The 54,177-nt window shown below is 60.7% G+C and carries 55 protein-coding genes and 1 tRNA gene (1 of these 56 cut by a window edge); 29 read left to right on the top strand and 27 right to left on the bottom strand.

The genetic code is table 11. The annotated features are described in order from the left end of the window. Positions 1–371 precede the first annotated feature (371 nt). From PSJ8397_RS15980 to PSJ8397_RS15970, 3 genes are all read right to left on the bottom strand, one after another. A complete protein-coding gene (locus PSJ8397_RS15980) occupies positions 372–2,177 on the bottom strand; it encodes a LuxR C-terminal-related transcriptional regulator (RefSeq protein ID WP_085865626.1) in 1,806 nt (601 codons plus the stop codon). Positions 2,178–2,392: 215 nt separating this feature from the next. Beyond that, positions 2,393–2,986 carry a LysE family translocator gene (locus PSJ8397_RS15975; protein WP_159453161.1) on the bottom strand — a complete coding sequence of 198 codons (594 nt, stop codon included), beginning with the start codon at positions 2,984–2,986 and terminating at the stop codon, positions 2,393–2,395. A gap of 18 nt (positions 2,987–3,004) precedes the next feature. Next, the gene (locus tag PSJ8397_RS15970; protein WP_085865624.1) at positions 3,005–3,322 is read right to left on the bottom strand and encodes a CBU_0592 family membrane protein; all 318 of its coding nucleotides are present in this window, start codon (positions 3,320–3,322) and stop codon (positions 3,005–3,007) included. A 183-nt stretch (positions 3,323–3,505) separates the two neighbouring features. Here PSJ8397_RS15970 and PSJ8397_RS15965 point away from each other — a divergent pair, with 183 nt between their 5' ends. Together PSJ8397_RS15965 and PSJ8397_RS15960 are read left to right on the top strand one after the other, a co-directional pair. Beyond that, a complete protein-coding gene (locus PSJ8397_RS15965) occupies positions 3,506–4,846 on the top strand; it encodes a patatin-like phospholipase family protein (protein ID WP_085865623.1) in 1,341 nt (446 codons plus the stop codon). Positions 4,847–4,890: 44 nt separating this feature from the next. Further along, on the top strand, positions 4,891–5,646 hold the full coding sequence (locus PSJ8397_RS15960; RefSeq protein WP_085865622.1) for a YHYH protein: 756 nt from the start codon (positions 4,891–4,893) through the stop codon (positions 5,644–5,646). Between the two features lie 199 nt (positions 5,647–5,845). Here the strand turns inward: PSJ8397_RS15960 and PSJ8397_RS15955 are convergent. Beyond that, positions 5,846–5,921 (bottom strand) — tRNA-Thr (locus tag PSJ8397_RS15955). A 146-nt stretch (positions 5,922–6,067) separates the two neighbouring features. On the opposite strand from PSJ8397_RS15955, the gene PSJ8397_RS15950 reads away from it, so the two are divergent. Together PSJ8397_RS15950 and PSJ8397_RS15945 are read left to right on the top strand one after the other, a co-directional pair. Beyond that, complete coding sequence (locus PSJ8397_RS15950) at positions 6,068–6,943, top strand: hypothetical protein (RefSeq protein WP_085865621.1); 876 nt, start codon at positions 6,068–6,070, stop codon at positions 6,941–6,943. 13 nt (positions 6,944–6,956) lie between these two features. Continuing rightward, positions 6,957–7,778, top strand: coding sequence for a PhzF family phenazine biosynthesis protein (locus tag PSJ8397_RS15945; protein WP_085865620.1), 822 nt, complete (start codon positions 6,957–6,959; stop codon positions 7,776–7,778). Positions 7,779–7,900: 122 nt separating this feature from the next. Here the strand turns inward: PSJ8397_RS15945 and PSJ8397_RS15940 are convergent, their stop codons facing one another. Then, positions 7,901–8,170 (bottom strand): DUF2312 domain-containing protein, encoded by a 270-nt coding sequence (locus PSJ8397_RS15940; RefSeq protein WP_085865619.1) that lies wholly within the window; start codon positions 8,168–8,170, stop codon positions 7,901–7,903. 128 nt (positions 8,171–8,298) lie between these two features. Here PSJ8397_RS15940 and PSJ8397_RS15935 point away from each other — a divergent pair, with 128 nt between their 5' ends. Further along, positions 8,299–8,517, top strand: a complete 219-nt coding sequence (locus PSJ8397_RS15935) for a hypothetical protein (protein ID WP_085865618.1) — start codon at positions 8,299–8,301, stop codon at positions 8,515–8,517. Positions 8,518–8,528: 11 nt separating this feature from the next. On the opposite strand, the gene PSJ8397_RS15930 is transcribed toward PSJ8397_RS15935, so the two are convergent. Then, a complete protein-coding gene (locus tag PSJ8397_RS15930) occupies positions 8,529–9,881 on the bottom strand; it encodes an enoyl-CoA hydratase/isomerase family protein (protein ID WP_085865617.1) in 1,353 nt (450 codons plus the stop codon). A gap of 217 nt (positions 9,882–10,098) precedes the next feature. On the opposite strand from PSJ8397_RS15930, the gene PSJ8397_RS15925 reads away from it, so the two are divergent. After that, on the top strand, positions 10,099–10,524 hold the full coding sequence (locus tag PSJ8397_RS15925) for a TIGR01244 family sulfur transferase (RefSeq protein ID WP_085865616.1): 426 nt from the start codon (positions 10,099–10,101) through the stop codon (positions 10,522–10,524). A 145-nt stretch (positions 10,525–10,669) separates the two neighbouring features. Here the strand turns inward: PSJ8397_RS15925 and PSJ8397_RS15920 are convergent, their stop codons facing one another. From PSJ8397_RS15920 to PSJ8397_RS15900, 5 genes are all read right to left on the bottom strand, one after another. Further along, positions 10,670–11,602 (bottom strand): FliM/FliN family flagellar motor switch protein, encoded by a 933-nt coding sequence (locus tag PSJ8397_RS15920; protein WP_159453160.1) that lies wholly within the window; start codon positions 11,600–11,602, stop codon positions 10,670–10,672. A gap of 102 nt (positions 11,603–11,704) precedes the next feature. Continuing rightward, positions 11,705–14,401, bottom strand: a complete 2,697-nt coding sequence (locus PSJ8397_RS15915; RefSeq protein WP_085865614.1) for a sensor histidine kinase — start codon at positions 14,399–14,401, stop codon at positions 11,705–11,707. Continuing rightward, on the bottom strand, positions 14,398–14,763 hold the full coding sequence (locus tag PSJ8397_RS15910) for a hypothetical protein (RefSeq protein WP_235000802.1): 366 nt from the start codon (positions 14,761–14,763) through the stop codon (positions 14,398–14,400). The genes PSJ8397_RS15915 and PSJ8397_RS15910 overlap by 4 nt, the downstream gene beginning before the upstream one ends. Then, the gene (locus PSJ8397_RS15905; protein ID WP_085865613.1) at positions 14,760–15,128 is read right to left on the bottom strand and encodes a response regulator transcription factor; all 369 of its coding nucleotides are present in this window, start codon (positions 15,126–15,128) and stop codon (positions 14,760–14,762) included. Before PSJ8397_RS15905 ends, PSJ8397_RS15910 begins: the two co-directional genes overlap by 4 nt. 104 nt (positions 15,129–15,232) lie before the next feature. Continuing rightward, positions 15,233–16,537, bottom strand: coding sequence for a helix-turn-helix transcriptional regulator (locus PSJ8397_RS15900; RefSeq protein ID WP_085865612.1), 1,305 nt, complete (start codon positions 16,535–16,537; stop codon positions 15,233–15,235). Positions 16,538–16,772: 235 nt separating this feature from the next. On the opposite strand from PSJ8397_RS15900, the gene PSJ8397_RS15895 reads away from it, so the two are divergent. From PSJ8397_RS15895 to accC, 9 genes are all read left to right on the top strand, one after another. Next, the gene (locus PSJ8397_RS15895; RefSeq protein WP_085865611.1) at positions 16,773–18,125 is read left to right on the top strand and encodes a substrate-binding protein; all 1,353 of its coding nucleotides are present in this window, start codon (positions 16,773–16,775) and stop codon (positions 18,123–18,125) included. Positions 18,126–18,276: 151 nt separating this feature from the next. Further along, complete coding sequence (locus PSJ8397_RS15890; protein WP_085865610.1) at positions 18,277–19,308, top strand: branched-chain amino acid ABC transporter permease; 1,032 nt, start codon at positions 18,277–18,279, stop codon at positions 19,306–19,308. Between the two features lie 109 nt (positions 19,309–19,417). Beyond that, positions 19,418–20,554, top strand: coding sequence for a branched-chain amino acid ABC transporter permease (locus PSJ8397_RS15885; RefSeq protein ID WP_085865647.1), 1,137 nt, complete (start codon positions 19,418–19,420; stop codon positions 20,552–20,554). Next, complete coding sequence (locus tag PSJ8397_RS15880; RefSeq protein WP_085865609.1) at positions 20,554–21,312, top strand: ABC transporter ATP-binding protein; 759 nt, start codon at positions 20,554–20,556, stop codon at positions 21,310–21,312. The genes PSJ8397_RS15885 and PSJ8397_RS15880 overlap by 1 nt, the downstream gene beginning before the upstream one ends. Before the next feature lie 75 nt (positions 21,313–21,387). Next, positions 21,388–22,161 (top strand): ABC transporter ATP-binding protein, encoded by a 774-nt coding sequence (locus PSJ8397_RS15875; protein WP_085865608.1) that lies wholly within the window; start codon positions 21,388–21,390, stop codon positions 22,159–22,161. A gap of 107 nt (positions 22,162–22,268) precedes the next feature. Beyond that, on the top strand, positions 22,269–24,215 hold the full coding sequence (gene acs / locus PSJ8397_RS15870; RefSeq protein ID WP_085865607.1) for an acetate--CoA ligase: 1,947 nt from the start codon (positions 22,269–22,271) through the stop codon (positions 24,213–24,215). A gap of 167 nt (positions 24,216–24,382) precedes the next feature. Beyond that, complete coding sequence (locus PSJ8397_RS15865) at positions 24,383–24,760, top strand: hypothetical protein (protein ID WP_085865606.1); 378 nt, start codon at positions 24,383–24,385, stop codon at positions 24,758–24,760. A 134-nt stretch (positions 24,761–24,894) separates the two neighbouring features. Continuing rightward, complete coding sequence (accB, locus tag PSJ8397_RS15860) at positions 24,895–25,392, top strand: acetyl-CoA carboxylase biotin carboxyl carrier protein (RefSeq protein WP_085865605.1); 498 nt, start codon at positions 24,895–24,897, stop codon at positions 25,390–25,392. Positions 25,393–25,401: 9 nt separating this feature from the next. Then, positions 25,402–26,751: an acetyl-CoA carboxylase biotin carboxylase subunit gene (gene accC / locus PSJ8397_RS15855; RefSeq protein ID WP_085865604.1), complete on the top strand. Its 1,350-nt coding sequence runs from the start codon at positions 25,402–25,404 to the stop codon at positions 26,749–26,751. 9 nt (positions 26,752–26,760) lie between these two features. Here the strand turns inward: accC and PSJ8397_RS15850 are convergent, their stop codons facing one another. Beyond that, a complete protein-coding gene (locus PSJ8397_RS15850) occupies positions 26,761–27,474 on the bottom strand; it encodes a class I SAM-dependent methyltransferase (RefSeq protein WP_085865603.1) in 714 nt (237 codons plus the stop codon). A 74-nt stretch (positions 27,475–27,548) separates the two neighbouring features. Here PSJ8397_RS15850 and aat point away from each other — a divergent pair, with 74 nt between their 5' ends. Continuing rightward, the gene (aat, locus tag PSJ8397_RS15845; RefSeq protein ID WP_085865602.1) at positions 27,549–28,190 is read left to right on the top strand and encodes a leucyl/phenylalanyl-tRNA--protein transferase; all 642 of its coding nucleotides are present in this window, start codon (positions 27,549–27,551) and stop codon (positions 28,188–28,190) included. Here the strand turns inward: aat and PSJ8397_RS15840 are convergent. The 6 genes from PSJ8397_RS15840 to PSJ8397_RS15815 form a co-directional block, all read right to left on the bottom strand. Then, positions 28,154–28,522 (bottom strand): DUF2155 domain-containing protein, encoded by a 369-nt coding sequence (locus PSJ8397_RS15840; protein WP_085865601.1) that lies wholly within the window; start codon positions 28,520–28,522, stop codon positions 28,154–28,156. The two genes, aat and PSJ8397_RS15840, sit on opposite strands and share 37 nt — an antisense overlap. Continuing rightward, a complete protein-coding gene (mlaD, locus tag PSJ8397_RS15835; RefSeq protein ID WP_085865600.1) occupies positions 28,519–28,965 on the bottom strand; it encodes an outer membrane lipid asymmetry maintenance protein MlaD in 447 nt (148 codons plus the stop codon). The genes PSJ8397_RS15840 and mlaD overlap by 4 nt, the downstream gene beginning before the upstream one ends. A gap of 9 nt (positions 28,966–28,974) precedes the next feature. Then, positions 28,975–29,358: an NADH:ubiquinone oxidoreductase subunit NDUFA12 gene (locus PSJ8397_RS15830; protein ID WP_085865599.1), complete on the bottom strand. Its 384-nt coding sequence runs from the start codon at positions 29,356–29,358 to the stop codon at positions 28,975–28,977. Positions 29,359–29,478: 120 nt separating this feature from the next. Continuing rightward, positions 29,479–29,853, bottom strand: coding sequence for a RidA family protein (locus PSJ8397_RS15825; RefSeq protein ID WP_085865598.1), 375 nt, complete (start codon positions 29,851–29,853; stop codon positions 29,479–29,481). A gap of 43 nt (positions 29,854–29,896) precedes the next feature. Next, positions 29,897–31,165, bottom strand: a complete 1,269-nt coding sequence (gene clpX, locus PSJ8397_RS15820) for an ATP-dependent Clp protease ATP-binding subunit ClpX (protein ID WP_085865646.1) — start codon at positions 31,163–31,165, stop codon at positions 29,897–29,899. 128 nt (positions 31,166–31,293) lie between these two features. Then, the gene (locus tag PSJ8397_RS15815; protein ID WP_085865597.1) at positions 31,294–31,920 is read right to left on the bottom strand and encodes an ATP-dependent Clp protease proteolytic subunit; all 627 of its coding nucleotides are present in this window, start codon (positions 31,918–31,920) and stop codon (positions 31,294–31,296) included. A gap of 178 nt (positions 31,921–32,098) precedes the next feature. Between PSJ8397_RS15815 and PSJ8397_RS15810 the strand changes: the two genes are divergently transcribed. After that, positions 32,099–33,256, top strand: a complete 1,158-nt coding sequence (locus PSJ8397_RS15810; RefSeq protein WP_306372148.1) for an FAD-binding domain-containing protein — start codon at positions 32,099–32,101, stop codon at positions 33,254–33,256. 115 nt (positions 33,257–33,371) lie between these two features. On the opposite strand, the gene PSJ8397_RS15805 is transcribed toward PSJ8397_RS15810, so the two are convergent. The 3 genes from PSJ8397_RS15805 to PSJ8397_RS15795 form a co-directional block, all read right to left on the bottom strand. Continuing rightward, positions 33,372–35,726 carry a TRAP transporter large permease gene (locus tag PSJ8397_RS15805; protein WP_085865596.1) on the bottom strand — a complete coding sequence of 785 codons (2,355 nt, stop codon included), beginning with the start codon at positions 35,724–35,726 and terminating at the stop codon, positions 33,372–33,374. A 17-nt stretch (positions 35,727–35,743) separates the two neighbouring features. Next, positions 35,744–36,790, bottom strand: a complete 1,047-nt coding sequence (locus tag PSJ8397_RS15800; RefSeq protein ID WP_085865595.1) for a TRAP transporter small permease subunit — start codon at positions 36,788–36,790, stop codon at positions 35,744–35,746. A 172-nt stretch (positions 36,791–36,962) separates the two neighbouring features. Further along, the gene (locus tag PSJ8397_RS15795; RefSeq protein WP_085865594.1) at positions 36,963–38,048 is read right to left on the bottom strand and encodes a TRAP transporter substrate-binding protein; all 1,086 of its coding nucleotides are present in this window, start codon (positions 38,046–38,048) and stop codon (positions 36,963–36,965) included. A gap of 244 nt (positions 38,049–38,292) precedes the next feature. On the opposite strand from PSJ8397_RS15795, the gene PSJ8397_RS15790 reads away from it, so the two are divergent. After that, positions 38,293–39,744, top strand: a complete 1,452-nt coding sequence (locus tag PSJ8397_RS15790; protein WP_085865593.1) for a cache domain-containing protein — start codon at positions 38,293–38,295, stop codon at positions 39,742–39,744. Beyond that, the gene (locus PSJ8397_RS15785; protein ID WP_085865592.1) at positions 39,741–40,376 is read left to right on the top strand and encodes a response regulator transcription factor; all 636 of its coding nucleotides are present in this window, start codon (positions 39,741–39,743) and stop codon (positions 40,374–40,376) included. Before PSJ8397_RS15790 ends, PSJ8397_RS15785 begins: the two co-directional genes overlap by 4 nt. Before the next feature lie 153 nt (positions 40,377–40,529). Here the strand turns inward: PSJ8397_RS15785 and PSJ8397_RS15780 are convergent, their stop codons facing one another. Both PSJ8397_RS15780 and PSJ8397_RS15775 read right to left on the bottom strand, forming a co-directional pair. Then, positions 40,530–42,440, bottom strand: a complete 1,911-nt coding sequence (locus PSJ8397_RS15780) for a PhoX family protein (RefSeq protein ID WP_235000800.1) — start codon at positions 42,438–42,440, stop codon at positions 40,530–40,532. Next, positions 42,437–42,775, bottom strand: coding sequence for a hypothetical protein (locus PSJ8397_RS15775; protein ID WP_085865591.1), 339 nt, complete (start codon positions 42,773–42,775; stop codon positions 42,437–42,439). Before PSJ8397_RS15775 ends, PSJ8397_RS15780 begins: the two co-directional genes overlap by 4 nt. 73 nt (positions 42,776–42,848) lie before the next feature. On the opposite strand from PSJ8397_RS15775, the gene PSJ8397_RS15770 reads away from it, so the two are divergent. Together PSJ8397_RS15770 and PSJ8397_RS15765 are read left to right on the top strand one after the other, a co-directional pair. Next, positions 42,849–44,603, top strand: coding sequence for an acetolactate synthase 3 large subunit (locus PSJ8397_RS15770; RefSeq protein ID WP_085865590.1), 1,755 nt, complete (start codon positions 42,849–42,851; stop codon positions 44,601–44,603). Between the two features lie 4 nt (positions 44,604–44,607). Then, entirely contained in the window at positions 44,608–45,306 is a 699-nt protein-coding gene (locus PSJ8397_RS15765) for a hypothetical protein (RefSeq protein ID WP_085865589.1), read from the top strand. A gap of 93 nt (positions 45,307–45,399) precedes the next feature. Here PSJ8397_RS15765 and PSJ8397_RS15760 read toward each other — a convergent pair whose 3' ends face one another. Further along, entirely contained in the window at positions 45,400–45,672 is a 273-nt protein-coding gene (locus PSJ8397_RS15760) for a hypothetical protein (RefSeq protein WP_085865588.1), read from the bottom strand. A 268-nt stretch (positions 45,673–45,940) separates the two neighbouring features. Between PSJ8397_RS15760 and PSJ8397_RS15755 the strand changes: the two genes are divergently transcribed. Both PSJ8397_RS15755 and ilvN read left to right on the top strand, forming a co-directional pair. Then, positions 45,941–46,147 carry a hypothetical protein gene (locus PSJ8397_RS15755; protein WP_143515505.1) on the top strand — a complete coding sequence of 69 codons (207 nt, stop codon included), beginning with the start codon at positions 45,941–45,943 and terminating at the stop codon, positions 46,145–46,147. Between the two features lie 12 nt (positions 46,148–46,159). Beyond that, on the top strand, positions 46,160–46,723 hold the full coding sequence (gene ilvN / locus PSJ8397_RS15750; RefSeq protein ID WP_085865586.1) for an acetolactate synthase small subunit: 564 nt from the start codon (positions 46,160–46,162) through the stop codon (positions 46,721–46,723). Positions 46,724–46,898: 175 nt separating this feature from the next. Here ilvN and PSJ8397_RS15745 read toward each other — a convergent pair whose 3' ends face one another. Continuing rightward, entirely contained in the window at positions 46,899–47,147 is a 249-nt protein-coding gene (locus PSJ8397_RS15745) for an EF-hand domain-containing protein (RefSeq protein WP_200811329.1), read from the bottom strand. Positions 47,148–47,484: 337 nt separating this feature from the next. Here PSJ8397_RS15745 and PSJ8397_RS15740 point away from each other — a divergent pair, with 337 nt between their 5' ends. From PSJ8397_RS15740 to PSJ8397_RS15715, 6 genes are all read left to right on the top strand, one after another. Beyond that, the gene (locus PSJ8397_RS15740) at positions 47,485–48,630 is read left to right on the top strand and encodes an aromatic ring-hydroxylating oxygenase subunit alpha (RefSeq protein WP_085865585.1); all 1,146 of its coding nucleotides are present in this window, start codon (positions 47,485–47,487) and stop codon (positions 48,628–48,630) included. Beyond that, positions 48,627–48,860, top strand: a complete 234-nt coding sequence (locus PSJ8397_RS15735) for a hypothetical protein (RefSeq protein WP_085865584.1) — start codon at positions 48,627–48,629, stop codon at positions 48,858–48,860. The genes PSJ8397_RS15740 and PSJ8397_RS15735 overlap by 4 nt, the downstream gene beginning before the upstream one ends. A gap of 63 nt (positions 48,861–48,923) precedes the next feature. Further along, the gene (locus tag PSJ8397_RS15730; protein ID WP_085865583.1) at positions 48,924–50,237 is read left to right on the top strand and encodes an alpha/beta hydrolase family protein; all 1,314 of its coding nucleotides are present in this window, start codon (positions 48,924–48,926) and stop codon (positions 50,235–50,237) included. A 102-nt stretch (positions 50,238–50,339) separates the two neighbouring features. Next, entirely contained in the window at positions 50,340–51,275 is a 936-nt protein-coding gene (locus tag PSJ8397_RS15725) for a nucleoside hydrolase (protein ID WP_085865582.1), read from the top strand. A gap of 96 nt (positions 51,276–51,371) precedes the next feature. Then, positions 51,372–51,821, top strand: a complete 450-nt coding sequence (locus PSJ8397_RS15720; protein ID WP_085865581.1) for a GNAT family N-acetyltransferase — start codon at positions 51,372–51,374, stop codon at positions 51,819–51,821. A gap of 84 nt (positions 51,822–51,905) precedes the next feature. After that, positions 51,906–53,285: a protein adenylyltransferase SelO gene (locus tag PSJ8397_RS15715; RefSeq protein ID WP_085865580.1), complete on the top strand. Its 1,380-nt coding sequence runs from the start codon at positions 51,906–51,908 to the stop codon at positions 53,283–53,285. Between the two features lie 107 nt (positions 53,286–53,392). Here the strand turns inward: PSJ8397_RS15715 and PSJ8397_RS15710 are convergent, their stop codons facing one another. Both PSJ8397_RS15710 and PSJ8397_RS15705 read right to left on the bottom strand, forming a co-directional pair. Next, on the bottom strand, positions 53,393–53,950 hold the full coding sequence (locus tag PSJ8397_RS15710) for a peptidylprolyl isomerase (RefSeq protein ID WP_085865579.1): 558 nt from the start codon (positions 53,948–53,950) through the stop codon (positions 53,393–53,395). Next, on the bottom strand, positions 53,943–54,177 hold the end of the coding sequence (locus tag PSJ8397_RS15705) for a peptidylprolyl isomerase (protein WP_085865578.1). The gene runs 272 nt beyond the window's last position; the window shows 235 of its 507 coding nt (coding positions 273–507); its start codon lies off the right edge, out of view; the stop codon is at positions 53,943–53,945. The genes PSJ8397_RS15710 and PSJ8397_RS15705 overlap by 8 nt, the downstream gene beginning before the upstream one ends.

Genomic DNA, 54,177 nt, shown 5'->3' with positions numbered 1-54,177 from the left:
CCGCCTCGTCTCCGTCTGGCTGCGTTTCCGCTCCGTCCGACCCGTCTGGCGCCCCGTCCGCGCCTCTCAGCGCCGCCGGTGAGGGGGGTTCTACGGTTACTAACAAACACCCGCAACCCCTTTTTTCAAGATTTTTGCATTTCTTTTGGAACACCCGTTTTTCATGGGTTTTTCGGCGGTTTTGCCCTCCCCTGCCCTGCATCACACCGCAAGATATACGCACATTCCCCCTATTTTTGTGGATAAACCCGCAGACTCACGGGGGATGCTGTCCGAAATGGGCTGAATCGGTCGTGGCTTCCCTTGCGGCAGGGAATCTCCCGCGCCGGGCCCTCCTGAACACCCTGTCTGTCATGTGCCGCTGATATGGCTCAGCCCCCTGCCCCGCGCGCGGCGTGATCAAGCGGTGTCTGCGCCCGTTTGGCCGCCGCCGCCAGACGCGGAATGATCGTGTCGTAGTGTTTGAACATCATCATCTGCCCGCCGTCCGGGATCACGTCGATCTCAAGCCAGGGGTAGAGCTCCTTGTATTCGGCCACCGCTGCCAGATCGGTCGACGGATCATCGGCCCCATTGATCAGCCATGTGGGCGTGTCCTTTGCCCTCTCCATCAGATCATCCCACGGCTTTTCCGACGCCATGACCTCCATCGTGAAGGCCTGCGAGATATCGGTGGACTTGGACGCGGCAAGTTCGGCGTTGTAGATCATCACCGCATGGATGTGCGGATCCTCAAGCAAGGACATGTCAGATTTGGATCCTTTGTTCATATGGATGAACATCTCTGTCACGCCGATGCGTTTGCACATGGTGACAGCGGCCTTCACGGTGAATTTCAACAGATGCGGCGCGTGTTTGCCCGTGGACAAGAAAAACCGGTGCCATTTGCCCATGGTGGAATAATGCCGATCCCCCGACAGGCTGGGCCGCGCACAAATGCCCCCCAATTCCGACACCACCTCAGGATGGTGGGCCGCCATGTCGATGCCGAAGAGGAAATCGCCCCCTTGAGTGACGTAGGGCAGCCGCGCAATCCCCAGATAGCGCAGCAAGAAAAGCGTGTCGTCCCGCGTGCTGGCCAACACATCCCCCTTGGGGTCCATGTTGTCCGACTGACCATAGCCCGCCCGAATGGGCACAATCACGCGCAGCCCCAGCTGAAAACACAGCTTGATCATCGGTTCGGCCCAGCGGGCCATGCAATACCCCATATGAGTATAAAGAATGGGCGCGCCCGTCACGGGGCCCATGTCATGGTAATCCATCCGCCGCCCGTCGGGCAGTGTCACGGTCTTGAACGGCTTCCACACCTCTGCCTGCAACCAGGTGCCGCCCGTGGGGGCCGTGGACAATGCGGGGGGGCCGTCTTTGGGCGTTTTGGGCGCCGTGAAATCACGCAAGGACAAGACCAGACGAATGACCTCTGATTGGGACCGCGCGCTCATCTTGGCCAGCACGGTCTTGATCTGGCCCCGCACCGTCCCCTCAGAGGTGCCGCGATTGGCCGAAATCGTCTTGGCGTTCTGCCCCTCAACCAGCGCCCGCACGATGCCCTGTTCTGCGGGCGTCAGGCCGAACACCTCCTCCAAGGTTTGGCCCAGCCCGTCCTGCCAATGAAAATGCGTGGTCACCACCAACACATGGGGCGCGGCCAGATCGGAGGCGACCGCCAATCGGTGCAGTTGAAACAGCAAGGTGCCCGTGGCCCCGGACAAGGTGATCTTCAACAGCTTGTCGCCCTGCTGAGGGGAGGCCAGCACCGCATCAATCCCGTCGCGCAGGCGCGCCACAGCCTCAGCTGGCAGATCCAAGGTGCTCAGGTCCTGCCCGGCCTCAAGGCTGAACCCATGGCGCGCCCCGTCGTTGGTCGCAGCCACCGACCGCGTGGCATCCACAATAAACGCAGCCAACCCGTGAAACCGCGACAGCATCGCGGCAAAATCCGGCCCCGCCCCCCGCGTTGCGTCACGGCGCAAAAAAGTTTCTGCCCGGGTCAGGTGCGCCTGATAGGCCGTGTCGAATTGGTCGATATGCTCCACCGTCTGACGCACATCCTGCGCATCCAGACCCGCCGCATTCCACGCCTCCATAAACGGCAACAGTGAATCCGTGTCCAACGCGATGTCATAAAGCTGATCAACAATGGCATCCGGATCAATCGGGGTTTTCTGTGTCATCTGGTCCTTACCGGTCGTGTCACCACCGCCCGCCTTTGATTTCTATATACGATACTTGAAAAAAGTCGGGGTGTCTGCTGCGGCACGTCCATCACATCTGTCGCACAGACACCCCAGTGTCCTTTGGGCCGGATTTTGGCACGGGCCTCAGGAAGACAGCCCCCCAAAACGGACCCCAGTTCAAGGGATCCCGACCCAAAGAAGACCTGAGCGCCCTACATGAACGCCATCGCCGTGCCGCCCGCCATCAAACACCCTGCAAGAGAGCGGTTGAACACGCGCGTGGCCCGCGCCGACCGGATCAGGCGGCGCATCTGCAGGGCCAAGCCCACCAGTACTGCGGCACTGAGCACTTCGGCCCCCAAGGTGGTCAGCACCACAATCAGAAAATCGGGCATCTCGATCACCGTGATGTCCAGCACCTCGGGGATGACAAGGGGGAACAGGATCATCATGTAAGGCGACGTCATGTTGGTGATCAGACCCGCCATATAGGACGTCACCAGACCGGACTGCGGCGCCGCCGCCCCCGCCACATCAACGCCCCTGGTCCACATACCATAGGCAATCCACGCGATATATCCGATCATCACGTATTTCGAATAGGCCATGAACCCGGCGTTTTCGGCGGAAATCAGGCTCATTCCCCAGCACACGGCGCTGACAATCAGCACAGATCCCGTGGCCGCCCCCATGGTAAAGACAAGCGCCCCGCGCACGTCCCCGCCTGCGGCGCGGATCACGGTCAGCAACATCACCTGACCCGGTGCCAGCAACAAAGCGACAAGGGTGAAAAAGTAGGTGGTCATATCTGCAAACCCCATGGCTCAGGCCTCCTGCTCAAGGGTGGTGTTCAAAACGCGGCGGGTGCTGGCCCAGGCCTTGGCCGCCCGCAGGCTGAGCCCCACAAGGCCAAGCGTGATCCAGCTGCCTTGGATCAGTGCAGACGACAGGTTGAACTCCTCAATCAGGCTGACCGCCACAAGACTGGCCGCCAGAATGTTGCACAGCGAATAGGCCGTGCTGTTGCCGTCAAGGCGGCCCAACTGCACCGCGCCAAACGACAGCATGTAACAGAAAAACCCCGACACGCCGGTCAGCTGCGCCGCGCTCAGCCCGTTCAAATAGGTGATGAAATGGTCCATAAATCTTATTCCTTCGATGTGATGTCGAAGGAGGTAGAAATCCCGCACCAAACCGGCATCTGCCATTTGGGGGATAAGCCCCCCAAAGCTGACCCAAGGTAAGGAAACCCTGACCAAGATTGCTTGCAATCGGGCTGACCTTGGGGAACCTTTCTGAAAACCATCAGGCAAAGGGCCACATTCATGACGTTTCTGAAACGGGTTCTGGCCCTGACTGCGGTCCTTGCTGTGCTGGCCATCATCAACGGGCTGGCACAGCCTCTCTATATACACGTCCCCTATTCGGACCTTGAGGCCGCGGACAATGATGACAGAGACTATGGCCCCGCCCCCCTCGATCGTCCGTTTGTGGGCCTTGCGTTTTCGGGCGGTGGCGCGCGGGCTGCGGCCTTTTCTGCGGCGGGCCTTGTGGCGCTCACCCGGACACAAGTCCCACTGGACGACATCACCCATATCTCCAGCGTCAGCGGCGGCGGCTTCACCGCCTCCTACCTCGCCCTTCATCCGCCCACAGGCTGCACCGGCCCAGAGGACACCGCCGGATGTGACGCCTATTTGGCGCAAATCCTGGCCCAGGTCGCGCCGCCGTCTTTCTACGCCCTCGATCTTCGGCAGGCCCGCCACCCCTGGCGCATCCTCAGCCCGTCGCGCAGGCTGGTGTCCCTGACGGAAGAACTCGACCGTGCGGACTTCCTCGCAGGGCGCACCTTTGCCGATTTGCCGACCGACCGGCGGTACTATTTCAACACCGTCAGCTATGATACCGGTCAACCCTTCGTCTTTTCAAACGCGATCCTGCCGGACGCCGCCGCCGACGCCCCCGGGGCCCTCCCGCCTGAACTGCGGTCGCTGTCGTTTTCCACCGACGGCACGGCCCGCTCCTCACCCGCAAGCCTCAGCCTGTCGCTGGCCGTGGCCACCTCAGCCGCCTTTCCCCCCTACCTCGGCCCCACCAGCATCGAATGGGAAAAGGACAAAACCTTTTGGCACCTTGGCGATGGCGGTATCGTCGAAAACACGGGCCTCGCCACCCTGATCGAGGCCGCCCACGCCAGCGGCGCCACCGCCGCCACGCTTTACGTGTTCGACGGCGGCCAACGTCTCGATCAGGCCGCCTCCATTGCGGCACGTGACATCAGCGTGTTTTCCAGCCAGATGGAACGGATCGTCGATATTCTGAACATCTTTGGCGGCGTCTGGCGCACCTATGCCCTTGAACGGGTGGCCGCAGACGCGGGCATCACCCTTGATGTCAAAACCTTCAGCTACCAAGACATCGCGCGCGCGCCCGAAACATTCCCCGACTGGGCAGCCTGGCCCGCAGGGGGCTGGATGCGCTGCGACGCAGGCGACGACACCCCGGCCACGCGTCTGCTGGCGATCCCCACGCGTCTGAGCATCACCGACTGCAATCGCGACCTGATCACCGCCGCCGCAGAGGCCCTCGTGGCGGCCGCCTTCGCCCCGCCCACCGAGACAACGGATGCGCCAGAAACCCCACAGCCCCCCAGCGACGGAAACTGACAGCCCGCCCGTATCACCGTCACATCCAACGGAAGGCTCCTTTTATGAAAACACTTGCCACAACCTGCGCCGCAGCCTGCGCCGCGTTCATTTTGACCGCCCCCCATGCCCAGGCCCATGTCTCCATAACCGTAACCAATGACCAGCGGTGCATCACGTCGGACGGGGTGCCCAGCCACGACACCGGCCCGTGGCGTGCCGGTGCTGTCCTTGTGGCCCAGTCGCACCAGTTCTGTATGCCAGCGGCACCGCAGCTGTCGGGCGGTGTCACTCAGGATGTCTTGGTGTCCGGAATAACGGTCTCCGGCATCCCATTGCGTCCTGGCACGGCCGAATACTACGATGCGTCCAGCCCGCGCGGCTATTCTCGCGACCGGGCGTCGGGCTGGAATGTCGAAGGCATGGGCGGTTTGACCATGGACGCCCAAAACGGCCATGTGGACGGGCGCGGGCTGTATCACTACCACGGCATCCCCAAGGACGGGACGCGCGACCTGGATCAAAACCTCTTTGGCTATGCCGCAGACGGCTTCCCCATCCTGTACGCAGGCGATCATATCCAACCGTCTTGGCAGCTGAAATCCGGCGCCCGCCCGTCCGGCCCCTCCAACCCAGGTGGGGCCTATGACGGGACATATGTGCAAGACTACGAATTCGTCGCAGGTTCCGGTCAGTTGGATGAATGCAACGGTGCCATGGTGAACGGTGCCTACGTCTATTTTGCCACCGACACATTCCCGTTCTTCCCCCGCTGCTTCAAAGGCACCGTCTCGGCGGATTTCATGGGACGGCGCCGCTAGTCGCCTGCATCGCCCGACGTGTAGGGTCCTGCCCCGATGCAAACGGGGCGGGACACAAAGACAGGTGACCTTGTTCCATTGGAGACGCGCACATTCACACCAGATATGCACAGTCTTCTACCGTTTTTCATGGGATGTGGTTGCTGGGTAGTTGCTGACACAACGCAATCGCAAAGCAACAAGCCGCTCAACCATTGAATGGTGCCCCCACACGGACTCGAACCGCGGACCTACTGATTACAAATCAGTTGCTCTACCAGCTGAGCTATAGGGGCACTGAGCGTCCGTTTAAGCGACGATTTCGAAGGGTGCAAGACCCCAGTTGCGACAGTTTTCGCTGCAAAGCGGTTTCACCTGTTCCCAATCGCGCATATTGTGACGTCAACAGGTTCAAACCACCCCAAAACAGGCCCACTTTTTTATGCAAATCGTGTTTCACATCGGCGCAAATTGCACGGACAACGACCGGCTGCTGAAATCCATGCTGAAAAATGCCGATGGATTCGCGCAGCAAGGCGTCAAAGTGCCCGGGCCCAGCAAATACCGCCGCCTCATCCGTGAGACGATACAGGCGCTTGGCAGCGCACAGCCCGGCCCCGACACCCGCGAAATCCTGCTGGATGCCATTCTGGACGACGAACAATGCAACCGTCTGGTGATGAGCCATTCCAAATTCATGTGCATTCAACGCCGCATCTTTGAAAACAGCATCTTCTACGAAATCGCGGAACAAAAACTCGAAGGTCTGGCGCGGCTCTTTCCCAATGATGAGCTTGAGATCTTCCTCGCCATCCGGAACCCCGCCACCTTCATTCCCGCCATCTATGACGGCAGCGGCGTCGACACCTACAGCGAATTCATGCGCGGCATCGACCCGATGGATCTGCGCTGGTCCGATCTGGTGGCGCGCATCCGCACCATCCTGCCCAACGCCGCACTGACCGTATGGTGCAACGAAGACACGCCGCTGATCTGGGCGCAGCTGATCCGCGAACTGGCGGGCGTTGACCCGCTGACCCGCATCACCGGCGGGTTTGATCTGCTCAGCACCATCATGTCGCCCGACGGGATGAAACGCTTTGTCGCCTACCTCAAGGCGAACCCGCCCCAGACCGAACAGCAAAAACGCCGCATCATCGCGGCCTTTCTGGAACGCTACGCCGTCGAGGATGAGGTCGAAGACGAAATCGATCTGCCCGGCTGGACCCAAGCCACCGTCGCCCACCTCAGCCGCCTGTATGACGAAGACGTGGACCGCATCGCCCGCATGCAGGGGGTGAATTTCATTGCCCCCTAAAACCCGCCCCTTCATGCAATGCGACGTCTTTTCAACCGTCCCCACGGGCGGCAACGGTCTGGCCGTGGTGCTGGACGGGGACGGGCTGACAACCGACCAGATGCAGGCCTTCGCCCGCTGGACGAATCTGGCCGAAACCACTTTCATCTGCCCGCCCACAGCCCAGGGCGCCGATTACGATCTGCGCATTTTCACCCCCGCGCGTGAGATGAAATTCGCAGGCCACCCCACCTTGGGCTCCGCCCAGTGCTGGCTTGAGGCAGGCCATACACCCGCCCGCCCAGGCACAATCGTGCAGAACTGCGGCGTGGGCCTGGTTGAGATTGATCTGACCGGCGACGTGCCCGCCTTCATCGCGCCGCCCACCGCCATCGCCCCCATGGACGCGGCCCAACAGACCCGTTTGATCCAGCAATTCAACCTCGATCCGGCCCGCGTCACACAGGCCGCCGTCCTCGACAATGGCCCCGTGTGGCATGTGCTGGAACTCACCCATGCGGACGACGTTCTGGCGATTGATCTCGATGCCGTGGCCAACCCCGACAAAGTGGCGCTTGGCCTGATCGCCCCCCATGATCCGGGCGCTGAGGCCGCGTATGAGGTCCGCATGTTCGGGATGATCTTCGGCATCAAAGAGGATCCGATCACCGGATCGCTGAACGCCGCCCTCGCCCATTGGTTTCAAAGCCAAGGCCGCGCGGATGCGCCCTACGTGGTGGCACAAGGCACCAAAATCGGACGTCAGGGTCGTGTCTTCGTGCGCCCCAGCGCAGAAGGAGCCATGCGCATCGGCGGGCATACCAACGTGCTCATCAAAGGCACGGTCAAGCTGTAACAGGGCACATTTTAACGCGGCGCTGTGATGACCGGCGCGGGTCGCGGCCCCAAAGGGGCGCGGGTCGCGCCGCTGCCCCACCCCGTGCGGCAGATCACATGCCCCAGATCACATGCCCCAGATCACATACCCAAGGCTTCTTTATACATCTCCAACACCGCTTCTTCTTCGGCGATGTCATTGCTGTCACGTTTGCGCAGCGCGATCAGCTTGCGCATGACTTTGGTGTCATAGCCACGGCCCTTGGCCTCTGCCATGACTTCCTTTTGCTGCTCTGCGATGTCCTTTTTCTCCGCATCCAGCCGCTCAATCCGTTCGATGAACTGGCGCAGCTCATCTGCGGTCACGCGGTAGCTGGCATCACCACCCATATCGGTTGAGCTGTCGGACATATCAGGCCTCATTCATTATCTGTGCAATAGGATCGGACCCCTCCCTACCCTCGTCATGATCCATGGGCAAGCGGTTGAATTTCGCCGCACCGCGCGCTACCTGCCACCCACCACATAAAGGGACGACCATGGAACTTCTGATCGGCATCGGCGCGCTCATTTCTCTTATCGGGATCGCGGGTATCATCCTCAGCATCCTGCGCGTGCGGCAAGCCCGCAAAGTGGCGACCGATGATGCAGACCTCAAGGCGCGCATCCAAAAGGTGTTGCCGCTGAACCTTGGCGCATTTCTGGTGTCCGTGCTGGGGCTGATGTGCGTGGTGGTGGGCGTTCTGCTTGCCCCATAACAGAAGATACCTCAGCCTGCGGGCGCGCCCACGGCGTCAAATCCCCCCGACAGCTTGATCGCCTCATCCAGCAGCGGTGGCACCGCCCAGATTTCGCTGTCTTGCGCCCAGTCGCGCATGTCGCGCCGCAGGGCGATCAACCCTTCGGTCTGGGCCGCGCGCAACGGCCCGCCCAATCGGCGCGGGAACCGCACACCGTGCACAGACAAGACATCCACATCCGCGGGCCGCTGAACCGCCCCTTGGTCCACCATCACACAGCCCTCGGCCACCATCGCCGCGCACAGGCGCCGCGCAAGGCCCAAGTCCCCCGCCACGCCATTCGTCGCGCCCTCGCCCCCAAAGGGCACCTTTTTGAACCCATAGGCGGACAGCGCCGCGTCGACCTCGGCTTCGCTGGCAATATCCGCATCCACCACGAACCGCGCCGCCCCATGCAACGCTTTTTGCAACCGCGCCACGGCGGCCTTGCCCATGGGGTCAACCGTGCGAAAGCTGCCCGAAGTCAGTGTTCCCAAAGCGTCGTCAATGCGTCTTTCGGCCATGAACATATGGCGCAGCGCGATGGATTGCGGATGGGTCACGCAGCGCTCAAACGCGTCCGCCTCAAACGCAAGACCCGCCTCAAACGGCAACAGCCCGGCGGCCTCCACACAATCAATCACCCGTTGGGGCGCATGCAGCGGATTATCCTTCAACGCCGCCCGTGCGGTGGCAATGTGGGCGGCAGTGGCCCGCCCGTCTGCCATCCGCGATCGGTCCTGCGACACCCGCCGCACACCTTTGTCCTGCGCCACAAGTGCCGCGGCAAACCGCACCGCACCCGAGGCCAGATCGCCCTCCACGATCCCATCCAACAGGCCAATCCGCCGCGCCACATCCGCCTCAACCGACCGGGTGGAGACCATCAACTGCAACGCCTTTTCCGGCCCGATCAAACGAGGCAACCGCTGGGTGCCCCCGGCCCCCGGCACCAGCCCCAATGCAACCTCCGGCAGTCCCAACTGGGTGCCCGCCGCGGCAAGGCGGTAATGGGCCGCCATCATCATCTCAAACGCGCCGCCCAACGCCTGTCCGTGGGCGGCCACAACCACAGGTTTGTCCATGCCTTCGATCCGCGCACACAGCTGCGGCAGGCTGGGTTGTCCTGCAGGCTGCCCGAATTCGCCAATGTCCCCGCCTGCCGAAAACATGCGCCCCGCGCCTAAAAGAACGGCCGCCTTGATGTGCGCGCCCTCTTCGATCTTCTGAAAAACGGCCCAAAGCCCCGCACGCAAATCCGTGGACAGCGCATTCACCGGGGCTGCGTCCATCGTCACGACGGCAATGCCCTCCAGCACCCGAAACCGTACCCGCCGCGCCATGTCGTCCCCCCTTGCTGGGCCCCTCTTGGGTCAGGCGGCACCCAAACGCGCCCCCATTTGGCAATAGAATGACGCCAGAGGACGGAAAACAAAAGACAAACTTACGCATTCGTCAACCGCGCGGCCAAAATGCGCGCGCGGCCCGCCTCACGACACTGTCAGGGCAGCCTGCCCAAGGCATCTGGACCAACACGCACACGGCGCTTAAAAGAAGCGCATGGATATGCGCCCCCTCACCGACCGCTACACCGTATCCCCGCAGATTGACCCCGCGGACGTCGCAGCGATTGCCGCTGCCGGATATACAACCTTGATCAACAACCGTCCCTGCGTTGAAATTCCCCCGTCCCACCAAGCGGATGTGATGGAGCAGGCCGCCAAAGAGGCCGGTTTGCACTACGTCGTGTTGCCCATCACCCACGACACCTTGGGCCCCGATCTGGCGCAGGCCCAACGAGACATCATCGACGCCTCAAACGGGCCGGTCTTTGCCTATTGCGCCTCCGGCACCCGCTGCACCATCGTCTGGGCCTTGGGTCAGGCGGGGGACATGGCCGTTGATGATATCATCGCCACCGCCCAAACACAGGGCTACGATCTGTCGATGATGCGCCCACACCTTAGCCAGCTGTCCGGCCAGTAGGCCCCGCCGAGGGCCCCCGTCGCGGGCCCCCGTCGCGGGCCCACGCCACAAGGCGCCCTGCAAACCAGGGCCCACATGAACGAAGGCCCTCAGCAATCACCTGCCCGTGGCGCTTTCAAAGCGGCGCCCAGATCGCCCTGCTGCCTCAAACAGAGGTCGCATCCGCCGTTTCTGGCGCGGCAATCGTGGTCAGGTCCTCCGGCTGCGCGGCCGAGGGCGGCAGGCCCATATCATCCACCATCTCAAGCTCTTGATGTTCGATGCGGACGGCCCGTTTTCCCGCAACCTGCCCCAGGCGCGCCATCGCCAATGGCACCCCATCCGTTCCGACCAAAGACACCGACCCAACCGTCACACCGGCCAACGGGACAAGTTGCCCCACCTCAAACGCCTCAATATGGCGCAGCGACATCCGCTGGGTGCACAGCACCGCCTCAAGCTCGGTCTCGGCCTCACTGACGGAGGCCCGAAAATCTGAACGCCAGTGATCCTTCACCGGGGTGTCCGCGGGGTCGTCGGGGCCGTTCAATCGGGCGGCAATGATGATCTTGCCTGCAATCTCACCTCCGCCCACATGCAGATCAATCGCCCAACGCAGATACATGCCTTGCATCATCACCAACCCGGCGGTGCGCAAATCATCAATCGGGGTCACGTCAAAGCCGTCCAGCGCCACCCGACCATCGCAAAAATCGACCTCATGCATTTGCGCCAGCAACATATCCGCAAAGGGCACGACAAGGGCGGCATCGGTGGGCGTCACCTTGCGTTCTTCCTCAGCCGGGGGGGACAGCGCGTCCATGGTCTGCATATCAACCAGTGCCGATCGCAACACCGGATCCACCAGAAAAAGACCGGTCAGCCCCGCATGGGTCGCATCGCGCAGGCCCAAAACAACCCAGCCCTGCGGCCCGTCCTCAACCAGCATTTCCACATCGGTGATTTCTTCGCGCAGATCATCCACCGTGGCAGACAGCGACACAGACCGGTCCGCCGCCCGCGCCACAGCGCGCCGGATGCGCCGCAGGGGCGACGCCGGATCGACAGGCTTCGCCACCTCAGGCGCCGTCTGTCCCATTTTTCGGGCCAAAACTGGGTTCATCACGTCATCTTCAAAAGGGCCAAGAACCGGATCATGCCCAATGACTACCGCGCAGGTCTTACAAAGAAATTAACGATACTACTGCGCGGCCACATCCATGCGGCGCGGCAGGCTCACCCGGAAGGCCGCACCCCCCTGGGCGGGCAAATAATCCACCTGCCCGCCCAGATTGCCCATAATCTGGCGGCAAATCGCAAGGCCAAGACCCGCCCCGCCTGCCTTGCCTTCGTCTTCAAGCCTTGAGAATTTCTCAAAGATCATCGATTGGCTTTCGGGGGGAATGCCCGGGCCGTTGTCGACGAAATCAATCATCACACGCCCGTCCAACTGCCGCACGATGATCCGCAATTCAGGCGCCGCGGCGGTGGCATATTTGGCCGCATTGGTGATCAGATTGATGAACACCTGTGTCAGCCGTTCCAAATCGGTCTGCACGGTCACCGCCTCATTGGCGGGGCGGCGCGTGATCCGCAGCGCAGACGGATCAACCCCCGTGGCCATAATCGCGCGGTCCAGCACATCCGACAGCGGGCTTTCCCCCATATTCAACTGCACCTGCCCGCTTTCCAGCACGCCCAGATCCAACAGATCATCCAGCAACCGCGTCAGTCGATTCGTTTCATCATGAATGATACCTGCAAACCGTTTGCGGGCGTCGTCCTCGATCTCGCCGTCGCGCAGAATGTCCGAAAATGACCGGATCGAGGTCATCGGCGTGCGCAATTCATGGCTGATCTGGCTGAGGAACGCGTCCTTCTGGATGGACAGCGCCGTCAGCTTTTCGTTGGCTTCCCGCAGGGCGCGCGCGGTGCGGTCCTGTTCGGCTGATTTCGCCTCAAGCCGGTTGGAATATTCCATGATCTGCGCCGTTTCATCGGCCACGGCAATCAAATCATCCACGCTGACCATCTGCCCTTCGGTCAACTGACCAATCATCGCATGCGCCGTGGCCGCCCCCACCGATCCAGACAAGTCCCGTTCCAGCCGCCCGATAAATTCAGGCGTCACATCAGGCAGAAACCCCGCCTTGCCCTGCCCGCGTGCCTCTGCCTGAAACAGCTGTTGCGCCTCGGCCCCGCCGATGATGCGCTGCGCCATAACCAACAGATCCTCCGCCTGGGCCGCCGATTGCGACCAAGCCCGCGCGCCGGTGGAATAATCGAACACATTGACAAATTGCGCACCCTGCAACCGCTCAAGCGGATTGGGGAAGGTCAGGATCGACACCACAACAAAAGCGCCCGTGTTCAAAAACATCGACCAAAACACCGCATGAACCAGCGGATCCATCCCCTCAATCCCGAAAAGCGCCTGCGGACGCAGCCAATGGATGCCCCAAGGGCCCGCCTCAAACACCGCCCGCGAAATCACCGCATCCACACCAAAGCTGGGCAAAAACTGCGTCCAGCCCCACACGGTGAACCCCACCACAAGGCCCGCGCCCGCGCCCAGCCGGTTGGCCCCGCGCCAGGTCACGCCGCCCACCATCGCCGGAAGCACCTGAATAACCCCCGCAAAGGACACCAACCCGATGGCCGCCAAGGCCGCCCCGCCCCCTGACAGCCTGTAATAGATGTAGCCCAGCGCCATGATCACCGCGATCGACACCCGCCGGGAAATCACAACAACATCACGCACATCCCCCGACACCACCGCCCCCGGCGTCCGGGAATTCAGCCAGCTGGGCACCACGATGTGGTTGCTCACCATCGTGGCCAAGGCCAGCGTCGCCACAATCACCATCGACGTGGCCGAACTGAACCCGCCCAGGAAGGCCAAAATCGCCAGCCCGTTCTGGCCTTGGGTCAGCGGCAAGGTCAGCACGAACAAATCAGGGTTGGCCCCTGCGGGCATCATGTCCAGCCCCACAACCGCAATCGGCACGACAAACAGGCTCATCAACAACAGATACGCCGGAAAGGCCCAGCCCGCCGTGCTCAAATGCCGCTCGTCCGAGTTTTCGACGACCAAAACCTGAAACATCCGCGGCAGGCACAAAAACGCAGCGCCAGAGACGAAGATCAGCCCGACCCACCGGCTCGGCTCCGGCCGCCATTGCGCAAGATCAGAGGCATCAATCAACGCGAGCGTCGGCCCCAGCCCCCCAGCCACGCCCCAAACGACGAAAATCCCCACAGCCAACAAAGCCACCAACTTCACCGCCGCCTCCACGGCGATGGCCAGCACAATGCCGTGGTGGCGCTCATTGGCGTCCAGATTGCGCGTGCCAAACAGGATGGTGAACACCGCAAGCCCAATGGCCACCCACATGGCGGCCCCGTTGAAGTCCCCGGCCTGCCAGCCCCCGCCAGACCCCACGCCACTGCCCAATGCGAAAACGCCAATGGATTGGGTCACCGATTGCAGCTGCAACGCAATGTAGGGCGTGGTGCCGACGATGGCCAAAACCGTCACCATCCCGCCGAGGGCGGTGGATTTGCCAAACCGTGATGAAATCAGGTCGGCAATCGACGTCACCCGCTGGGATCGCCCGATGCGCACCAATTTGCGCAGCAACCACCACCAGCCAATCATCACCAGCGTGGGGCCCAGATAGATCGTCAGAAACTCCAACCCCGATCGCGCCGCATAGCCCACCGCGCCGTAAAACGTCCACGCGGTGCAATAGATGCTTAGCGACAGGGTGTAGATGGTTGAAGACCGCAACCACCCCGATCGCCCCCGCGCCGCGCGCCGTTCGGCCCAAAACGCCACAAGGAACAAAAACACCACATAGCCCAACGACACGAGGATCAGCAGATTGAACGAGATCATTCGCCCTGCCTCCGCCGAACAGCACCCGCGTCATCCAAATTGTCAGCCACATCACCGGCACGGTCACCGGGCAACACCCGTGACACTGCAAAGGCCAAAGCCACCAGAACCGCCCACAACACGAACAGGTAAATCAGGCCGCTGCTTGTCAGGCTCTGGTCGGCGGTGTCGCGTGGCCACATTAAGGGCAGCACCATCATGATGGCGCCAAACACCGGCAGCACCCGTGCGGCATCGCGTAGACGGCGTTGTCGGTAGCTGGGTTTGTCCAGAAACTCGACCCGCTTGGGCGGAACAAGGGTCGGATCACGCGACCGGTCCGCCGCCGGAGGGTTAGATCCCGCCTGCGTCTCCTGCGTCACGACGCCGCCAAAGCCCGCACGCTTTCCAGCACATCGGCGTTGGAAAACGGCTTGGTCATGAATTGCGTCACGCCAAGGCTCTGGGCCATTTCGCGGTCGCGGGCCTGACCGCGCGCGGTCAGCATCATCACGGGCACATCCGCGGTGGCGGGATCCGCCCGCAGATCGCGCAAAATATCATAGCCCGACCGGCCCGGCAGCATCACGTCCAGAATGATCAGCTCCGGCAAGCCTTGGCGGACTTTGTCCATGGCGGTTTCCCCGTCCGAATGGGTGTGCACCGTCCATCCGTCCCGTGACAGCAGATAACTGATTGCCTCAATGATATTCGGCTCGTCTTCGATCAGAAGGACACGTCGGCCCATCGTCACATTCCTCCCATGTTCCCGTCCGAACCGCTCCCACCGGTTCGGTGTCCGACTATCGCGGACGGTGCAGATTCTGTCAAAGGGGCAAGAGGGTGGGTGATCTAGCCGCGTTCAGTGTCGTCTGTTCCCAACAGGCTGGGATGGCGGCGGCTGTCGCAGTCTTTGACAGGGCACAGCCTGCACCCCGGACCCACCTGCCCTGCCCCGTCATCGGCGGCCTTCGGACGCACCAACATGGTCGCCGCAACCCGCGGCTCCGCCGCGAACTGCACCGCCCCTTGCGGCCCCGCCACCGCGAAACATTCAAATGTGGTGCGCGCCGCCCCCGGCATCCGCACCGTCCGCGCAATGGCCCGTCCAGGCTGGGTCAACGCCTGATAAAGTGGCCACAGCGGGCACGCGGCCCCCGCGCGGGGCAACCGAAAATCCAAAATAGGGTGCTGATAGGTGATCACCCCCGCCGCGTCACATTCCACCAGACCCATCAGCGGATGATCCGTCCCCGATGCGCTCTTGCGCGGCAAATGCGCCAATCGCCGCAGCACCACCTCCAACGGCGCCTCAAACCGGGCCGCCAACCGCGCCGGATCATAGGCCACCGCGCGCGCCGCCTGTTCGAATGCGTCCAGCGGCAAAAGGGCGGCATCCCGTCCGGCCCGCGCAATCCAACGCTCCAGAATGACCCGCGTGGCTCTGTCCACCTCCGGCCCGAATACGGGCATCTCCTGCCGCTCGGCCTCCTCCACATAAAACCCGCGCGCTGCCAAATAGGCTTCTGCCGCCTCAAGGGGGGTGGCCAGCGCCCCGCCCGCGCCCTCGATCTCCATGTCCAGAAACCCCAGCAACGCCTGCGAACTTTCAGCCAACCGCGCGCTGTCAGTGTCAATGTTGCCATGAAACCGCGCCCGCCAACCGGCATCCAGATCCGGCGTTTCTGCCAGAATGGACGCGGTGGACCGGATCGCCGTCGCCGTTGAAATCACCTCATGCAGGGATCCCGCAATCTGGGTGTCATGGGCCAAACGGTCGCTAAGCCCCTGCACGCGGGCCTCCAGTTGCGCGATCCGTGCCGCCTGCGCCGTCACGACCCCCGCCCAGGCCGGAAACCGCGCCACCAGCTCATCTGCCGTGGCGCCGTCCACGCCGGTCTGCGGATAATCCGCCGCCGCGGACCGCAGCGGCTGCAACACCGCCTCATCCCCCCCCTCGTCCAACGCGCGGACATCGACCTCCAGAACCTGCGCCAGCTTTTGCGTCAAATGTGCACCGATTCTGCGCCGATTGTGTTCAATCAGGTTCAGATAGCTCGCTGAAATGCCCGCCTTTTGCGCCACATCGGCCTGCCGCAACCCCAAATCCATCCGGCGCATCCGCAGCCGCGTCCCTGTGGCACCCTGATCAGACATTTACCAATCCTTAATAAATACACGGGCCACAGGGCCAGGTTTGTAAAGTTATTTACAATTTACCGCACTGCACTGTCGATGTCTTTACAAAAATGGCAAAACCCCGCCCACGCCCGTTGGAAATGAACCAAAGCCCCCCTTTACTAGCGCCACGCTGCAAAGGCGTGCGCGTCCCGTGCGCCGGACTGAGGAGGTCCGACCCACCCAAGACGCGCAACCATTTAGGGAGGACTATATGTCAAAATCTAACTTCACTCGCCGTGGTGTGCTTAAGACCGGTGCCGTCGGTGGCGCTGCTCTTGCTCTGCCACAGTATCTGCGCGCCGACGGCCACGCAGGCTTCACCAACGCACCTGGCGACTCTGAGGTCGTTCTGGGCTTCAACGTGCCACAGACCGGCCCCTACGCCGACGAGGGCGCAGACGAGCTGCGCGCCTATGAGCTGGCTGTTGAGCACCTGAACGGTGGCGGCGACGGCGGCATGCTGAACACCTTCAGCTCCAAAGTGCTGGACGGCACAGGTATCCTGGGTCGCGAAGTCAAATATGTGACCGGTGACACGCAGACCAAATCCGACGCCGCACGTGCATCTGCCCGTTCGATGATCGAAAAAGACGGCGCCATCATGATCACGGGTGGCTCGTCCTCCGGTGTGGCTGTGGCCGTTCAGGCCCTGTGTCAGGAAGCTGGCGTCATCTTCATGGCAGGCCTCACGCACTCCAACGACACAACCGGTAAGGACCGCAAGGCCAACGGGTTCCGTCACTTCTTCAACTCCTACATGACCGGTGCGGCGCTTGCGCCTGTGTTGGCTGCAAACTACGGCACCGACCGTAAGGCCTATCACCTGACAGCCGACTACAACTGGGGCTACACAACGGAAGAGGCCATCGTGTCCTCCACCGAAGCCATGGGTTGGGAAACTGTGAACTCGGTGAAAACACCGCTGACACAGACGGACTTCTCCTCCTACATCGCGCCTGTTCTGAACTCCGGCGCGGACGTGCTGGTTCTGAACCACTACGGCGGGAACATGGTGAACTCCCTGACCAACGCCGTTCAGTTCGGCCTGCGCGACGCTGTCGCCAACGGCAAGAACTTCGAAATCGTTGTTCCACTCTACTCGCGTCTGATGGCACGCGGTGCGGGCGCCAACGTGAAGGGCATCTACGGTTCCACAAACTGGCACTGGTCCCTGCAGGACGAAGGCTCTCAGGCGTTCGTGCGCTCCTTCGGCACCAAGTACGGCTTCCCGCCCTCTCAGGCGGCGCACACCACCTACGTGCAGACCCTGCTGTATGCAGACGCCGTCACCCGTGCAGGCTCCTTCGCCCCATGTGCGGTGGCAGAAGCCCTCAAGGACTACGAATTCGACGGTCTGGGCAACGGCCCAACTCTCTATCGTGGCGACGATCACCAGTGCTTCAAAGACGTTCTGGTTGTGCGCGGTAAAGAAAACCCAGAAAGCGAATTCGACCTTCTGGAAATCGTGGAAGTCACACCTGTCGATCAGGTCATGTACGCCCCCGATCACCCACAGATGGGCGGCGCAGACGCCTCCTTGGGTGAATGCAACAACGGCGCATAAGCCGCATCCCTCGGAGAGGGGCGGCACCCGCCGCCCCCCTCCACCCCCACAGATTTCAAGACCACCACGCAGCCGACCGCGCCCCCATATCTGGCGGGCGAACGATGCCGCTGCATCCACACTGTAGACACTGACCAGAGGCAGATCCTCCATGGACCAGATCATCGTTCAAATTCTCAACGGGCTTGATAAAGGCTCTGCCTATGCGCTGATTGCGCTTGGCCTCACGCTCATCTTCGGCACCCTTGGTGTTGTGAACTTCGCCCACGGGGCGCTTTTCATGCTGGGTGCCTTTTGTGCCGTTATCCTCAGCAAGATCCTCAACATTTCACGTGAGGTGCTGGTCGAGGGCGAGACAGATTTCCTGGGCAACCCGCTGATGCGCGACGTGCCCGTCGTCTACGACTGGTTCGGAGAGGCCGCGGGTGCCGCGATCATCGACTGGAACGTGCCGCTGGCCATCCTGTTCTCCATCCCGATCATGATCGGCGTGGGCTTTGCCATGGAACGCGGGCTGATCAAACATTTCTACAAACGGCCCCACGCCGACCAGATCCTCGTGACCTTCGGTCTGGCGATCGTTCTGGCCGAGGTGATCAAGTACTTCTTCGGGGCCAACCCGATCCAGACCCCGGCCCCCGCGGCCTTTACAGGGTCCTTGGATTTCGGCGTCTGGCTCGGGTTTGATCCGTTGACGATCATGTACCCCTACTGGCGTCTGGTGTACTTCTTCTTCTCCGCGCTCATCATCGCTGGCGTGTTTGCGTTCCTGCAGTTCACCACCTTCGGGATGGTTGTCCGCGCCGGTATGGCCGACCGTGAGACAGTGCAGATGCTCGGCATCGACATCGATAAACGCTTTACCTTCATGTTTGGCCTGGCGGCCGCTGTGGCCGGTCTGGCTGGTGTGATGTATGCGCCCATCGTGGCCCCCAACTACCACATGGGCATGGACTTTCTGGTGCTGTCCTTCGTGGTGGTGGTTGTCGGTGGCATGGGCTCCCTGCCCGGCGCTGTGGCCGCGGGCTTCCTTCTGGGCATCCTCGAAAGCTTCGCGTCCATGCCCGTCGTTGTCGACATCCTGCCCGGCATCAACCAAATCATCATCTACCTTGTCGCAATTATCATCCTTCTGACCCGCCCCCGTGGCCTGATGGGTCGCAAAGGCGTGATGGAGGACTAATCCAATGACCGATCAAACAAACCCATCCGTCACCACCGCAGCCCCCTCACCGCGTCCGCGTGCGGCCTCGGGCGGCTTCCTTGGCCTGACAAAACGCGACAGCACGTTGATGTTGATCGTCTTCGCCCTGGTGGTGCTGGCGCCCTTCATCCTCAACCCCTTCCCCGAAGGCTCCGCCATGGCGCAGTTCAACGCGGGCTATCCTGACCTGATGCAGCGCTTCGTGATCTTTGGCATCTTCGCCATCGGGTTCAACATCCTGTTTGGCCTCACGGGCTACCTCAGCTTCGGCCACGCCGCGTTTCTGGGTGTGGGCTCTTACGCGGCCATCTGGTCGATGAAGCTGGTCACGCTCAATGTCATCCCCGGCATCCTCTTTGCCATCGTGGTGGCAGGGCTGTTCAGCCTCGTGGTGGGCTTTGTCTCCCTGCGCCGCTCAGGGATCTACTTTTCGATCCTGACACTGGCCTTTGCGCAGATGATGTTCGCCATGGCCTATTCGGTGCTCACACCGATCACAGGCGGTGAAACCGGCCTGCAGATCAAGAACACCGACACGCCACTCTTTGGCGGGCCAACGGACGGCAGCATCGGCCGCGCCAACCTCTTTGGGGCCGAAATGGGCAATTCCTATGAACTGGCCCTGGGCAACTGGCTCTTTACCTTCAACCTAGGCTACTACATCGCCGCCGTGTTCATGCTGATCGCCTTCTACCTGTCGATCCGCGTCTTCCGCTCCCCCTTCGGGATGATGCTGCGCGCCGTGAAATCCAACCAGCAGCGGATGAACTACACAGGCCTGACGCCAAAGCGCTACACCCTCTGGGCCTTCATCATCTCCGGCATGTATGCCGGTCTGGCCGGTGGCCTGATGGTCGCCATGGACACACAAGTGGGACCGGAACGCATGTTCTGGACCGCCTCAGGCGAAGTCGTGATCATGACGATCCTGGGCGGCGCAGGCACCCTGATGGGCCCCATCCTCGGCGCGGGCTTCATCAAATACATGGAAAACATCATCTCCAAGATCAACAAGGACATCCTGCACGAATGGTTCGCCTTCATGCCTGACGGCCTTGAGGATGTGATGGTCTCCCTTGTCTATCCCTTCATCGGCAAAGGCTGGCACCTGACGCTGGGCATCATGTTCATGCTGGTCGTGATCTTCCTGCCCGGTGGCCTCGTCGAAGGCGGCCAACGCATCGCCGCCAAATTCCGCCGCAACAAAACCGCAGGAGACAACTAATGGGCATCCTCACAGTCAAAGGCGTCAACAAACGCTTCGGTGGTCTTCAGGCCTTGGGCGACGTCAACCTCGATGTGGCAGAAAACACCTGCCACGCCATCATCGGCCCCAACGGGGCGGGCAAATCAACCCTCCTCAACGTGCTGGTGGGCAAGCTGATCCCAGACAGCGGGTCGGTGGTCTTTGACGGCCAGTCCGTGCTGGGCCGCCAACCCCATGAGATCAACCAGATGGGCATTTCCCGCGTCTTCCAAACCCCTGAGATCTTCGCGGATCTGACGGTGATGGAAAACATGCTGATCCCGTGCTTTGCCAAACGCGACGGCGCCTTCCGCATGCACGCGATCCAAAGCGTGCGCCACGAAGGCGACATGATCGCCAAGGCCGAAGAGATGCTCGATGAGGTCGGCATGCTCGACAAACGCGAGATGACAGCCTCCTCCATGTCACGCGGCGACAAACGCCGGCTTGAGATGGCGATGTGCCTGGTGCAGGAACCCCGTCTGCTGCTCTTGGATGAACCCACCGCCGGCATGGCCCGCGCGGACACGGAAAATACGATCGAACTGCTGAAAACGATCCGCCGTGAAAAGGGCATCACCATGGCCATCATCGAACACGACATGAATGTTGTGTTCTCTCTGGCCGAACGCATCACCGTTCTGGCCCAGGGCACGCCACTGGTCGAAGACATCCCCGACAATATCAAAGGCCACCCCAAAGTGCGCGAAGCCTATTTGGGCGAGGCACAGGTCTGACAACGGCGCGCAGAGTTTCCTCGAAACTCTGCCCCCAAAGTCTCGATGAGACTTTGACACCAAGGAACCAAAAACATGACACACGTTGAAGAACTCCGCCCCGAGGGCAAATTCGATAAAAACCGCAACATGGCCGCCACGGCCCCCAAATTCCTCAGCGTTTGGGACATCGAGGCCTACTACGGCGAAAGCTACATCGTCCAAGGCGTCAGCTTTGACATCCACGAGGGCGAAATCCTCGCCCTGCTGGGCCGCAATGGCGCGGGCAAAACCTCCACCCTGCGCACCATCGCACGGATGGACGACCCAGAGTTGAAGCACGGCGAAATCTGGCTCGATCACCAGCCCTTGCACGAAATGCGCAGCCATCAGGCCTCTCAAGCGGGCATCCAGCTGGTCCCTGAAGACCGCTCCATCATTCCGGGCCTGACGGTTGAAGAAAACCTCAAACTCGCCCAGATCGCCCCCCCCAAGGGCTGGTCCATCGATCGCGTCTATGACCTCTTCCCGCGTCTGCGCGAACGTCGCAACCAGGAAGGCGTGACGCTGTCGGGCGGCGAACAGCAGATGCTGTCGATTGCCCGCGCGCTGTGTCGGGACATCAAGGTCCTGCTGCTTGATGAACCCTACGAAGGTCTGGCCCCTGTCATCGTGCAGGAAATCGCCAAAACGCTGGAACTGATCCGCGATCAAGGCATCACCACCGTCATCGTCGAACAAAACGCCGTCGCCGCCCTGAAACTGGCCGACCGCGCTGTGATCCTCGACATCGGCAAGGTGGTCTATGACGGCTCCGCCCAAGAGGTTCTTGAGGATGAGGCCCTGCGCGCGAAATACCTCGCCATCTGATCTTTTGGCGGGGCGCTGCCCGGTGCCCTGCCAGCCAAGCTGCCATACGCGAGCCATACGGTTGCCATACGCAAACCATACCGCAAATTTGACGACACGAGGGACCCATGTCCAACACCTACCCCCCCACCGAAGCACAGGCCAAACGCGCCCACGCAGACGCCGAAACCTATGCCAAAATGTATTCCCATTCGATCACCGACCCCGAAGGGTTCTGGGCCGAAGAGGGCAAACGGCTGGACTGGATCAAGCCCTACACCAAGGTGAAGAACAGCTCCTTCACCCCTGGAAACATTGACATTAAATGGTTTGAAGACGGCACGTTGAACGTCTCTGCCAACTGCGTGGACCGTCATGTGGAAACCCGTGGCGATCAAACGGCGATCATCTGGGAACCCGATGATCCAAAGGACGACGCCAAGCACATCACCTACCGCGAATTGCAAGGCCACGTCTGCCGCATGGCCAACATCCTGCAATCATTGGGAGTTTCCAAAGGCGACCGCGTCGTCCTCTACCTCCCCATGATCCCAGAGGCCGCCTACGCCATGCTCGCCTGTACCCGCATCGGCGCGGTCCATTCCATCGTTTTCGCTGGCTTTTCGCCGGACGCCTTGGGCGCGCGAATCAACGGCTGCGACGCCAAGCTGGTGATCACTGCCGACTACGCCCCCCGCGGCGGACGCGAAACACCCCTTAAATCCAACGCCGATGCGGCCCTGCTGCATTGTAAGGAAAATGTTAAGTGTCTGGTGGTAAAACGCACGGGCGGTCAGACCACCTGGACGGATCGTGACTACGACTATAACGAACTGGTGCTTGAGGCGGACGATTACCAAAAGCCCGAAGAAATGAACGCGGAAGACCCGTTGTTCATCCTCTACACCTCCGGCTCCACCGGTCAGCCCAAGGGCGTGGTGCATACGACCGGCGGCTACCTCGTCTACGCGTCGATGACGCACCAATACACGTTCGACTACCACGACGGTGATGTCTTCTGGTGCACCGCCGACGTGGGCTGGGTCACTGGCCACAGCTATATCGTCTATGGCCCGCTGGCCAATGGCGCGACCACGATCATGTTCGAAGGCGTGCCGACCTTCCCCGACGCAGGCCGCTTCTGGGAGGTTTGCGCAAAGCACAAAGTCACCCAATTCTACACCGCACCCACCGCCATTCGGGCGCTCATGGGCGCGGGCGATGATCACGTAAAAAAACATGATCTCAGTGACTTGCGTCTGCTTGGCTCCGTGGGTGAGCCGATAAATCCGGAAGCCTGGACATGGTATTACAACGTGGTCGGCGGCGGCAATTGCCCCATCGTCGACACCTTCTGGCAGACAGAAACCGGAGGTCACATGCTGACCCCCCTGCCCGGCGCCACGACCCTGAAACCGGGTGCAGCACAAACCCCGTTCTTTGGCGTGAAACCCGTCGTGCTTGACCCGCAATCGGGCGAGGAAATCCACGGCAACGACGTCGAAGGCGTGCTGTGCATCGCCGACAGCTGGCCCGGCCAGATGCGCACTGTCTGGGGCGATCACGAACGGTTCGAAAAGACCTATTTTGGCGATTACAAAGGCTACTATTTCTCCGGCGACGGCTGCAAACGCGACGCGGACGGTGATTACTGGGTCACAGGCCGCGTGGATGACGTCATCAACGTCTCCGGCCACCGCATGGGCACAGCCGAGGTCGAATCCGCCCTCGTGGCACACGCCAAAGTCGCGGAATCCGCCGTCGTCGGATACCCCCATGACATCAAAGGTCAGGGGATCTACGCCTATGTGACCCTGATGAACGGCGAAGAGCCCAGCGACGAGCTGCGCAAGGAATTGGAAACCTGGGTCCGCACGGAAATCGGCCCCATCGCCAAACCGGATCTGATCCAATGGGCGCCGGGCCTGCCCAAAACACGCTCCGGCAAGATCATGCGCCGCATCCTGCGCAAAATCGCCGAGGATGATTTTGGCGCCTTGGGCGATACCTCGACCCTCGCCGACCCTTCGGTGGTCGATGATCTGATCGCGAACCGCATGAACCGCTCCGACTGATCCCTGCTGCCGCAACAAGGCGGCAATACGGGGGCCAACACGGTGCCCAAAAACCGCGCTGGTGCGAACCGGCGCGGTTTTTTATTGAACCAAGAAAGGGTTTGTTAACGTCTGTGTGGTTTGATCACAGACGGTGGGGGCTTTCTTCTGTGTTGAAGGAGCCTGTAATGGTTATGCAATCTCCCAACGTCGCCGGCCCGCAGATCTCGGGCCCGACCGTCCAACCCTCTGCAGACGCGGCCCCGCCCCCTGCCACACCGGACGCCCGCCCGACCGCGGATACCGCCGCCCTCAAAACCGATCCCACGCCTCAGGTGCCGCTGCCGATGCCCGCCACCCCCAATCAATCCGGCCTCGTGTCTCAGGCCGCATTGCCCTTGCAGGAAGATCTGCCCGAATTCGAACCCGTTGGCGCATCACAGGCCGAACGTACCCTCAAACCCTATGGTATCACCATGCTGCCGGAGGACCAGGAGGCGCAGAAACCGCCGCCTGCTGAGCCCGTGGCATCAGACCCTGACCCCACATCGGACCTTGACCGCTAACATGTCGAAATGACGTGGGGTCATTTTCCCGCCCGCCTGCGCTTTCAACCGTCGTGACCTTGGTGTAAGGACATAAAAGCCCTGCCGGTTTGCGGGGCTGTTTGCACAAGAACAGGCAACTGGCCGAGGGAAAAATGACCAAAAAAACGCCCCATGATACGGACGTCAGCTTTATTAAGGCATTGGCAGAACTGCTGCGCGAAAACGATCTGACAGAACTTCAGGTCAAACGCGACTACGGCGAAAACGACAGCTTGAATGTGCGCGTCAGCCGCCAACAGCCTGGCCAGGTCGTAACGCAAAAGGCCGCTGCCCCAGCACCTGTCGCAGCCCCCGCCCCATCTGCCGCACCGGCAGCAGCAGCCCCCGCCAGCGACGATGTGGACCCGGCCAATCTGCCCGGCGCCGTGACCTCCCCCATGGTCGGCACCGTATATCTGGCCCCCGAACCCGATGCCGCCAACTTCGCCAAGGTGGGCGACACCGTCAACGAAGGCGACACCCTGCTGATCATCGAAGCCATGAAAACCATGAACCACATTCCCGCGCCCAAATCCGGCACGGTGAAACGCATTCTGGTCGAAGACGGCGCACCCGTTGAATTCGGCGCGCCCCTCATGGTTGTCGAATAAGGGGTTGAGATGTTTGATAAAATCCTGATTGCCAACCGGGGGGAGATCGCGTTGCGGGTGATCCGCGCGTGTCGCGAAATGGGCATCGGATCTGTTGCTGTCCATTCCACCGCCGACGCCGACGCCATGCATGTGCGCATGGCCGACGAAAGCGTGTGCATTGGCCCGCCCGCCTCGCCCTCCAGCTACCTCAGCTTTCCGGCCATCATTTCCGCTTGTGAAATCACCGGCGCGCAGGCGATCCATCCCGGCTACGGTTTCCTGTCCGAAAACGCGCAATTCGTGCAGATCGTCGAAGACCACGGGCTGACCTTCATCGGCCCCACCGCCGAACACATCCGCGTCATGGGCGACAAGATCACCGCCAAGGACACGATGAAAGAACTGGGCGTGCCTTGCGTGCCCGGATCCGATGGCGGCGTTGACACGGTCGAAGACGCGCTGAAAATCGGCGAGGAGTTCGGCTATCCCGTGATCATCAAGGCTACAGCTGGTGGCGGCGGCAAGGGCATGAAAGTGGCCAATTCTGCCGAAGAGATGAAATCGGCCTTCCAGACCGCCCGCGCCGAAGGCAAAGCCAACTTCGGCAACCCCGACGTCTATATTGAAAAATACCTGACCACCCCGCGCCACATCGAAATTCAGGTGTTTGGCGACGGCAAAGGGAATGCAGTCCATCTGGGCGAACGGGATTGTTCCCTGCAACGCCGCCACCAAAAGGTGTTCGAGGAAGCCCCCGGTCCGTCCATCACCGCCGAAGAACGCGCCCGCATCGGCAAGATTTGCGCCGACGCTTGCGCGCGCATCAACTACATCGGCGCTGGCACCATCGAATTCCTGTATGAAAACGGCGAATTCTACTTCATCGAAATGAACACCCGCCTGCAGGTGGAACACCCCGTGACCGAGGCCATCTTCGGCCAAGACCTTGTGCGCGAACAAATCCGCGTGGCAGCAGGGCTGCCCATGTCGTTCGGTCAGGACGATCTGAAGATCAACGGCCACGCGATTGAGGTTCGGATCAACGCCGAGAAACTACCCAACTTCTCGCCCTGTCCGGGCAAGATCACACAGTTTCACGCACCCGGTGGCCTTGGCGTGCGCATGGATTCCGCGCTTTATGACGGCTATTCCATCCCGCCCTATTACGACAGCCTGATCGGCAAGCTGATCGTCCACGGCCGCGACCGGCCAGAGGCGTTGGCCCGTTTGGCCCGTGCCTTGGGGGAGCTGATCGTCGACGGTGTCGACACCACCGTGCCCCTCTTTCATGCTCTGTTGCAGGAAGAGGCCGTTTTGTCAGGTGACTACAACATCCACTGGCTTGAACATTGGCTTGAGGACAATCTGGTCGGCTGATCTGGCCAATCAATCATTGCGAAAGGGGCGCAGCACGCAGGTGCCGCGCCTCTTGTCTTTGGGGCGATAATAATCGCTCAGCCCCACGCGCGCGTCCTCGTCGCGGGCGTCCCAATCGAACCACTCGATCTCATAGGCAAGCGCCTGCGCCATATCTTCCATCGCGCGGAAACTGCACACGGCCTTGATCGCCCGTTCCTGCCCTTCATACTGCGGGATCGCGTTCAGCACATTCGACGTCCTTTCAGTGATCAGCATCATGATCGGGCCGGGTCGCAGCATGAATTCACTGTCCACGATCACCATCTTGGGCTGCAGCTTGCGGATCAGCTGGAACAGCCGGAAATGATCCATCAGGTGATACAGAATGCCGAAAACCGCAACGATATCATAGGTTTCGCCCTTGGCGATTTCGGCCTCCATCCCGTCGTAAATATCGCCCACCCGCAAATCAATGCGGTCCTTGAACGGCGCATCAGGAAAATCTGCAAACTTATCCACCATCTCTTGGCGGCCTTCGATGCCCACAACCTCCGCCGCGCCTGCCCCCGCAAAGGCGTAGGACCAGCGCCCATCGTGAGCGGCCAAATCCAGCACCCGTGCGCCGTTGATGGCCTCCGCATGGGGGGCGATCAGGGCCTCATACCGCGCATTCATCCGCGGCACGGACACATCAACGTCTTGGTAATAGGGAAGATCTTCAATAAAATCGAAAAATGACATTGGGACTGCTCCGTTCTTTTTTCTGAGTATTCGCACCCGCCGACCACAAAGCAAGCCCCGCAAGGACACGACACGTGACCACGACCCTAACGCCTGAAATTTTGCTGTCAGCCTACGCGGGCGGGATCTTTCCCATGGCCGAGCACCGCACCGATACGGAATTGTTCTGGGTGGATCCGCGCCTGCGCGGTGTGATCCCGCTGGATGGGTTCCACATCTCTCGCTCATTGGCCAAAACCATGCGCGCGGATCGGTTTCGCGTCACCTACGACGTTGATTTTGCAGGCGTTGTGCAGGGCTGCGCCGACAGGGATGAGACATGGATCAACGACATGCTCAGCGATCTTTATGGCCAGCTGCATCTGGCCCGCATGGCGCGCTCCATTGAAATCTGGGAGGAGGACGCGCTGGTGGGCGGTGTCTTCGGGATCACCCTGGGCGGCGCGTTTTTTGGCGAAAGCATGTTCAGCCGCAGGCGCGATGCCTCAAAAGTGGCGCTGGCCTATCTGGTGGACCGGCTGCGCGTGGGCGGCTTTTCCTTGTTTGACACGCAGTTCATCACGCCGCATCTGGCCCGTTTGGGGGCGGTGGAAATCCCCCGTGCCCAATACCGCGCACGCCTGACGGAGGCCCTCGCACTTGATGCGCATTTTGACCGGCAAGGCCCAGTGCCGGACGTCTATTCGGTGCTGCAGCGCAACGCCCAGACATCATAACGCGGATGATCCAACGCGTTCAGCGCAGGCGCCGAGGCGATCATCCAACCGCGAAAAACAGGCTCAACCTCGTTGTTGTAAACCATCGTCAGCAGGGCGTAGGCATCGCCCGATCTGTTGCCTGACGGATAGCGGCACTCCGTCATGGTGATGTTCAGCAAGCCATATTGCTTGGTCTCACCGTTGGCGAATTGCAGGTCATCCGTGCGCCCCGTGATCTTGTCCAGAACGCGCAGAACACCACCTGTTCCGGTCGTCGCCTCCTGTGCCACTGCGGGCAGACCCATGGCCGCAACCAGGGTCGCAAAAATCGCTGCACGTATCGTTCTCATTCGTCGTCCCGCCCCACAAAGGTCATCAACAGTTGGATCAAACTGACCGCCCCTTGGGTGTCTTCGATCAACGCGCCGTCTTCATACATATCAAACGACCCGCCCGGTACGATTTCCACAAAGGTGCCGCCCAACAGACCTTCAGAGGCGACCACGGCGGCGCTATCATTGGGGATGGGCACGCCGTCATCAATGGCAAATAGGGCCTCGGCACGATAGGTGTCGGTGTTCAGCGAAAGCCCGCTGACGGTGCCGATGGACACGCCCGCCATGCGAATGTCCGTGCCCACGGTCACCCCCTCAGCCGACCGAAAGTTGGCGCGCAAATCCTGACCCGTCGCGGGCCCGCCTATCCCTGCGGCCCCCAAGAGAACCCACAAAAAGCCCAAAGCCGCCGCAAATACGGCGGCCCCGACGATGACCTCTGTGGTGTTTTCGCGCATGTGGCCCCGTTACTCTGGCGTCCAGGCTTCGTAGTCGCTGCGGGGGGACGGATCCGGTTTACGGATAGATCCCTTGGGCGCATAGGCCTGCGCTGTGCCGGTCAGGTTTGGCAAGTGCGGTTTTTCCCATGGTTTGTTCGGCACTGTTTCGTCGGACGGAAGCTCATCCCAGGTGTGGTGCAGCCAGCCGTGCCATTCGGGGCTGACGCGGCTGCCCTCAACCTCACCGTTGAAGATCACCCAACGTCGGGTCTCATCGGCGTTGGTGTAGTAGACGTTGCCCGCCTCATCCTCACCAACCTTTTTGCCTTTGCGCCATGTCCACAGCTGCGTGCCGATGGTCTGGTTGTCCCACCACACGAAGATACGTTTGATAAAATTCCCTAGACCCATGTCTCTCAGGCTCCTGATTTGGCTTGGCGCTTATGTGCCTTATTGCGCGTCAAAGGTCCAGCGTCGCCGTTTGCGAGGGGCTAAAATTCCGGAATTTTAGCGCATGTGTTTTGGGCCCCGTCACGGGACGCGGGCCGTAACCTCAATTTCGATCTTCATCGCATCTTCCTGCAAATCGGCCACCATCATGGTGGCTGCGGGTTTGGCCACAGCGAACGCCTGCGACGTCAGGTGCCAGCATTTGGGCCAATCCATCTTGTCTGGCAGGATATAAGTCACCCGCACCACATGATCCAAAGACGATCCTGCCTCGTCCAATGCGGCCGCGATCGTGGCCAAGGTATTGCGGCACTGGTCCTCAACCGTTTCGGGCAAGGTCATCGTGGCATAATCATACCCCGTGGTCCCCGCAACAAACACCCATCCGTCCGCAACCACCGCGCGGCTGTAGCCGATCTGGGCCTCAAACGGGGATCCGGTGGAGATGTGACGCACCTGTCTGATGTCCGGGATCCCGCGCCGCGGTGGCCCGCAACGGCTATCCGGCCGTCGCAGGCTCCACCTCTTTTTTGGAATCGTCGTGGATCATCAGCGGTGCAGCGTCAGGGCCCACCGCCTCTTCGTTCACAACCACTTCGGTCACCGTGTCCATGCCCGGCAGATCGAACATCGTATCCAGAAGGATGTCTTCCATGATCGACCGCAACCCACGTGCACCCGTTTTGCGTTCAATCGCGCGTTTGGCGATCGCCTGCAGGGCGTCATCGGTGTACGTCAGCTTGACGTCCTCAAGCTCAAACAAACGTTGGTATTGTTTGACCAGCGCGTTTTTTGGCTTGCTCAGGATCGTGACCAGCGCGTCTTCGTCCAGATCTTCCAGCGTCGCGATCACAGGCAGACGACCCACGAATTCGGGGATCAGGCCGAATTTCAACAGATCTTCTGGTTCAAGGTCGGTGAAAATCTCACCCACGCCACGTTCATCTGGTCCGCGCACTTCGGCACCAAAGCCCATGCCTGCGCCCTTGCCGCGTTGGGCAATGATCTTATCCAGACCCGCAAACGCGCCACCACAGATGAACAGGATGTTCGTGGTGTCCACCTGCAGGAATTCCTGCTGCGGATGCTTGCGCCCGCCCTGCGGCGGAACGGAGGCCACGGTGCCCTCCATGATCTTCAAAAGCGCTTGCTGCACGCCTTCACCGGACACATCGCGTGTGATCGACGGGTTGTCAGACTTACGCGTGATTTTGTCGACCTCATCGATATAGACGATGCCGCGCTGCGCGCGTTCCACATTGTATTCGGAGGCCTGCAACAGCTTCAGGATGATGTTTTCCACATCTTCACCGACATAGCCGGCCTCTGTCAGGGTCGTCGCATCCGCCATAGTGAACGGCACATCCAGAATGCGCGCCAACGTCTGCGCCAGCAACGTTTTGCCGCAGCCTGTCGGGCCGATGAGCATGATGTTGGATTTCGCCAGTTCAATATCGGATTTTTCCGCGTGATTCAGGCGTTTGTAGTGGTTGTGAACCGCCACCGACAAAACCCGTTTGGCGTGGGCTTGCCCGATCACGTAATCATCCAGAACGCTACAAATCTCAAGCGGGGTCGGCACGCCTTCGGACGCTTTCAGGCCCGCGGATTTCGTCTCCTCGCGGATGATATCCATGCACAATTCAACGCATTCATCGCAGATGAAAACCGTTGGCCCTGCAATCAGTTTGCGCACCTCATGCTGGCTTTTGCCGCAAAAGCTGCAGTACAAGGTGTTTTTGCTGTCGCCGCCAGACGTATTCGCCATGTCGTCTTTCCCTTGGTCGGCCCGCAAAGCGTGGCCTTTTTAATGTTTCGGGCTGGTTGGGTTTCACCCTAAGCCAGCCCGATATGGTCCACAACGCCTAAAACGCGACTGTGATCACACGCCTAAGTCTAAGCGTCGTCATCCAGCTTGCCGCGGCTTTCGACGATTTCATCGATGTGGCCCCAGTCTTTGGCCTCTTCCGGCGTCATCCACTTGTCACGATCAAGCGCCTTTTCGACCTCTTTCTTGGTCTGACCTGTGTGCTTCATGTACAATTTGTACATCCGCTCACGGGTTTGCTCGATATGGTTGGCGCGGATCAGAATATCGGATGCCATGCCCTGGGCGCCCCCCGAAGGCTGGTGCACCATCACTTCGGAATTGGGCAGCGCAAACCGCATCCCCTTTTCGCCGCCCACAGCAATCACCGACCCCATAGAGGCCGCCATGCCGCAAATCAGCGTGCTGACCTTGGGGCGGATGTACTGCATCGTGTCATAAATGCTCATCCCCGAATGGACGGCCCCACCGGGGCTGTTGATGTACATCGAAATTTCTTTTTTCGGGTTTTCCGCCTCAAGGTGAAGCAGCTGTGCGACAATCAGCTGGCTCATCCCGTCGTGAATGGGGCCATTCACAAAAACAATACGTTCTTTAAGAAGACGGCTGAAAATATCATAGGCCCGTTCGCCACGCGACGTCTGTTCAACGACCATGGGGACCAAATTCATGTAGGTTTCGACGGGATCTTGCATAAGCTTCTGCCTTCGGGATTTGGACGCATTTCTGCGTCATCTACAGGGTATTCGTTACCCAAACCTTAGTGGGGGTGACGGGGGGCTTCAAGGGCACCATTTCGCGTGAGGAGACCCGCGCGGGTGCTACATAAAAGCACGCCTTGATCCGGTTTCAACCTCCGCTACCTCTCTGGCCATGATGTTTGATCCGACACGAGACGCAGGGCTGGCGCGCCTTGTCGCCTATACACCCAAAATGGGCCGCCACTACGCCGGCAACCGCAATTACGACCGCCCCGGCCACGACGATGTGTCGCGCCTGTCGCCGTATTTGCGCCACCGCATGGTGAGCGAGGATGAGGTGCTGCGCGCCTGCCTGGCCGCCCACGCGCCCTCCACGGCGGAAAAGTTCATCCAAGAGGTCTACTGGCGCACCTATTGGAAAGGCTGGCTGGAACACCGTCCTTCGGTTTGGACACAGTATCGCACAGGGCTGGATCAGGCGCTCAATGATGTGCAAACGCAATCGGGTCTGCGCCGTGCCTGGGGTGACGCCTGCGCGGGGGCCACCGGCATCGACTGTTTTGACCACTGGGCGCGGGAGCTGGTCGAGACCGGCTACCTGCACAATCACGCGCGGATGTGGTTTGCATCGATCTGGATCTTTACCCTGCGGTTGCCGTGGGAGTTGGGCGCAGATTTCTTCTTGCGGCACCTTTTGGACGGCGATCCTGCGTCCAATACGTTGGGGTGGCGCTGGGTCGGCGGGCTGCAGACAGTGGGCAAAACCTATCTGGCGCGGCCCGACAACATAGCAAAATATACCGATGGCCGGTTCCGTCCCCGTGATCTGGCCGCCTTTGCCGCCCCGCTCGACGGCTATCCCAACCCTGACCGCACGGCCCTGCCCACCTCGTCACCCTTGCCCAAGGGCAACGTGGGCCTGCTGGTGACTGAAGATGATCTGACGCCGGATTGGATCACGGATCAGATCAGCGTAGACGGCGTGGCACTTTACGACGGCACGGCCCACCGCAGCCCGCTGCATCTTGGCGAACGCCTCACGTCCTTTATGACGGGTGCCTTTGACGACACGGCAAAACGGCTGGGCGGCGCCACGCGGTTGGCTGACGTCGCTGCGGTGAAAGACTGGGCCGCGGGATTTGATGCCGTTGTCATGTCCTACCCGCCCGTGGGCGGCACTGCGGATGCCTTGGCGAGCATTGAAACGCACAAGCTGATCCGGCCTTATGACGCAAAGGCCTGGCAATACGCCACCGCTGGGTTCTTCAAATTCAAAGACAAGATCCCGAAATTATTGCGTGCCTACGACAACCAGTTGAGCCTGATCTAAAATTCCGGAATTTTAGATCCCCCGCAAATTTCCGGAAATTTGCGCCCCCCCAAAAAAACCAAAGGCGCCCCCGACAGGAATCGGGGGCGCCTTTTTCATGTCATGCCAGAGGGGCTCAGTTCAGCAGGTTCGGGACAATCGTCACGATGCTTGGGAAGAAGGCCAAGATCGCCAGCCCCACCACCTGGATCAGCACGAAAGGTGCCACACCGCGGTAGATGTCACCTGTCGTCACCTCTTTCGGGGCCACGCCGCGCAGATAGAACAGCGCAAAGCCGAAAGGTGGTGTCAGGAAGGACGTCTGCAGGTTCACCGCGATCATGATCGTCACCCACTTGGGATCGAACGTGCCGCCGTAGATGACGGGCCCCACGATCGGGATCACGATGTAGATGATCTCAAGGAAGTCCAACACGAAGCCCAAGATGAACAACACCAACATCACGATCAGGAAGACCGTCCATTCCTCATCAAAGGACCGCAAGAACTGCTGGATGTAATGTTCCCCGCCAAAGGAAATCACCACAAGGTTCAACAGCTGCGACCCGATGAGGATGGTGAACACCATCGACGTCACCTTCGCCGTCTCTCGCACCACCGGCGTCAGCACGCCGCCCAGCCACAGGACCGTGCAGGCGTAAAACAGACCGAACATCGAGAACAGGAACATGGAGAACGCGAAGAAGAAGGCGAGGTAATCCTCAAACGCCACATCTTCCTGCCCGATCCGCATATCGAAGTTCACGCCCACAATCAGCATGAGCATCACAGCACCCGTGGCCAACAGAATGATCTTGCCCGACTTTTCCTGATCCGCCAGCTTGCGGTAGGCCGCCAGCATGATCGCCCCGCCTGCGCCCAGTGCGGCTGCAGGTGTGGGGTTGGTGATCCCACCCAGGATAGAGCCCAGCACAGCCACGATCAGAACCAACGGCGGGAAAACCACGCGCAACAGGTCGTTCTTGGCCAACCGTGCCAGCGCAAACCGCATAGACCACGCGACCAGCAGCAAAGGCAGGATGATGATCAACGTCGTCACACCCGGCGATGTCAGCGGAGAAATCAGAACGATATCCGCCAAAAGCATCAGGCCGATGGCCCCTGCCCCCACCACCAATGGCAGCGGGTTGGACGACGGCGACACGCCCCGTGCCACAGCCAGAACCAGACCCAACAGCAATGCCAGCACCGCAATGCCGGTGCCAATCGCGGGGGCGTCTGCCACCCGTTGTGCCACCAGCTCTGCGCGTTCCTCATCAGACAGCGCGCGGGCTTGGGCGACGCCGCCGGCCTCGTCAATCGCGGCCTGCTCGGCCAGCGCTTGGTTCCAGGCTTCATCCCCGTGCAATTCTTGCATGGAGGCCGCACATTCCGGCGACACGTTGGTGCGCAGGCTGGCGGTTTGACCCGCATCGGTAAAGCTGTCGACGATGACAGACTGGCTGCCCACAACACCAAGGTTCATCAAGAACACCAGACCAATGATCAGACCACCCGGCACGGCGAGGAACCATGTCAGCCCTTCGTTGCGCGTGATCGCCTCGGAATTGGTGGATCCCATTTCAACCGCGGGGGCCTTGGCCGGGTTCAACAGGGCAAAGCCAAAGGCATAGGCCGCATAAAGCCCCGCCAACATGATCCCCGGCAACAAAGCGGCCTGGAACAAGGTGCCCACGGACACCACCGCAGGTTCCCCCAGATAGGTCAGTGCATCCGAACAGCCTGCAAGCTGCGCGCGTTCTTCCTGGGCCGCGGAATACAAATCCCCCGCCAAGGTGCCCAACAAAACGATCACGATGGACGGCGGAATGATCTGCCCCAAGGTGCCAGATGCCGCGATGACGCCCGTCGCCAACTCTTTCGAATAGCCTGCGCGCAACATGGTGGGCAGCGACAACAGGCCCATGGTCACAACGGTCGCGCCCACAATCCCGGTCGAGGCCGCAAGGAACGCGCCCACAACCACCACCGACACGGCCAGACCGCCCGGCAATCCGCCGAAAACGCGGCTCATGGTGGTCAGCAGGTCGTCCGCGATCTTGGAGCGTTCCAACGTGATGCCCATCAGCACGAACATCAGCACCGCCAACAAGGTCTCAATCGACTGGCCCGCCAAGACCCGTTCGTTCATGCGGTTGACGACGAAGGACACGTTGCGGTCCAGACCGGTGGTCATCCAGCCGGCGTCAAACAGCGCTTCTTCGATGCGGGGCAATTCGGGGAACCGGAACACGGATATGCTTTCCGGCCTTATCCCTTCTGCGATCAGGGCCGCATATTCTGCAGACCCCGTGTCGATCGCCTGGTGGATCAGATACCCCCCGCTGTCCAACGCCGCGATGATCGCGAATGAAATGATGGCCGAGCCACCGATGGCAAAGGCGACGGGAAAGCCCGACAAGATACCTGCGAACAGACACAGGAAAACGATAATGAGGCCAATTTCTACGCCATCAAGTCCGAAAAGCATGATTTTCCAGCCTTCTTTTAATGTGTGCCTTCGAAGGCTTCTTCACCTTCACCGAGCGTATCTTTGTCGAGGTTTTTGCCGATGCTGTCTTCGCCTTCGACCCATTCCAGATAGGACCGATAGAAGAAGGCGACCGCCTGCAGCAGAACCAATGCGGTGAACAACACCAACAGGACCTTGAACAGGAAGTAGGCGTTGAACCCGTTGGGGCTGAAGCCGATGGTTTCCACGTTCCAGCGCACCGCGCGCGCCTTGGTCAGCAACCGATCAAGGCTGTCGGACGCGGACGGCTTTGGCGTGATCAGGTGACGCCACAAGAAGTACCACCCGTACATCCACGTGATGATCGCCGCAGGCACCATGAAAAACAGCGACCCGAACATGTCGATCACACGTTTGGCGCGGTGGCCTATGGCGGAATAGACCAGATCAACGCGGACATGTCCGCCCTGAACAAAGGTATAGGTCACACACAGGCAGACAATCATGGCGTTATACAGCTTCAGGCTTTCGGCCCACCAGCTGACATCGAAGGTCGTCGCCATCCCGAAACCAAACGAAATTTCAGACACCGCAAAGACCCGCTGCATGAAAATAATAATGATCTGGATCATCACCATCAGCAATCCGGCCCAGGCAAAGGTCCGCCCGACCGAATTGGCGATGCCTTCAAAGACCCGCACCACGCCCCACATCAACGGCCTGTACGCAAAGGCCGCAGCCGACAGGATCAAGAACATCGTGAAGACCGCAAAGAAGAACTCAACCGATCCGCCATAATAGACGAACCGCATCAGCGCCTCTTTGTCCTCGGTGGTGTTGGCCCAGCTGAGCCAGTCCAACCAGATGGTCGGATGGGTGATGGCAAAGGCGATGTTGTAGATCGCCTCAAGAATATTGGCAAAGAACCACACAAAGGCGTCCCAGATGGCGCCCAAGGTCGTCTCAGCCGGTGCAATCGGGTCCGCCCCTTCAGGGACATTGCCCTGCCAGCGTTCAACCAATCGCGTAAATCCGTTTTCATAGCTGGACCAGAAGCCTGCGTTTGCGGCGTCTTCTTCCATGTCCCTGCCCCCCGAAATGTCTTGAAAGTTAGGCCCAGCTTGTCAGCATCCACCGGTCACGATGGCCGATCACGATTGCCAAACAAGGGGTGGGCCGGTTTGGTTGGGCCCTGCCTACCGGGCAGGACCCCTCCGGTTCTTTGATCTGGATCAAATGACCCAGAAAGCGGCCTTAGCCGCCCATCACACGGTCACGCTGGGCGCGGTACGCACCTTCGGACTGGGAAATCCAGCTGGAGGATTCCGCCATGGATGTGTTGTAGGAGGCGCGGATTTTGTCATACAGCTCGTCGCCGTTGTACTGGTCCATCGTCTCCATTGCGGCGGTGCCCATGGCATCCCAAACGCTGTCTGGGAATTCCAGAACCTTCACGCCACCGGCCTGCAGACGCTGCAGCGCTGCACCGTTGGAGTTCATGAACTGGGCCAGGTTCCACTGGTGCGCTTCGCCTGCGGCGATCTCGATGATCTTCTGGTGGGCTGGGGACAGCTCATTGAAGACGTCGAGGTTGGTCGCCAAGGACAGGCCTGCGCCCGGCTCGTGCATACCAGCGGTGTAGTAGAACTTGGTGATTTCCTGGAAACCGGCCTTTTCGTCTGCCCATGGGCCGATCCACTCGGTCCCGTCGATCGCACCGGAGGCCAGCGCCTGGTACACTTCCGCACCTGGCAAGTTCTGAACGGAGGCACCCATGTTGCCCAGTGCCTGACCACCAAGGCCCGGCATACGGAACTTAAGACCCTGGAAGTCTTCCGGACCCGTGATTTCCTTGGCGAACCAACCGCCAGCCTGTGGGCCGGTGTTGCCTGCGAGGAAGGATTTCAGACCGAAGATTTCGCCCAGCTCGGTGTGCAGGTCGTGACCGCCACCGTGGTAGTACCAGTTCATCAGTTCCTGTGGGGACATGCCGAATGGTACGGATGTGAAGAAGGCGTAACCTGGGTGCTGACCCACGAAGTAGTAGTCAGCGGCGTGGTACATGTCGGCCTGACCGGAGGTCACGGCGTCAAAGCTTTCAAACGCGCCAACCAGCTCGCCTGCGGCTTTCAGGTCAACCGTCAGCGTGCCGTCAGACATCGCGGTGATGGTGTCGGCTGCGCGCTGTGCGGCGTCATGCACACCTGCAAGGCCGCGGCCCCAGGATGTCACCATCGTCAGCGTGCGGTGGCCAGCGGCATAAGCAGGCGCTGCGAGTGTGGTTGCGGCTGCGGCGGTTCCGCCCAGCGCAGAGTTCTTCAGAAAAGAACGACGATCCATGTGTATTTCCTCCCATGGAATTGCCTGCCTCACCCCTCCCAAGAGGCGGACAGATCGTTGCAAGTGTGAAGACGTTAACGAAACCTTGTTGCGTGCGGAATACCCACTGCCCCGTAGAAAACCCCCGATTGTCAGACAATCTGACCAGTTGGACCAACATGTTAGCGCGAACATCAAAACGGTCTCACCGAATGAATCGAATCAAGCCTAGTGATCTGACTGATTCCCGATTAACGATTCGCCCATGGGATCTGTGTGGACATCACTGCGCGACGCCGTGCGCCTCAGCTACGGGCAAAAGCTGTTTTTGCTGGCCACGGTGCCGCTGTTGTTGTCCGTCGCGGTCATAACCCTGATCGTGGCGAACCAGTCGCGGGCCTTAGCGGATCGTGAAATCAGGGCCTTGGAAACCCAGCTGATCGACGCCAAACGCGATGAGCTGCAAAATTACCTCTCCATCGCCAAGACCGCCTTTGTGAACATCTATGGCCGCGCCGCCCCCGACGACGAGGAGGCCAAACTGGAGGTCACCCGCATCCTGTCTGCGATGCTATATGGCCAAGACGGCTATTTCTTTGTGTTCGATTACGACGGCACAAATCTGGTGGCCCCGCGCCAAACCAATCTGATTGGCCAGAATTGGCGGGGCCTTGATGACATCGACGGGGTGCCGATCACCAATGAAATCATCCGGCTGGCGCGGTCCGGGGGCGGCTATCATGAATTCCAATGGCCCAAACCAACCACCCGCGAAACCGCGCCAATGATCGTCTACGTCAATGGCCTGCAGGACTGGCGTTGGGCGATTGGCACGGGGATTTTCGTGGATGACGTGCGCGAAACCGTCGCCTCGGCCCGCGCCGATGTTGAGGACCGGATCCAGCAGACGACCTTCTACATCCTTCTCGTGACCATCGCCGCCCTTCTGGCGGTGTTCTTGACCGGCATCGTGCTCAACACCCGTGAACGCAGGCTGGCGGATGCAAAGCTCAAACAGCTGACCGAACGCATCATCGACACGCAAGAAGAAGAACGGGGGCGCGTGGCGCGTGAACTCCATGACGGGATCAGCCAGATTCTGGTCTCCGTCCGATATGCGCTGGAACTGGCCCGCCGCCGGATCACCACAGGCGACGACCGCGCGGGTGCGAGCCTGGATAAGGGCATCGACGCCTTGGGCGGCGCGATTGGCGAAGTGCGCCGGATCAGCCGCGATCTGCGGCCCGGGGTGCTTGATGACCTTGGCCTTGGCCCTGCCCTACAATCCCTGTCCGAGGATTTCAGCACCCGCACGGGCATCACCGTCGATTTCGAGACCGTCGTGTTTCGGGGCCGTCTGGACGAAGACGCCCGCATCGCCCTTTACCGCGTCGCACAAGAGGCACTGACCAATATCGAACGGCATGCCAACGCCACGCAAGTGACCTTGACCCTCAAGGGAACCACAAAAGGTGCTTTGTTGCAGATCTCAGACAACGGGCGGGGCATGCGCCGTGGGCGCACGTCGGGCGGCGGATTGGGCCTGCGCAACATGTCCGAACGCATGGAACAGCTGGGCGGCACCTTTCGCGTTCTGACCTCAGCCGCGGGCGCAGGCACTGGCACCACCCTTGAAGCCCGCGTGCCGTTGACGCATATGCTGTCGCCGGAAAAAGCGGCCAAGCGGCCGGCCAAGACGCAAAAGGATATCGCATGACCCCGATCCGCGTGCTGATCGTCGACGACCACCCGATGGTCGCCGAAGGCATCGAAGCCATCTTGGAAACCTATGACGATCTGGACGTAATCGGTGTTCTGACCAATGGCCAAGCCGCGATTGACGAGGTCGAGGCGCTGGCCCCTGACGTGATGCTCCTTGATCTGAACATGCCGGGTGTGAACGGCCTGTCGGCCACTGAAATCATCCTCGAACGTCGCCCCGACACCCGCATCCTGATCCTCAGCATGCATGACAGCCCTGAATATATCTCAACGGCGCTGAACCACGGGGCCAAGGGCTATGTCCTCAAGGACGTGCCCACAGAAGAGATCAAGACCGCGATTGATACGGTGATGGCGGGGGGCGAATACCTGTGCACCGGCGCGCGCGGGTCGCTGAAACCGCGCATCTCCGACGGGCGCGAGCCCCTGACATCGCGCGAACAGCAGATCTTGTTGGAATTGGCGCAGGGCAAATCCAACAAGGATGTGGGTCTGGCCCTGGATATTTCCGTGCGCACCGTGGAAACCCACCGCAAGAACATCAAACGCAAGCTGGGGATATCATCGACCGCGGGGCTGACCCGTTACGCGATGGAGCATGGGGTGTTACAAGGCACAGGCCGGTAAGGCCTGTGCGGTCGTTAAAACCGACCGAGCGGCCTGCGGCATTCCGGCCCTCCGGGGGGAGTTTTTTGGGTCAGATGAAGGGGGGCGCCGCTCAAAAACGGATGCAGAAAGGCCGCCCCGGCGGGGGGGCGGCCTTGATTTTGATGGGGCTGTCTAGCCGATGACGGCGTTGTCATCCCGCTTGATCGCCACGATGGTCGAACGGGCGAGAGAGCCTTCGCCATCGGGGAACGGTGCTTTGGGGTGCTGGATGCCAACAAAGGCCGTGCGGCGGTCGGATGACCAGGTGATGCCCGTAACTTCCGACCCTTTGGGGCCAGTCATAAAGCGGCGGATTTCACCGCTGACCGGATCGCCAACAAGCATCTGGTTGTTTCCCATGCCCGCAAAGCCGTCTTCGTTGCTGTCGTCCCCATCGGTCTGGATCCACAGCAGACCTGCGCTGTCGAACATCATCCCGTCGGGGCTGTTGAACATGTTGCCCTTATGGACGTTGTCCGATCCGGCGTAGGCGTCGTCGTGGACCTCGGGATTGCCGGCCATGACGTACAGATCCCATGTGAAATCGACAGCCGCATGGTCGTCGTTTTCGGGATACCAGCGCACGATCTGGCCGTATTTGTTTTCGGCCCTTGGGTTGGGGCCGTTCACGGGTGTCTCATCCCCACCGGCGTTGGGTTTGACGGCACGGTTTTTGTTGTTGGTCAACGCGCAGTAGCCTTCCACAGCGACCGGGTTCACGGCGACCCATTCGGGGCGGTCCATGGTGGTGGCACCTACGGCGGAGGCCGCCAGCCGTGTGTGAATGGCGATCTCTGCGGCGTCCATGCCTGTGGCCTCTGGCGTCAGGGCTATCCATTCGCCACGGCCATCGTCGGTGAACTTGGCCGCATAAAGCTGGCCTTCGACCAACAGATCAGAGGTATCGCCGCCCGGCGTATAGACCCCATCAGAGACATATTTATACAAGTATTCACCGCGTTCATCGTCGCCCAGATAGACAACCACGCGCCCATCAGGGGCCACGGCACAGGCGGCGTTTTCGTGTTTGAACCGGCCCAAAGCGGTGCGTTTCATCGGGGTTGAGGTCGGATCGGCGGGATCGATTTCCACGATATAGCCAAAGCGGTTCGGCTCATTGATGTTTTGGGACAGATCGAACCGCGCGTCATAGGTTTCATAGGCGTAGCGCCCTTCCAGACCGATGCCGTAGCGGCCAAACTCTGCAGACAGTTCAAGCGCTTGATCGGTGGATCCGAAGTAGCCGTTGAAGTTCTCTTCGCAAGTCAGGTAGGTGCCCCACGGCGTTTTGCCTGCGCCGCAGTTGTTCATCGTGCCCAGCACCGTCCGCCCCTCAGGATCGGCCGCAGTCTTGAGCAGGTCGTGCCCTGCGGCGGGCCCTGTCAGGGTCATCGGCGTCTGATGGGTGATGCGGCGGTTGAGGTCACTGTCGAGCACGATGCGCCAGCCGTCCTCGGCCTCTTCCACCTCAAACACCGCCACGCCTTGGGCGTTTTGCAACAGCTGCACATCGTCCAGCGAGGTCACGTCACCGCCCGAGCGGGCCAGGTTGGTGCGGGTGTTGGCGTATTCGTGGTTCACCGCGATGACCTGACGACCGCCGATGTTAAACAGCTCCATCCCGTCGGTGTTTTCGCCAAAGGCGCGCGCCTGGCCTTCGGTTGTGACACCGCTGACAGGGTCAAAGGCAGGCGCGTCGGAGAACAACGGGTCGCCCCATTTGGCCACAGGCGCCCAGGAATACCCCTCAGGCACGTGGATGGTGAAATCGGTGGCAATCGGAATGGCGTCGAAGGCAAAGCGGTCGGAGGCCGCCAACGCCGTGCTGCCCTTGAACACGCCCGCGCCCATCACCGCAGCGCCCGACCCCATCGCAAGCACGCGGCCCAGAAAGCCGCGGCGCGACATGGCAGAGGCCACGACACCGTCAAATTCGGTCATTTCAGGTGTAGGACGTTGCAGTTCATCCCAGTCATCCCAGCTCATGGTGTCCATGGCGTCTGCTTGGCTTTGGGGCGTGGCGGGGGTCTGGATGTGTTTCATCGTAAATCCTCAGGTTGGCTGGCAGTCCCTATGCTGCCGCTGAGGTTGGTGTCCGCGATTCCCGTGACGGTGCGATTACAGTTTTGAAACAGGCCGCTGACAGTTTGATGTCGGATTGATGACAGGCCTGCCGCGTCCGCTTTGAGCAGCCCCAGAAAGAAAGTTGCGAAAAACCGCCCTACAGCGACATTTTTGCGATTTGGGCTGTTGACCGTCCTGCCCCGCTTGGGCATACATCCAGCACGCACAAAGGAGAGCCTCGGATGAACATCGTCCTTGTACTTGAAGGAGACACGCGCATGGGCCTGTAACAGGTTGACCATTCCGGTTCCCATGCGCCTCCGAAATCTTCGGGGGCTTTTTTATGCGATACGACACGATAACGGCAGCTGCTAAGAGGATAAAACAATGTCAGCTCAAATGACCGGTGCAAAAATGGTGGTTCAAGCCCTGATCGATCAGGGTGTGGATACAGTCTTTGGATATCCCGGTGGCGCCGTCCTACCGATTTATGACGAGATTTTTCAGCAAAACTCGATCAAGCACATTCTGGTGCGTCACGAACAGGGAGCGGTTCATGCCGCCGAAGGATACGCACGGTCCACCGGCAAACCCGGTGTTGCGCTGGTGACATCCGGCCCCGGGGCCACGAATGCGGTCACTGGCCTGACGGATGCGCTGATGGACAGCATCCCGATCATCGTTTTCACCGGACAGGTGCCGACGTTTATGATCGGATCCGATGCCTTTCAGGAGGCCGACACGGTCGGCATCACGCGGCCCTGCACCAAACACAACTGGCTGGTCAAGGAAACGGACGCGCTGGCGCCCACGATCCATGAGGCGTTCCACGTGGCCACATCCGGCCGCCCCGGCCCTGTGCTGATCGACATCCCCAAGGATGTTCAATTCGCCAACGGCACCTACGCTAAGCCCGCGCCGCAAAAGTCGCACTATCAGCCCAACGTCAAAGGCGACATCGAAGGCATCACCGATCTGGTCGCCGCGATGGAAAAGGCCAAGCGCCCTGTGTTTTACACCGGCGGTGGTGTCATCAACTCCGGCCCTGCAGCATCCCAACTGCTGCGCGAATTGGTCGAGGCTACGGGCTTTCCCATAACCTCAACCCTGATGGGTCTGGGCGCCTATCCGGCGTCAGGCGAACACTGGATCGGCATGTTGGGGATGCATGGTCTGTATGAGGCGAACATGGCGATGCACGATTGCGATCTGATGATCAACATCGGCGCGCGCTTTGACGACCGGATCACGGGGCGTCTTGATGCGTTCTCGCCCGGCTCCACCAAGGCGCATATCGACATCGATCCGTCCTCCATCAACAAGGTCATCCAAACGGATATTCCGATCATCGGCGATGTGGGCCACGTCCTGGAAGACATCCTGAAGGTCTGGAAATCCCGCGGCCGCAAGACGAATGCCGAGGCCGTGACCAAGTGGAAACACCAGATTGCAGACTGGAAAAAGGTCAACTGCCTGGCGTTTACGCAAGAAGGCAAGGTCATCAAACCCCAGCACGCCCTGACCCGTCTGGAGGCGCTGACGAAGGACCGTAAAGATCGCTACATCTGCACCGAGGTCGGCCAGCACCAGATGTGGGCCGCGCAGTACCTTGGCTTTGAAAACCCCAACCAGTGGATGACATCGGGGGGATTGGGCACGATGGGCTACGGCTTCCCCGCGTCCATTGGCGTGCAAATGGCGCACCCTGACGCGCTGGTCATCAATGTCGCCGGTGAGGCGTCGTGGCTGATGAACATGCAGGAAATGGGCACCGCGGTGCAGTACAACCTGCCCGTCAAACAGTTCATCCTGAACAACGAACGTCTGGGCATGGTGCGCCAGTGGCAAGAATTGCTGCACGGCGAACGCTATTCCTCCAGCTGGTCCGAAAGCCTGCCGGATTTCGTGAAACTGGCCGAGGCGTTTGGCGCCAAGGGCATCATCTGTTCCGATCCTGCGGATCTGGACGATGCGATCATGGAAATGCTGAACCATGACGGGCCGGTCATTTTCGATTGTCTGGTGGAAAAGCACGAAAACTGCTTCCCGATGATCCCGTCGGGCAAGGCCCACAACGAAATGCTTCTGGGCGAGGCCGAAACCCAAGGCGTCATCGACGCGAAAGGGTCTGTTCTGGTCTGATCCGATGGCACTTGTCTATGACACCTTCAACATCGTCTCCGTCGGGATGAGCTGTCAGGCAGCCTTCCAGATCGAGAAGGGCCAGAAGTTTCTGGACCGCAACGTGGGCGAAAAGGGCCGGATCAAACGCACGCCGTTTGACTGGCTCATCGCGCCACCGCGTGCCTTGGCCAAGGTGTTGGACACAAATCGGTTTTTCCCGGACAGCCCTGATGCGCTGACCCATGTGCGCGGCAAAGTGTACTATTGGGATGACATGAGGCTGTGGTTTTTTCACACCCCAAACCTGATTGAACGGTTCGATGAATTCCGGTCCAAGTTCGATCATCTGGCAGAAAATTTCGCAGCCCTCGCCCGAAAACCCACCATCGGCGTGTGGTCCAACACGCAACGCAACCTCACGCCGTCATTGACCGTGCCGCCGCTGGACCCTTTGGCGCGGCAGGCCGATCTGGCGGCGTTGGACGCAGCGTTCAAGGCACGGTTGCCCAACAGTCATATGTTCAATGTGGTGCGAAAGGGCCGCATGGACGAAGGCGATCCCCTGCCCCACGGCACGTTCGTCACCTACGACGACCGCGAACCGCCCCGCAGTTGGGAAGGGGACGCGGGCGTCTGGCGCACGAAGTTGCGGCAAATGCTGAATGATCCTCAGGTGACCGCACTGCGCGGCCAATCCACTCCGCAAAGCGCAACAGTGTAACGCGATGGATCATTTGACCCCCGCAAAAACGCAAAAAAAGGGCAGCCCCGACGGGGCCACCCTTCCAACAATCGGTAACAACCGAGGGTTGATTTACCGGTTCAGCGCAGCTTCGAGGAACTGCTCGGCTTCGCCACGCTCGTCGGCGTCGATTGCGCCGTTGCCATCTGTGTCGAATACCATCATGTTCATCTCGATCAGCTCATCGATGGTGATCTCACCGTCGTCATTCTGGTCCATTGTTGGGTCCAGCACGGCGCGGTTTGGATCGAAGTCACCGAACTTGGAATGGCCGTCGGCCAGGGCAGCGGTGCCCAGCGTTGCAACAGCAGCGGAAGCGATCAGTGTTTTCATCAGGTTTGTCATTTTAAAATCCTATTGTCTTTGGGCCAGCACCGTGATGGACAAGGTGTCCTGTGCGGCTTCGGAAACACAACACATCGCTGCGTCCAAAAGTTCCTGCAGCGTTCAAGAAAAAATCGCAGCATGTCAAAAGATGTATGTAATTCAACATGTTAAATCCCTTAAAAAATATCTGAAACGATCAAGAAATATAGGTATGTTCACCGCCACGATGGCAACAACCGCCTGCACAGGTGGATTTGTCGCTGACATAATGCCCGGTCAATCAGTCATGATCGAAGACATCCCCTTCACTGTCACCGACACCCCGCGCGGGGCCACGGTGCGCAACTTTGAAACCGGTGCCACCAATCCGGCCCTGTTACTGGCCTATGCCGCCCGCGCCGCCGAAGTGGCGACAGGATGCACCACAACAAACATCACCAAAGAAACCGGCGTGAACACCTATTATGCCGCCCTCGATTGCCCCCCTCAATAAGGAGCCTGCCCCATGTCTGCCCTCAATATCAAACAAGGCGCCACGTCTCATTCCGCCTACAACCTAAGGCCGACTTTTTCGGATCACGAAGAACGCCACACGCTGGCTGTGCTCGTGGAAAACGAACCAGGTGTTCTGGCCCGTGTCATCGGCCTGTTTTCGGGGCGGGGCTACAACATCGAAAGCCTGACGGTGGCCGAGGTTGACCACACAGGCCACCTGAGCCGCATCACCGTGGTGACAACCGGCACGCCGCAGACCATCAACCAGATCACCGCCCAGCTGGGCCGCATCATTTCTGTGCGTGAGGTTCACGACCTGACCGTCGAGGGCCGCGCGGTGGAGCGGGAACTGGCCCTGTTCAAGGTCGCCGGCAAAGGCGAGGACCGCGTTGAGGCCCTGCGTCTGGCCGATGTGTTCCGCGCCAATGTGGTCGACAGCACGCTGGACAGCTTCACCTTTGAAATCACCGGCACGTCCGAGAAAATCGACGCCTTTGCCGACCTCATGCGCCCCATCGGGCTGGTGGAAATGGCCCGCACCGGCGTGGCCGCCCTGTCGCGCGGCAGCGACTGACGCCCCGCCCCTTCTAAGAACGTCACAAAAAAGCCCCTTGGCCCGCAGCGGTCCCCCGCTGCAAACCAAGGGGCAGTGCCGCGTCACGCTTGGGGAACATGCGCGGCCGGAATGGCGGAGCGATCGGCCATTCCATCTCGGGATGAGGGAAAACGCGCGGCGTTACTGCGCCGCGTTACTGGTCCACGGGCATCACACCTGCGTCTTGCGCCGCCGTCACCTCGGCCATGTCCAGCAGGCCATCGCCCGTGGTGTCCATGGCCGTGAAATCCGCATCCGTGATCTCGGGCATGACCGTCAAAAGCTCAGGAAAGCTGTAGAAGCCGTCACCGTTCACGTCGATGGCAGGGTCTGCGTCCTGTGCATGGGCGGCACTTGCGACGGTGATCAGAACAAGGGCGATCATTTGGGTCATCTTCATCATCTGGTTTCTCCTTAGATGGACATGGCGGGGCGTCTGAGCCCCGTAACCCTGATGTGCCCTGACCGCACACCGCGGACCACACAGCAACCCGCAAGGACACGTTTTGGGCGGCATGCGGCATAAATCAGGCGCGCGGTTGGGCGGAGGGACGCCGCCCAAACCCCCGCCGTCCCCCATCGGCAACACATGGCGCAGACCATACCGCCGCACTGGCACCCCACCGCCGATGGGCCCCCATCATGTCGGCGGCAGAATATCCCATGTCGCCCGCCTGCCGGACGCCGCCGCGCAGATCGGTCTAGCCTTGGGTCACAGATTTGTTCGAAAGGACGCGCCCATGGCCAAAGATCACAACACCACGCCCCTGAACGCTGTGCGCCAACCGGTTGAGGTGGCCAACGGCCTGCCCAACGCCCACTACGCCGACCCGGATGTCTTCACCGCCGAAGCCCGCGCGGTCCTGTACAGCAGCTGGGCCGGTCTCGCCGTGGCCGCCGATGTGCCAAAGCCGGGCGACGCCAAGCCCATCACCTTCACCGGTATCCCCCTTTTGCTGCTGCGCGACAAAGAGGGCCAAGTGCGCGTGTTTCAAAACATCTGCCGCCACCGGGGCATGATCCTTGTGGACACCGCGCGCAAGATTGAGGGCGCGATCCGCTGCCCCTATCATTCGTGGTGCTATTCCACGCAAGGCCGCCTTGTCTCCACCCCGCATGTGGGCGGCGCGGGTCACAACACCCATGACGCCATCGTCAAAGACGATTTGGGTCTGATCGAAGTCCGCAGCCACATCTGGCGCGACATCGTCTTTATCAACATCGACGGTAAGGCGGATCCGTTCGAAGACATCCACGCCGACCTGATCGCCCGCTGGCATGAGCACGACACGCCGCTGCATCACGGCGGGCCGGACAGCGCCTTTACCCTGAACGTGGCGACCAACTGGAAACTCGCCGTGGAAAACTACTGTGAAAGCTACCACCTGCCGTGGGTCCACCCTGGTTTGAACAGCTATTCCCGGCTTGAGGATCACTACAACATCGCGGAATACGGCAAATATTCGGGCCAAGGCACCTTGGTCTACCGCCAACTGCAAGGCGAAGCAGGGCAGACCTTTCCCGATTTCGCGGGCCTGTCCGACTTCTGGGACGAAGGCGCCGAATACATCGCCCTTTATCCCAACGTGCTGTTGGGCGCACAGCGCGACCACGCCTTCGCCATCGTTCTGGAACCGCTGGCCCACGACCAAACGGCGGAACACATCCACCTTTATTACGCAGACCCCGCAACGGACGCCGATCTGCGCGCGAAAAACGCGGCCCTGTGGAAAGACGTTTTCGAAGAGGACATCGGTGTCGTCGAAGGCATGCAGCGCGGCCGCGCCGCACCGGGGTTCGACGGGGGCCGCTTTTCGCCCGCAATGGACGGGCCGACCCATTGTTTTCACGACTGGGTCGCGGGCAAACTGCAAGCGGCCGAATGACCGACGCCGCAAAAGATCAGCACGACGATCTGAACGCCGCCCTTCTGGCCGCCCATGACGCGGGCGATGCCACAACCCTTGTGGGCCTTTATACCCGCGCCGCTGACATCGCCGCAGACACTGACACCGCCTGCTTCTTTCTCACCCAAGCGTATATTTTCGCGCTGGAGGTCGGGGACACCCGCGCGGGCGCTCTCAAACGTCGCCTGTCCGCCGAGGGGCGACTGTAACGTCACGGGTCGCAATTGATCTCAGACGCGCTAGGCTCCTCCGTGTCACATAGGAGGATCAGAATGACGCGCACCCCAAACATCGCCCTTTCCGCCATGCTTGCCACAACGCTCGGCGGGCTTGCAGTTCCAGCCAGCGCAGAAAACCGCATCGACATCATCCGCCCCGATGCCCCTGAATTTGCAGCCTATGGTGCGTCCCCCATCGGGGTGCAAACCCTCACCTTCACCAACCCTGATCAAATCGACGTGGCCGCCACTGGCGCAGACGGCGATATTGCGCGCGCAGACCGCTCATTGACCGTCGAAGTCTGGTACCCCGCCGCAGACACCACAGAGGCAGGCGGCACCTACACCACCATCCTGCGCGACGGCACGACCGAGGTCACGCTGACAGGACGCGCCGCCCGCGACGCCACACCTGCGGGCACGGATACCGGCCCATATCCCCTTGTGATTATCAGCCACGGCTATCCCGGCAACCGGATGCTCATGTCGCCCTTGGCCGAAAACATCGCCAGCAAGGGATATGTCGTGGCCTCGATTGATCACACCGACAGCACCTACTCCGATCAAGGCGCGTTTGGGTCGACCCTCGTGAACCGCCCGTGGGATCAGATGTTCGTCGTGGATCAGATGGCCGCACTTGAAGGCGATCTGGGGGCGATCACCGATGCCACCAACACTGCGGTTGTGGGCTACTCCATGGGGGGCTATGGCGCTCTGATCTACGCAGGTGCCGGTGTCACACAGGCCAGCACCGAATATGAATGGGGTGCACCGCAAGGCCTGCTGGAACGCAACCTGCACGGCTCGGGCAGCCACGCGGGGCTTGACGATGACCGCATCAAAGCCTTCGTCGCCTTCGGCCCATGGGGCAATAACGCAGGCTTTTGGTCGCCTGAGGCCTTTGCCGCCATCGACGATCCCCTTTTGTTGATCGCAGGCGGGGTGGATGACGTCAGCATCTATGACGCCATCCGCGGTATGTTTGATCAGGCCACAGGCACCACCCGCCATCTGCTGACCTTCGAGGCTGCCAACCACAACGCAGGCGCCCCCATGCCCGCCCCCGCCGAAAGCTATGCCGTGTCCGAGGCCTTGGGCTGGGCCCCCTTCGAACACTACGCAGACGCCGTTTGGGACAGCACGCGGATGAACAACATCAGCCAGCATTTTGTCACGGCCTTCCTCGACCAACACCTCAAATCACAAGACCGCAGTGCCACGTTTGATCTGGTGCCCGTGGCCGCAGACGGGGTCTGGGATCTGGACGATGCAGGCAATCCCACGGATGCGCACACCTATTGGTCCGGCTTTCCCAACCGCTCCGCCCACGGGCTGCGCTTTGAAACATCCACGCCCGAAGACGGGTAAGCACCGATCACATTGAAATCAGGGCGCGCGGCACCGCGCGCCCCCTTTCCCCCCCGCCCACATGGCATTAGGCTGCGCGCACCCAAGTGAAAGCCCCCTCAAATGCCCCGCGACATCATCATCGACACAGACCCTGGACAAGACGACGCCGTTGCCATCCTGCTGGCACTGGCCTCCCCTGAATTGAACGTGCTGGGCATCACGGCCGTGGCGGGCAATGTGCCCCTGCCGCTGACGGAAAAGAACGCCCGCATCGTGTGCGAATTGGCGGGCCGCCCAGACATGAAGGTCTTTGCAGGCTGCGACGCGCCGATCGCCCGTAAACTGGTGACCGCCGAACACGTCCACGGCAAAACCGGCCTTGACGGGCCGCAGCTTGACGACCCGACAATGCCGCTGCAGGACCAACACGCGGTGGACTGGATCATCGACACCTGCCGCGCCGCCGCCCCCGCCAGCATCACGCTCTGTCCGTTAGGCCCGCTGACCAACATCGCCACAGCCCTGACCCGCGCGCCCGACATCAAGGACGCCATCGCGGAAATCGTCCTGATGGGCGGTGCGTACTTTGCCGTGGGCAACATCACCCCCGCCGCCGAATTCAACATCTACGTCGATCCAGAGGCCGCGCAAGTCGTCTTCACCGCAGGCCTACCGCTCACCGTCATGCCGCTGGATATGACCCACAAGGCGCTCACCACAAAACCGCGCATCGAAAAATTTCGGCAAATGGGCACCCGTGTGGGCGACATGACCGCTGCATGGACCGACTTTTTCGAACGCTTCGACATGGCCAAATACGGCTCCGAAGGCGCGCCGCTCCACGACCCGACTGTCATCGCCTACCTGCTTCAACCGGATCTCTTCACAGGGCGCCACATCAACGTGGAAATCGAAACCACATCCGATCTGACCTTGGGCATGACCGTGGCCGATTGGTGGGGCATCACGGATCGGCCCAAAAACTGCACCTTCATCGGGGATCTGGACGCAGACGGCTTCTATGCCCTGCTGGCGGATCGTCTCGCCACACTCTAACGGCACTTTGTCACACCGCCCCTTGCTTCTTTGGGTCAAAAATACCTAATTCCCACCCCGCCTCACGGCACCGCACGCCCCGAACCGGACACCGCCATGACAACAGCCATCCATCTCGCCACGCCACAGGACGCCCCCCGCCTCCTGCCCCTCATCGCAGCCTTCCACACCGAATACGGGCTTGAGATGACAGACGATGCCCGCCACACGGCCTTGATGCCCCTCCTCGAAGGCTCGCCCTTGGGCGCAGCATGGCTCTTTGGCCCCGCAAAGGCGCCGACCGGCTACACCATCATCACCTTCGGCTGGTCAATGGAACTCGGTGGCATGGACGCCTTTGTCGATGAACTCTTTATCCGGCCCGCCGTGCGCAACCGTGGATTGGGATCAGAGGTCTTGCACACCATCGCCGCCTCTCTCGCGGACGTCGGCGTCAAAGCGCTCCACCTCGAAGTCGACCGCACCGATGAGGCGACGATCCGCCTCTACACCCGCGCCCGCTTCAAGATGCGCGACCGCTATTCCCTGATGACCCGCACGCTCTAACTTACTCCGCGAGGGTGTTTTGGAGACATACGCCCGATGCACACTCATGTCAGCCCCTCGAAAATCGCTGCAAAAGGCCTCGCCATGTCCCTGACCCTGCCGCTCCAGTCCAGCTACCTCGACACCCTCCCTGAGAGGTTCTACACCCAACAGCCCGCCACCCCCGTCAGCGCCCCGCGCTTGATTGCGTTCAACCATGCGTTGGCCCGCGATTTGGGGTTGGACACCTCCGGCATGACCGATCAAGAAGCCGCGAACCTCTTCTCAGGAAACGACAATCCTGCAACCGCCCGTCCCTTCGCCCAGGTCTACGCCGGACACCAATTCGGTGGATTTTCGCACCAGCTGGGCGACGGCCGCGCCCTTCATCTGGGCGAATTGGACAGCCCCTTGGGCCGCGTGGACATCCAACTTAAAGGATCCGGCCCCACGCCCTACTCACGCATGGGCGACGGACGGGCCTGGCTTGGCCCCGTGCTGCGGGAATATTTGATGAGCTGCGCAATGCAGGCCCTTGATATTCCAACTACAAAAGCCCTCTGCGCCGTGGCCACCGGCGATCCTGTTTTGCGCGAACAGGGCCCACTTCCCGGCGCAATCCTGACCCGCGTCGCAGCCTCGCATATCCGCGAGGGCACCTTCCAATACTTCGCCGCCCGCGGCGACACCGAGGGCCTGCAAGCCCTGACAGACTACACCATCGCGCGCCACGCCCCAGATGCAAAAGGCCCTGCAGATCTTTTGCAAAAAGTCATGGAAAATCAGGCATATCTGGTCGCCAAGTGGATGTCCGTGGGCTTCATCCACGGTGTGATGAACACGGACAATGTCACGATATCAGGCGAAACGATCGACTATGGCCCCTGCGCCTTCATGGACCACTACCACCCCGACACAGTGTTCAGCTCCATCGACCATCAAGGCCGCTACGCCTATTCAAACCAACCACCGATAACCCATTGGAACCTCGCACAATTTGCCACGGCACTGGTCCCCATCATGCCCGACCAAGACGCCGCCATCGAAGACTTCACCGCAATCATCAACCGCTTTCCTACGCTTTTTGCAGCTGAATGGACCCGCGCGTTCGCGCCAAAACTCGGCCTGCAGCCAAACGAGACGGCCTCGACCCTCGCACAAGATCTGCTCACCGAAATGGCCAAAGCCAAAGCGGATTTTACAAATACATTCAATGCATTGGACATCACAGATGATCTGTTTCCAGACTGGCACGCCCGCTGGCGCGCCGCGGCACCCGATGATGCCCTGTGGCGCAAAACCAATCCGGCGGTCATCCCGCGCACCCACCAGATCGAGGCCGTGATCCAAGCCGCAACCGCGGGCGATGAGGCCCCGTTCCATGACATGCTCGCCGCCGTTTCAGCGCCTTTTACGGCCAATCCAGACTACCAATCCCCACCCAAAGAAACAGAAAAAGTCCACCAGACGTTCTGCGGGACATAACCCTTCATCTGACCGGAAAAACTCCCGCCGGAGGCTCTAAAATTCCGGAATTTTAGAAAAAAGGCCGCGCAATTGCGCGGCCTTTTCAGGACATGAATAGGTAAAGCTCACTCGGTGACAGTCACGCTGACCATCCGGTCAGCTTCACCGATCACCGCACCATTGGGCCCATCACCACGTTTGATGGCATCCACGATCTCAAGACCGGCCGTCACCTCCCCCACGATGGTGTATTGACCATCCAGAAACGGGCCATCTTCAAACATGATGAAGAACTGGCTGTTGGCGGAATTGGGGTTCTGCGCCCGCGCCATCCCCACTTTGCCACGGGTGAATGACATCTCGGTCGTGGCCTCCAACGGGATATCGCCTCGATCGGATCCGCCGGTGCCCGCGCGGCGCATGTCAAACGCCGCATCCGTGCTGTCGCCAAATTCCACATCGCCCGTTTGGGCCATAAAGCCTTCGATCACGCGGTGAAACACCACCCCGTCATAGGCGCCCTCAGCGGCCAAGGCGCTGATTTGTTCGGCGTGTTGCGGGGCGATGTCCTCAAACAGATCAATGACAATCGTGCCTTCGGCCTGCCCCGCCACGGTGATTTCAATCCCGCCGGCCTGCGCCGTACCCGCGAAGAGCACCGCGATGAGCGCGCCCCTAAGCATCAGCCGCCACCTTGACAGAAATCATCCGGTCCGGGTTCATCGGCGGCTCACCGCGCGTGATCGCATCCACATGCTCCATCCCCGACACAACCTGGCCGTATACCGTGTATTGGCCGTTCAAGAAATCATTGTCCTTGAAGTTGATGAAAAACTGGCTGTTGGCGGAGTTCGGATTGGCCGAACGTGCAGCCCCCAAGGACCCACGGGCGTGGGGGATCTTGGAAAAC

The organism is Pseudooctadecabacter jejudonensis, from assembly GCF_900172275.1.
In the GTDB taxonomy this organism is placed as follows: domain Bacteria; phylum Pseudomonadota; class Alphaproteobacteria; order Rhodobacterales; family Rhodobacteraceae; genus Octadecabacter; species Octadecabacter jejudonensis.
The sequence above is the reverse complement of the archived record's forward strand: the minus strand, read 5'-3'. Positions and strand labels throughout refer to the sequence as shown.

What these genes read in the sequence shown, in the direction of transcription:
- PSJ8397_RS15865 (WP_085865606.1), top strand. Translation starts at nt 24,383, where the DNA reads ATGGTTATGCAATCTCCCAACGTCGCCGGCCCGCAGATCTCGGGCCCG.
- PSJ8397_RS15935 (WP_085865618.1), top strand. Translation starts at nt 8,299, where the DNA reads ATGGAACTTCTGATCGGCATCGGCGCGCTCATTTCTCTTATCGGGATC.
- PSJ8397_RS15720 (WP_085865581.1), top strand. Translation starts at nt 51,372, where the DNA reads ATGACAACAGCCATCCATCTCGCCACGCCACAGGACGCCCCCCGCCTC.
- PSJ8397_RS15980 (WP_085865626.1), bottom strand. Translation starts at nt 2,177, where the DNA reads ATGACACAGAAAACCCCGATTGATCCGGATGCCATTGTTGATCAGCTT.
- mlaD (WP_085865600.1), bottom strand. Translation starts at nt 28,965, where the DNA reads ATGCGCGAAAACACCACAGAGGTCATCGTCGGGGCCGCCGTATTTGCG.
- accB (WP_085865605.1), top strand. Translation starts at nt 24,895, where the DNA reads ATGACCAAAAAAACGCCCCATGATACGGACGTCAGCTTTATTAAGGCA.
- PSJ8397_RS15725 (WP_085865582.1), top strand. Translation starts at nt 50,340, where the DNA reads ATGCCCCGCGACATCATCATCGACACAGACCCTGGACAAGACGACGCC.
- PSJ8397_RS15780 (WP_235000800.1), bottom strand. Translation starts at nt 42,440, where the DNA reads ATGAAACACATCCAGACCCCCGCCACGCCCCAAAGCCAAGCAGACGCC.
- PSJ8397_RS15900 (WP_085865612.1), bottom strand. Translation starts at nt 16,537, where the DNA reads ATGTCTGATCAGGGTGCCACAGGGACGCGGCTGCGGATGCGCCGGATG.
- PSJ8397_RS15930 (WP_085865617.1), bottom strand. Translation starts at nt 9,881, where the DNA reads ATGGCGCGGCGGGTACGGTTTCGGGTGCTGGAGGGCATTGCCGTCGTG.
- PSJ8397_RS15765 (WP_085865589.1), top strand. Translation starts at nt 44,608, where the DNA reads ATGGCACTTGTCTATGACACCTTCAACATCGTCTCCGTCGGGATGAGC.
- PSJ8397_RS15950 (WP_085865621.1), top strand. Translation starts at nt 6,068, where the DNA reads ATGCAAATCGTGTTTCACATCGGCGCAAATTGCACGGACAACGACCGG.
- PSJ8397_RS15800 (WP_085865595.1), bottom strand. Translation starts at nt 36,790, where the DNA reads ATGGAAGAAGACGCCGCAAACGCAGGCTTCTGGTCCAGCTATGAAAAC.
- PSJ8397_RS15710 (WP_085865579.1), bottom strand. Translation starts at nt 53,950, where the DNA reads ATGCTTAGGGGCGCGCTCATCGCGGTGCTCTTCGCGGGTACGGCGCAG.
- PSJ8397_RS15745 (WP_200811329.1), bottom strand. Translation starts at nt 47,147, where the DNA reads ATGATGAAGATGACCCAAATGATCGCCCTTGTTCTGATCACCGTCGCA.
- PSJ8397_RS15840 (WP_085865601.1), bottom strand. Translation starts at nt 28,522, where the DNA reads ATGAGAACGATACGTGCAGCGATTTTTGCGACCCTGGTTGCGGCCATG.
- PSJ8397_RS15895 (WP_085865611.1), top strand. Translation starts at nt 16,773, where the DNA reads ATGTCAAAATCTAACTTCACTCGCCGTGGTGTGCTTAAGACCGGTGCC.
- PSJ8397_RS15890 (WP_085865610.1), top strand. Translation starts at nt 18,277, where the DNA reads ATGGACCAGATCATCGTTCAAATTCTCAACGGGCTTGATAAAGGCTCT.
- clpX (WP_085865646.1), bottom strand. Translation starts at nt 31,165, where the DNA reads ATGGCGAATACGTCTGGCGGCGACAGCAAAAACACCTTGTACTGCAGC.
- PSJ8397_RS15975 (WP_159453161.1), bottom strand. Translation starts at nt 2,986, where the DNA reads ATGACCACCTACTTTTTCACCCTTGTCGCTTTGTTGCTGGCACCGGGT.
- ilvN (WP_085865586.1), top strand. Translation starts at nt 46,160, where the DNA reads ATGTCTGCCCTCAATATCAAACAAGGCGCCACGTCTCATTCCGCCTAC.
- PSJ8397_RS15850 (WP_085865603.1), bottom strand. Translation starts at nt 27,474, where the DNA reads ATGTCATTTTTCGATTTTATTGAAGATCTTCCCTATTACCAAGACGTT.
- PSJ8397_RS15915 (WP_085865614.1), bottom strand. Translation starts at nt 14,401, where the DNA reads ATGATCTCGTTCAATCTGCTGATCCTCGTGTCGTTGGGCTATGTGGTG.
- PSJ8397_RS15740 (WP_085865585.1), top strand. Translation starts at nt 47,485, where the DNA reads ATGGCCAAAGATCACAACACCACGCCCCTGAACGCTGTGCGCCAACCG.
- PSJ8397_RS15925 (WP_085865616.1), top strand. Translation starts at nt 10,099, where the DNA reads ATGGATATGCGCCCCCTCACCGACCGCTACACCGTATCCCCGCAGATT.
- accC (WP_085865604.1), top strand. Translation starts at nt 25,402, where the DNA reads ATGTTTGATAAAATCCTGATTGCCAACCGGGGGGAGATCGCGTTGCGG.
- PSJ8397_RS15945 (WP_085865620.1), top strand. Translation starts at nt 6,957, where the DNA reads ATGCAATGCGACGTCTTTTCAACCGTCCCCACGGGCGGCAACGGTCTG.
- PSJ8397_RS15920 (WP_159453160.1), bottom strand. Translation starts at nt 11,602, where the DNA reads ATGGGACAGACGGCGCCTGAGGTGGCGAAGCCTGTCGATCCGGCGTCG.
- PSJ8397_RS15905 (WP_085865613.1), bottom strand. Translation starts at nt 15,128, where the DNA reads ATGGGCCGACGTGTCCTTCTGATCGAAGACGAGCCGAATATCATTGAG.
- PSJ8397_RS15770 (WP_085865590.1), top strand. Translation starts at nt 42,849, where the DNA reads ATGTCAGCTCAAATGACCGGTGCAAAAATGGTGGTTCAAGCCCTGATC.
- PSJ8397_RS15715 (WP_085865580.1), top strand. Translation starts at nt 51,906, where the DNA reads ATGTCCCTGACCCTGCCGCTCCAGTCCAGCTACCTCGACACCCTCCCT.
- PSJ8397_RS15965 (WP_085865623.1), top strand. Translation starts at nt 3,506, where the DNA reads ATGACGTTTCTGAAACGGGTTCTGGCCCTGACTGCGGTCCTTGCTGTG.
- PSJ8397_RS15810 (WP_306372148.1), top strand. Translation starts at nt 32,099, where the DNA reads ATGATGTTTGATCCGACACGAGACGCAGGGCTGGCGCGCCTTGTCGCC.
- PSJ8397_RS15960 (WP_085865622.1), top strand. Translation starts at nt 4,891, where the DNA reads ATGAAAACACTTGCCACAACCTGCGCCGCAGCCTGCGCCGCGTTCATT.
- PSJ8397_RS15785 (WP_085865592.1), top strand. Translation starts at nt 39,741, where the DNA reads ATGACCCCGATCCGCGTGCTGATCGTCGACGACCACCCGATGGTCGCC.
- PSJ8397_RS15755 (WP_143515505.1), top strand. Translation starts at nt 45,941, where the DNA reads ATGATCGAAGACATCCCCTTCACTGTCACCGACACCCCGCGCGGGGCC.
- PSJ8397_RS15730 (WP_085865583.1), top strand. Translation starts at nt 48,924, where the DNA reads ATGACGCGCACCCCAAACATCGCCCTTTCCGCCATGCTTGCCACAACG.
- PSJ8397_RS15815 (WP_085865597.1), bottom strand. Translation starts at nt 31,920, where the DNA reads ATGCAAGATCCCGTCGAAACCTACATGAATTTGGTCCCCATGGTCGTT.
- PSJ8397_RS15940 (WP_085865619.1), bottom strand. Translation starts at nt 8,170, where the DNA reads ATGTCCGACAGCTCAACCGATATGGGTGGTGATGCCAGCTACCGCGTG.
- PSJ8397_RS15880 (WP_085865609.1), top strand. Translation starts at nt 20,554, where the DNA reads ATGGGCATCCTCACAGTCAAAGGCGTCAACAAACGCTTCGGTGGTCTT.
- acs (WP_085865607.1), top strand. Translation starts at nt 22,269, where the DNA reads ATGTCCAACACCTACCCCCCCACCGAAGCACAGGCCAAACGCGCCCAC.
- PSJ8397_RS15760 (WP_085865588.1), bottom strand. Translation starts at nt 45,672, where the DNA reads ATGACAAACCTGATGAAAACACTGATCGCTTCCGCTGCTGTTGCAACG.
- PSJ8397_RS15790 (WP_085865593.1), top strand. Translation starts at nt 38,293, where the DNA reads ATGGGATCTGTGTGGACATCACTGCGCGACGCCGTGCGCCTCAGCTAC.
- PSJ8397_RS15885 (WP_085865647.1), top strand. Translation starts at nt 19,418, where the DNA reads ATGTTGATCGTCTTCGCCCTGGTGGTGCTGGCGCCCTTCATCCTCAAC.
- PSJ8397_RS15875 (WP_085865608.1), top strand. Translation starts at nt 21,388, where the DNA reads ATGACACACGTTGAAGAACTCCGCCCCGAGGGCAAATTCGATAAAAAC.
- PSJ8397_RS15735 (WP_085865584.1), top strand. Translation starts at nt 48,627, where the DNA reads ATGACCGACGCCGCAAAAGATCAGCACGACGATCTGAACGCCGCCCTT.
- PSJ8397_RS15775 (WP_085865591.1), bottom strand. Translation starts at nt 42,775, where the DNA reads ATGGGAACCGGAATGGTCAACCTGTTACAGGCCCATGCGCGTGTCTCC.
- PSJ8397_RS15830 (WP_085865599.1), bottom strand. Translation starts at nt 29,358, where the DNA reads ATGGGTCTAGGGAATTTTATCAAACGTATCTTCGTGTGGTGGGACAAC.
- PSJ8397_RS15805 (WP_085865596.1), bottom strand. Translation starts at nt 35,726, where the DNA reads ATGCTTTTCGGACTTGATGGCGTAGAAATTGGCCTCATTATCGTTTTC.
- PSJ8397_RS15970 (WP_085865624.1), bottom strand. Translation starts at nt 3,322, where the DNA reads ATGGACCATTTCATCACCTATTTGAACGGGCTGAGCGCGGCGCAGCTG.
- PSJ8397_RS15795 (WP_085865594.1), bottom strand. Translation starts at nt 38,048, where the DNA reads ATGGATCGTCGTTCTTTTCTGAAGAACTCTGCGCTGGGCGGAACCGCC.